We start from the raw sequence: 56,841 nt of genomic DNA, 5'->3' as shown, positions 1-56,841 counted from the left end.
ACCCGATGAGGGCTCTCCCGCGCCTGCGAGTCCGAAGACCTGCCACGACCCATGCCCCCGGGCATGGCCAGACCGGAGCCTCCGAGGGGAGGTGACGGAGGTCTTCCGCTCGCGCGGCGTGTCGTGTCCTGACGTGTCCTTCGTTCGCGGTCCGCTCTCCGTCCCTCGCCCCTTGGAATCACCTCGCCCGTGGGGGCGATGCAAGGGAGCAGTCGCGGATGAAGACAGAGCGGATGATTTCAGGGCGGGGCCTCGTGCTGGTGCTGACGACCTTCGCCATGGCGCTGACCGGCACGGGCTGCGGAGACGAGTGCATCGATGAGTTCGACTGCCGCGACAAGGGCACCCCTCCCGAGGGACAGCGCTACGCCTGCGTCGAGAACCGCTGCGAGCTGAAGTCCAACCCCGTGCCCGACGCGGGGACGGAGACCGACGCTGGCACCACCGACGCGGGCACCACTGACGCTGGCACCATCGACGCGGGCACCGACGCTGGCACCATCGACGCGGGCACGGACGCTGGCACCATCGACGCGGGCACGGACGCCGGCACCATCGACGCGGGCACGGATGCCGGCACCACCGACGCGGGCACGGACGCTGGCTCCGACCCGTGCGCGAGCGCGGCCTACGACCCGAAGCTGGGCACGCTCCAGCTCCAGGCGGGCTTCGTGGCCGGTGAGGCCGCGCCGCTGCCTGCCTCCGCGGGCCCGGTGGGCGTCACGCCCGGACCCACGTACTCGCTCTACACGGTGGTGTCGGTCGGCTATGTCGGCCCGCATGCGCTGTACTCGCTGGGCACGTGGCCGCAGGTGACGCTGGGCGCGACGCCGCTCTTCGACGTGGCCGCGCCCGCCGACCGGGGCCCTTCCACGTCGCTCTTCCTCAGCTCCTTCGTGGAGTCGGACGGCCAGCGCATCCTCACGGGGTACACGAAGTCCGGCGCGGGCTTCCCGGGCTCCGTGGGGGTCTATGACACCGTGACGCCTGCCTCCTCCGTCTACTTCTCCGCGCCCAGCAACTTCTCCGCGGGTGTCGTGCCGGGCGCGTTCCTCATCAACGGCGGCGGCCTGGACACGGTGTCGGCCGGCCTGGGCATCTACGCGCTGAAGACGGATACCTCGCCGTTCACCGCCCTGAAGGTCGGAACGCTCCCGCCCGACACGGATGGCAGCGGCTTCACCGCCGTGTCCACCAACGGCGTCGCGATGCTCGGCTACTACTCCGGCACCACCTACCTCAACGAGGGCCGCGCGGTGGCCCCCGCGGCGATTGCCCAGGCGCTCTCCTCGGGCACCCCGTTCGCCGTGGCGGACGCGCCCGCGCTCGCCGTGGGCTCCAACTTCGTCGCCGCCGCGGGTCAGGGCGAGGGCGTGGCGGTGCTTCGCGGCGACTACGTTCCGCCCAACTACAACTTCGCCGGGACGGACATCTCGCGCTTCGCCTTCACCGTGACCAACGCCGGCGCGACCGTCACCGTCGGTGCCCGTCAGCCGGTCCTCGTCTACGCGGACCAGTGCACGAGCGTGACCGGCATCACCTCCATTGGCGCGGACCTGCTCGTGGCCGTGGATGACAAGAACGGCGCGCGGCTGGTCCGCATCCAGCAGGCCCCGTGATGACCCTCATCCGGAGAACACCCATGAAGACCCTTCTCTCGAAGCGGTTCGCGATGGGGCTCGCCGCGCTCCTGTCCGTGGCGTGCGGTGGTGAGGACTCGCCGGACCGCTTCCAGGACCAGGCGCTGGTCGGGGATCCGTTCGCGGACCGCATCGTGTCCTTCACGCCCGGCGCCGGCGCGGGCTTCGGTCAGAGCCAGCTGCCGGGCATCGTGCTCGGGCCTCCGCAGGGCGCTGGCGCGGGTTCGGGCTCGCTGGACGTGCTGTCGCTCGGACGCAACGGCGTCATCATCCTGGAGTTCACCGACATCGCGGTGACGGATGGGCCGGGCGTGGACCTGCTCGTGTTCGAGAACGCGTTCCTCAAGCCCAGCGGCAAGCCGTTCGCGGAGACGGGCGTCGTGGCCGTCAGCGACGACGGCGTCACCTGGCACGAGTTCCCGTGCGCGTCCTCCGACGTGGCGAACGACTTCCCGGGCTGCGCGGGCGTGAAGCCCGTGTACTCGAGCCCCGGCAATGGCATCTCGCCCACCGACCCGGCCGTGGCGGGGGGAGATGGCTTCGACCTGGCGGACGTCGGCCTCACCCGCGCGCGCTTCGTGCGCATCCGCGACTCCGGCGCCAATGGCTACGCGGGCATCAGCGGCGGCTTCGACCTGGACGCCGTCGCCGTGGTGAACGGCGTGCAGCTGCCGTAGTCCGCGACGCGCGGCGGGACCCGGGACCGTTCTCCACCGGACGGTCCCGGGCGCCGCGTGCCCATCCCGTGGATTCGGGGTGGGGGAGGCTTCCCGGGTGGGAGCGCCGGGATGACACGCCCGCCTCCCTCCTGGTGCCGCGGTGGAGCCCTCGCCGCATTGACATTGACCCGGGGGCGCCATAGTCCCGCCCCGTCATCGATGCCATCGCGCCATGGGGCGTGAGGGCGTCCAGGGAACCCGGTGTGAGTCCGGGACTGCCCCGCAGCGGTGAGCAGGGACGGTGTTCGCAAGCACCCCGTCCTCGTGAGTCCGAAGACCTGGCGACGACCCGGTGTCCTCCTCCCATTCGGGGAGGGCCCGGACACAGACCGGAACCTCCGCGGGGAGCTGACGGCGAAGACAGGACTCCAGGTCGCGCCGCGCGACAGGAGCTCCAGCGCCTTCGTGCCCGTCCCGCCTCCCGCCAGGAAGCCCCGCCGCCTCCACGCGGCGGGCAAGGAACGAGGACACGATGCGGACCGACACGAAGCGGGTGGGCGCGAAGGGCCAGCGCGCGGCGCTGATGGGCGCCCTGCTGGCGGTGGTGCTGGGCGGGACAGGCTGCGGCGACAACGAGTGCGAGGACGCCGCCGAGTGCCGCGACCAGGCCCCGATTTCGGAAGGCCGGTCCTGGATGTGCGTGGAGAACAAGTGCGTCCCGGTGGACATCGTTCCCGACGCGGGCACGGATGCCGGCACCGACGCGGGTCCTGGCTCGGACGCGGGGACGGACGCCGGGACGGATGCGGGCACGGACGGCGGCACCGACGCGTGCGACGCCGTGCCGCGCGAGGCGAAGCTGGGCACGCTCCAGCTCCAGGCGGGCTTCACCGTGCTGGAGGCCGCGTCCCTGTCCCCGAACGTGGTCGCGGTGGTGGCCACGCCCGGCCCCACGTATTCGCTCTTCGCGCTGCGCACGACGGCCACGGGCCGCGACTTCTTCGCGCTGGGCACCTGGCCGGAGGTGAAGCTGGGGGAGGCCGCGCTCGAGACCGTGCTCGCTCCCGCGGATCGCGCCGACGCCGCGAACACCTTCCCGTCCTACTTCCTGGCCTATGACGGCACGCGGCTGCTCGCGGGCTACACGAAGCCGGCCGCGGGCTTCCCGGGCAGCGTCGCGGTGGTGGAGCCGTCCTCGCGGGACGCCGCCCTCTACCTGAGCGCGCCGGGCAACTACTCCGCCGCGGGCATGGCCGACGCGTTCTTCATCAACGGAGGGGGGCTGGACACGGTGTCGTCCGGCCTGGGCGTCTACGCGCTGGTGACCTCCGCGAAGCCCTACGCCGCCGTGAAGGTGGCGGACTTCCCCGCGCAGGTGGGCGCCAGCGGCTTCACCGCTGTCTCCGCGAACAACATCGCGGTGTTCGGCTACTCGGCGGCGGACACGTACGTGAACGTGGCCCACGCCGTGTCGTACGCGAAGCTGGGCGAGGCGCTGGCCTCGCGCACGCCGGTGGTGCTCGTGAACGAGCCGCGCCTGGAGGTGGGCAGCGACTTCAACGCCGCCACGGGCTTCGGCAATGGCGTGGCGGTGGTGCGCGGCGGCTACGGCGCCACGGCGGGCTTCGGCGTCACCGACGTGTCCCGCTTCTCGCTCACGCCGGGCCTGGGCGGCGGCCAGCCCCTCAGCGTGGGAGCGCGTGAGGCGGTGCTCACCGTCGTGGACAGGTGCACGTCCGTGGACCTGCTGTCGTCGCTGGGCTCGGACCTGCTCGTGGGCGTGACGGACATCCACGGCCGCCGCCTCGTGCGCATCCGGCAGGGCCCGTGATGCGGCGCCTGCTGCTCGCGCTCGGCGCGCTGCTGGCCCTGGGCGCGTGCACCGGCGACCCCGACATGCCGCCGCCCGCGGAGGACAGCGTGGACGCCGGGACGGACGCCGGAGCGGCTTCCGATGCCGGCACCGAAGCGGATGCCGGCACGGACGCCGGTGTCGACGCGGGCACGCGGCCCGTGGATCCGTTCGCGGACCGGGTGACGGCGTACCACTTCGGAGACTTCGCCGGCTTCGGGCAGGACCGCTTCCCGGCGGTCGTCTTGGGGCCTCCGGTGGGGGCGGGGCAGTTCGCGGGCTCGCTCGACGTGCTGTCGCTGGGGCGGGGCGGCTCCATCACCCTGGAGTTCACCGACCTGGTCGCGGTGGACGGCCCGGGCGTGGACCTGCTCGTGTTCGAGAACGCGTTCCAGAAGATTGGCGGCGACATCTTCGCGGAGACGGCCACCGTGTCCGTCAGCGACGACGGCATCACGTGGTTCGACTTCCCCTGCGACCCCACCGACAAGGACGGGGGCTACCCGGGCTGCGCCGGCACGCATCCGGTGCTCTCGAGCCCCGACAACGGCGTCTCCCCCATCGACCCGGCCGTGGCGGGCGGGGACGGCTATGACCTGGCGGACGTGGGCCTTGCCCGCGCGCGCTTCGTCCGCCTCACCGACACGGGGCTCAACAGCTACGGCGGCACCTCCGGCGGCTTCGACCTGGATGCGCTCGCCGTGGTGAATGGCCAGCTGGCCGACGGCGGCACCCCGTGAGCAAACCCCCGCTCCATTCGCCTCGGGAGCACGTGGAGGCGGGTGGGGTGGACCGCCGTCAGGCGCTCTGCACGCTCCTGCGCGGCACCTGTGCCCTGGCCGCGCTGGGGTGCGGTGGCGACTGGCGCGAGGCCGTGGTGCTGCCCGGTCCGGACGCCGTGCCCGACGCGGGCCCGGCCGGGTGCGGTGACACGGGCCTGCCGGGACCGCCGGAGGAGGGCTGGGTGGAGGTCCCCCTCGCGGACCATCCCGCCCTGCGCGAGCCCGGGGGAAGTGACCGCGTCCGCGTCCCCTCCGCCCTCCTGGACGTGGTGGTCGTGCACGCGGCGGACGGCTGCTACCGGGCGGTGTGGCGCACGTGCACCCACGGCGACTGCGCGGTGGCCTGGGACGGGACCCTGGGGCTGGTGGAGTGCCCCTGCCACGGGTCGCGCTTCGGCCTGGAGGGGCAGGTCCTCCGGGGGCCCGCGACCCGGCCCCTCGCCGCCTATCGCACCCTGCGCGTGGGTGATTCGCTCTTCATCCTTCGCCCCAGGTGAAGTCCATCCTTCGCCCCAGGTGAAGTCCGACCCCGGGTCTCCACCACATCGGGTGTCCGGAGGGCATGACGCGACGCGAGAGGGCGTCCGAGGCCTTGCCTGGACGCCCGTATTCCACGGGAAAGCGTCTCGGACTCTCGGAAGATTGGGAGGTCGTGTAATGTCGTGCGCCCGATGTGGCAGATCATCATCAACGGGCCCGGCTACTTCGACACGTCGTACGACCTGCCGGAGGGCGTCACCAGCCTCGGCCGGGCCGACGAGAACGACATCGTGCTGGGCGGTGACCTCGTGTCGCGCCGGCACGCTCGCCTGTACGTCGAAGGTGACGTGCTGCGCATCGAGGACCTGGGCAGTCGCAACGGCAGCCGGGTGAACGGCGCGCCGCTGCAGGGCAGCAAGAACCTGGGTGCGGGCGACACGGTGGCGCTGGGGGAGAACACCCTGGCGGTGCGCCAGCCGCACACGGTGGAGAACGCCGCCACGGAGATGATGGACCTGGGCGCGGGCGGCGTCGTGCGCTTCGGGCACGGCACGGACGTGGGCCCCTCCGTGCTGCTGGCGAAGAACGTGAAGGACGCGGAGGTGCTCCGCCTGCTGGACAACGTGGGGCCGCTGCCGTTCGACGACGCGTTCTCCGGCCCCTCTCCCGTGCCCACGGGCTCCGCGGTCGCCAGCCCTCGCGTGTCGTATGAGACGCTGGTGCTGCTGGTGCACGCGGCGGAGGCGCTGGCCACCGCGCGCACGCTGACCGCGTTCCTGGAGTCCGCGATGGACCGGCTCCTGGAGCGCACCGACGCGACGACGGCGGTGGTGCTGCTCAAGCACGCCACGGGGCCGCTGGTGCCCGCGGCCGTGCGCCACCGGGGACGGCTCGCTAAGGGCGAGGTGCCCGTGTCGGACGCCATCGTGGATGAGGCCCTCCGCCAGGGCCGCGCGCTCGCGGTGGGCGACGTGCGCGATGATCGCCGCTTCGCCGGACGCGAGAGCGTCATCATGTATGGCGTGGACCGGGTGCTGTGCATCCCCATCGGCACCGAGCCGCCCTTCGCGGGCGTGCTCTACGTCAACGTCCCCGGCGAGGGGGACACCAGCCTGGAGCTGATGCTGGACGCCTGCACCGCGGTGGCCCACCTGGTGGCCAGCGGCGTGCAGCGCTTCGCCGTGCGCGACGGCTCCGGCACGGACCGGATGCGGCGCAACCTGGAGCGCTTCCACTCGCCGGAGGTGGCCGAGCGCCGCGCCGCCGAGGCCCAGCGCGTGGGGGGCAAGCTGCCCGGGCTGGAGGAGAAGAACCTCACCGTGCTGCACGCGGAGCTGGCGGACTTCGGCGCCGTGATTGGCCGGCTGGGCGCGGCGCGGGCCACGCAGCTGCTCAACGACTTCCACGCGCGCATGAGCGGCATCGTCTTCAGCTTCGAGGCCACCGTGGAGGGCTTCCTCGGCGAGTCCATGCGCGCGCTCTTCGGCGTGCCCTACGCGAAGGGCGACGACGCGGTGCGCGCCGTGCGGGCCGCCCTGGCGCTGCGCTCGGACTGGGAGCGGGGCATGGCCCGCCGGCCGCAAGACGAGCGCTGCGACCTGAGGATCGCGCTGCACTCCACCAAGGCGCTGGTGGGGATGATCGGCACCGAGGCGCGCACCGAGTACACCGCCGTGGGCGAGGGGATGGGGGTCGCGGGCTGGCTGGCCTCCACCGCCGGCCCCGGGCAGGTGCTGATGACCGGCAAGCTGCTGGCGGCCACCGGGGCCCGCTTCGACGTGATGCCCCTGGGCGAGCGGGTGGTGCGTCCCCCTCGGGACAAGGTGGCCGTCTTCGAGGTGATTGAAGAGGACATGGGCATGCTGACCAACCCCGGTATCCGGTGAGGCAGCCGGCGCGGCCGGTTGACCGGTTGAAGCGGGGCCCCTGCTCGGGGTTCAATGCGCTTTCCGTGGTGGACCCCCGCACCGCATGAGCTCTTCGACCCAGCCCGCCCGATTGCGTCCCTTCCGGCCGCAGCCCTTCGGCCGGTACACGCTCCTGTCGCACCTGGCCACCGGCGGCATGGGGGAGATCTACCTCGCCCGCCTGGAGGGCGCGCAGGGCTTCGAGAAGCTGTGCGTCATCAAGAAGATCCTCCCGCAGTTCGCGGAGGATCAGGACTTCGTCGAGCGCTTCGTCGGTGAGGCGCGCACGCTGGTGCGGCTGGGGCACGGCTCCATCGCGCAGGTGCTGGACATGGGCGTGCACGAGGGCGAGGCCTACATGGCCCTCGAGTACGTGGACGGCAAGGACCTGCGCAAGGTGGCCGCGCGCGTGCGCGACCGGCAGACGCCGCTGCCGCTCACGTTCGTGCTCTACGTCATGGGCCGGGTGCTGGACGCGCTCGCGTACGCGCACCGCAAGCGGGACGAGGAAGAGAAGGAGCTGAAGCTCGTCCACCGGGACATCTCCCCCCAGAACATCCTCATCTCCTACGAGGGGGAGGTGAAGGTCATCGACTTCGGCCTGGCGAAGAGCCGGCTGTCGGCGGCGAAGACGAACCCGAGCATCATCCTGGGCAAGTTCCTCTACATGTCGCCCGAGCAGGCCCGGCACCAGCCGGTGGACCGGCGCAGCGACCTGTACGCGGTGGGCCTGTGCCTGTACGAGCTCATCTCCGGCAAGAACCCCTTCGACGCGATGCCACCGGGCGAGCTGATGTCCGTGGTGGCGAACCCGAAGGTGGCGCCGCTCAGTGAAGCGGAGCCGCTGACGCCGCCGGCGGTGTCGCAGCTGGTGGCGAAGGCGCTGGCGGTGGAGCCGGGCCAGCGCTTCCAGACGGCGGAGGAGTTCCGCGGGCGCCTCCAGGCGTGCCTGATGGAGATCGACACCAGCGCCGGCCCGGAGAGCGTCAGCCGCTTCATGCGCGACCTCTTCTCCGCGGACTACCAGTCCGAGCGCCGCCTGCTGACGACCCTGCGCGAGGTGCCGCGCGACGTGAGGGCCAGCGGCACGTACGAGGCGCTGGGCCCCGCGCCCCGGCCCACGATGCCGGCCACGCTGCCGCCGAAGACCATCCGCCTGGATGGCCCGGTGGAGCCCCTGTCCTTCCACCCCACGCCCCGCAGCCGCGAGGACGGCGGCGGCGCGCGCGACGACGGTGAGACGCGCCCCGGCGTGATGGTGGATGAGTCCACCCGGCCCGCGTTCCCGGTGGAGGCGCTGGAGGAGGCGGCCCGCGCGAGGGCGCGGCCCAGCCCCACGTCCTCGGAGCCGTCGCCCACGGTGGAGGTCCGCCACGACGCGATGGAGCGGCCCACCATCCTCGAGGGGCTCCCGGCCATCCGCCTCCCCTCGGACCGCCCCGCCGCGGTGGAGGCCCCGCCCCCGCCGCTGACCGGCGAGCCCACCGCGCCCCGCGCGGAGGCGCTGCCTCGGTCGGAGGCAGCGCTCGCGGAGCCCACCGCGCCCCGCGCCACGGCCCTGCCGTATTCGGACCCGGGGCTGTCCGCGCGCGCCGCGCCGCCCGTGCCGGAGGTGCAGGTGTCGCGGCCGGCCGCGGACGCCAGCGACCGTGGGGGCTCGCTGCCCTTCTCGGATTCGGTGGGGCCCCGGGGCGTGCCGCCCGTGGCGTCGACTCCGCCCGCCCGTCCGGTGGATGGACCCGTCCCCTTCGTTCCGGCGGATGCGTCGCGTCCGGTGGCGCCGCCGCCCATGCCGTTCGCGGACCCCGGCCCGGCGCGGTTCGATACTTCGGGGGAATCGCTGCCGTTCATGGAGCCGCCGCCCCCGCCGGACGGCCCGTTGCTCGACGATGAGGAGCTTCCCGAGAGCCCCTATCCCTGGCCGGAGCCTCGCGGCGAGGACGGCCGCTCCGCGGGAGCCGAGCTTCGCGCCCCGGAGTCCGCGCGCGCGGCCGAAGTGGCCCGCCCCTTCGAGCCTCCGCGTCCCCCCGAGCCCCGTGTTCCGGAAGGCCAGCGCCCCACCGCCGCCATGCCGTCCCTGGCGTCGCGCCCGGGCGTGACGACGCCGTCGAACGGCAGCAGGCCGGCGCCCCCGCCCCCCGAACCCCTGCCGAGCTTCGAGTCCGTGCGCTCCTCGGAGTCCTCACGCGGCTTCGACGCGCCCCGGGCCTCCGAGTCCCGTGTTCCGGAAGGTCAGCGCCCCACCGCCGCGATGCCGTCCTTGTCGTCGTCGGCGCGCCCCGGCGCGATGACGCCGTCGAATGGCAGCCGGCCGGTGCCGCCGCACGCCGCGCCCACCATCCAGGTTCCCTCCATCCAGTCCGGAGGAGGTTCCTCCCGCTCCAGCGCCTCCGACGAGTTGGAGACCCCGGACTCCGAACCGGTGGACTCCGGTCCGGTCCCCCGTCCGACGATGCAGGACACGCGGCCGTCGGAGGAGCTGGTCTCGGTGGATGCGCAGGCCCTGGAGTCGGACTCCAGCGTGCCGTACATCTCCGCGGATCCAGACGACGCCGTGGCCGCGCGCGAGGGGGATGGAGACACGCACCCCCGCATCCCGATGCCCCGCGCCTCCCGACGCGAGGACGCCCAGGCGCGCGTGGTGCTGGACGATGCGCTCCTGCGCGAGTCGAGCGCCGCGGGCCGCCGCGAGCCCGACACCGGCCCCACGGGGCCCGCGCGCGGACGCACGGGGTCGCGCCGCGCCGTGCGCGGTTCGTCGCCGGGCACGCCGGTCGCGCGTTCGAGCACCTCCTCGGGCATGCGAGCAGTCTCCGCTCGCCCGGCGCCCGCCGCGGAGCCGGACGAGTCGTCCACCTCGCGTTCGTCGCGCGACGAGACGCGCCGCAAGGCCATGCCCGTGCGGCCGGAGCCCGCGGAGCCGGTCCGCGCCTCCCGCCGCGAGCCGGTGCCGCCGGTCCAGAAGAAGGGCGGTGTGCTGCGCTCGGTGCTGGTGTTCACGCTCCTGGCGTTCGTGGCGCTGTCCATCGTGGGCATGGGGCTCTACTTCATCCCCGAGATGCGCGTGGCCGTGGGCCTGGAGCACTCGAGGACGATGACGCCGCCTCCGCCCATGCCGGTGCAGCAGGTCCCCACGCGTCCCGCGGCGCTCCCGGGGCATCCGCCCGTGACGCCCCCCGGCCAGGACGTCGCCGAGGCACCCCCGGCCGAGCCGACGCAGCCGGCAGCGGACGCCAAGGCGCCCCCGGCCGCGCCGGTCGTGCCTCCGCCCACGCTGGCGTCCGACGATCTGCTCGCCCCCGACGAGTCGTCCGCGAGTGAGGAGGCTCCCACGCCGCGCGCACCCACTCCGAAGAAGCCGCCCCCGTCACGCCCTCCCAAGCGCGGCCCCCCTTCGCGCGCGGCCGCCAAGGACCTCAACGCGCCCAGCGCGTTGGACCTGGAGTGGGCCCAGACACGGTCGCTCTTCCTGTCGATCAAGCGGCGTCACGGGTGCGAGGTCATGCAGATGCAGTGCAACCTCTTCGAGAAGCTGGCGGACGACATCAACGAGAGCGCCGAGAGCGGCGGGGGCAACGACGCCTCGCTCCTCAAGCGCGTGCGTGACATGCACGAGAAGCTGAAGGTCACGCAGCAGTCCCAGGGGTAGGCCCGCCACGCCCGGGCCTGCCGCCACCGCCCGCTCGCAGCCCGTCAGGGATTCCCCCTCGAGCGTGAAGGCCCGCCCGCCTGCCTCACTCCAGGGCGGCGTGGGTTGACAGGGATGTCACCCCGGCGGGAAACACCATGAGCGCGGGGCCCCTGTTCCGTCGTGTCTCCCCCCGCCACCGAGGCCGCATGGTGCGCTACGCCGTCGCCATCTTCACCAGCGCCTTCCTGCTCTTCGGCGTCCAGCCACTGGCGGGCCGCTACGCCCTGCCGTGGTACGGCGGCACTCCCGCGGTGTGGACCGCGTGCATGCTGTTCTTCCAGGCCGTGCTGCTCGCGGGGTACGCCTATGCGCACGCGGTGGCGTCGCGGCTGCGCCCGCGGACGCAGGCCCTCCTGCACCTGATGCTCCTGGTGGTGGCGCTGGGGGCGCTCGCGGCGCGGGCCTCCTGGACGGGCTCTCCGCTGGCGCCGGGCGATGGGTGGCGCCCCGTGGACGAGCACCTGCCCGTGCTCCGGTTGATGCGGATGCTGGCGGCCACGCTGGGCCTGCCCTTCTTCGTGCTCAGCACCACCGGTCCGCTGCTCCAGTCGTGGTTCGCCCGCGCGCGTCCGGAGCGCTCGCCGTACGTGCTCTACGCGCTCTCCAACGCCGGCTCGCTGCTGGCGCTCCTGGGCTACCCGTTCCTCGTGGAGCCCTGGGTGGGCCGGAGCGCGCAGGCGTGGGGCTGGGCCGCGGGCTTCGTCTTCTTCGTCCTCTGCGTCCTCACCTGCGCGCGCGACCTGCTGCGCCATGCGAAGGCGCCGGAAGTCCCGCCGCCCGCGGGGGCCGCCGGAAGTCCCGCCGCCCCGGAGGCCCTGGAGGAGGCGCCGCGCCCGGGGGTGGGCCGCACGCTGGCGTGGCTCGCGCTGAGCATGTGCGCGTCGGTGCTGCTGCTGGCCACGACGAACAAGCTCTCCCAGGACGTGGCGGCGGGCCCCTTCCTCTGGGTGATGCCGCTGGCCGTGTACCTGGTCACCTTCATCCTGGCCTTCTCGCGCGAGTCCTTCTACGCGCGCGTCCCGTACTCGGTGGCGCTCATCGTCTCCGTCGTGCTGGTGTCGTACGCGCACAAGGAGGGCCCCGCGCTGGGCCTGGGGTGGCAGGTGCTCTTCCACGCCTCCGCGCTCTTCACGGGCGCCATGGTGTGCCACGGCGAGCTGTACCGGCGCCGCCCGGCCCCGCGCCACCTGAGCGCCTTCTACCTCTGGGTGTCCGTGGGCGGGGTGCTGGGCGGCGTGTTCGTCAACCTGGTGGCGCCCGCCATCTTCACCGCCTATTGGGAGCACCCGCTGGCGCTGGGGGCGTGCTGCGCGGTGGCGCTGGCCGGGTTGATGCGCCGGCCTCGCGAGGAGGCGGTGGTGGCCCGCGTCCAGCGCGTGCTGCGCGGGGCGATGCTGGTGGGCGTGGCGGTGCACCTGCCGCTCCTCGTCGCCGCGGACCAGGGCCGCGTGCGCTTCGCCGCGCGCAACTTCTTCGGCGTGGTGCGTGTGCTGGAGCTGTCCCCGGAGGACCCCCAGCACCACCAGTTCGCCCTGCGCCACGGCGCCATCACCCACGGCTGGCAGTACATCCTTCCTGCGCGCCGCGACGTCGCCACGGCGTACTACACGCCGGACAGTGGCCTGGGACTGGCGCTCACCGAGCAGCGCCGCTGGCGCCGGGCCCTGGGGCTGCCCACGTCCCTGCGCGTGGGCATGCTGGGGCTGGGCGTGGGCAGCAGCGCCGCGCTGCTGGAGGCCGGGGACGCGGGGCGCTTCTACGAAATCAACCCCGTCATCATCGACCTCGCCCGGGGCCAGGGCGGCTACTTCAGCCTCCTGTCGGACACGCCCGCGCACGTGGACGTCATCGAAGGCGACGCGCGCATCTCGCTGGAGCGCGAGCTGGAGCACGGCTCCCAGGCGTTCGACGTGCTGGCCCTGGACGTCTTCAGCTCGGATGCCATCCCGGTGCACCTGCTCACGCGGGAGGCGGTGGCGCTCTACCGCCAGCACCTGGCGCCGCACGGCGTGCTGGTGCTGCACATCAGCAACCAGCACCTGGACCTGGTGCCCATCAGCCTGGCGCACGCGCAGGCGTCCGGCATGTCCGCCGCGCTCGTGGCGCTGGACGGAGAGGGCGGGGACGACGCCGTGTCCAGCACGTGGATGCTGCTGAGCCCGGACCGCGAGTTCTTCTGGAGCTCCACCTTCACCCGGGGCCGGGCGCGCGTGCGCCGCCTGGGGCTGCGAGGGGAGCCGGACTACACCTGGACGGACGAGCGCAGCAGCGTGCTCCAGGCGCTGCGCCCCCGGCTCCCGGGCCCCAACGCGGCCAGCGCGAACGTCACGGACGCGCCCGAGCTCCCGCTGGCGCGGCCCACGGCGCCCTGACCGCGCGACGGCGTCAGCGGCCCGGCGCGGTGGAGGAGGAGGGCGTGGGCCGCGCGGCGAGCCGCACGTCCAGCGCCGCCAGCACACCCAGCACCGCGCACGGCAGCACCAGCGTCACGGCCCCGTGGCGCAGGAACAGGTACGGCCCCAGCGTGGAGCCCCCGAGGAACGCCAGCGCCAGGCCCAGGTGCAGCCGCGTGCGCTCGAACTGCACCGCGGAGGGCAGGTCCCTCAGGCGGTGCCATAGCCCCGGCGCGCCCTCGCCCCGGATTCCGTCGCGCACCCACGCCAGCATCTGCACCAACTGGATGCCGATGTCGGTGAGCAGCCCCGTCACGTGCGTGGTGCGCACCACCGCGCCGGACAGCCGGGTGACGAGCGCGTTCTGCAACCCCATGGCGAAGGCCAGCCCCCACAAGAGCCCCGGCGCCCTCGCGCCAGGCACGGACGCCATGCCCACGCCCACACCGCCCAGCACGATGGCCTCCACCAGCAGCGCGGCCACGTGCCGGCCCCGCGTGCGGTGCCGCGAGGCATCCAGCAGCCCCGTCGCGCAGAAGGCGCCGGCGACGAACAGGCCCATCAGCTGCGCGGGGAGCCTCGCCGCGCCCCAGTGGCCCTGGGCCAGGGACTCGCCCAGCGTCGCCATGTTCCCGGACATGTGCGACGCGTGCGCGCCCAGGGCCACGAACCCCATGGCGTTGACCGCTCCGGCCACGGAGGCCAGCAGCACGGCGAGGCGGGAGTAGGCGCGACGGGACTGGGGCGACGACTGGGCACTGAACATGACGGGCGGGCCCGTCCGGGAGGAGGGACGGCCCCGTGCCCGGGAACGCTAGCACCCGCCGCCCCGCGCCGCGTCAAACGGTGCGGGGCGTGTCTTCACCCGACCGCTAGCCCGGCGGCCAGTGGAGGACGCGGCCCGCGAGCAGGTGAAGGTGGATGTGGAACACCGTCTGGCCGGCGTCGCGCTGGGTGTTCATCACCACGCGGTAGCCCGCGTCCGCGTGGCCCCGCTCACGCGCCACCTTCGCCGCGCCCATGTACAGGTTGCCCACCAGCTCCCGGTCCTCCGGGGTCAGGTCGTTCATGGTGGCGATGTGCTTCTTCGGGATGAACAGGACGTGGGTGGGGGCCTGGGGGTTGATGTCCTCGAAGGCGAGGCAGTGGTCGTCCCGGTAGACGACCTTCGCCGGGATGAGGCCATCGCGAATCTTGCAGAAGAGGCAGTCGGATTCGGGCATGGCCGTGGCTTACCAACCCGCCGTGGGGTGGCAAAGGGCCTTCCACCCCCGGACGCTCACCTCACGGCAGTCGCCACGAATAGCCGGGGTCCAGCACGCAGCCCGCCACCGGCAGCTTCACCAGCGACAGCGGGCCGTCCTGCGCCACCGTCGTGCCCGCGCCCTCGTTGCCCGTCCGGGTGATGACGTGGCTGAACTGGCCGGTGCCCCGGGACGGGCCCGTGTGGGGATACAGCGGCACCTTCCGGTGGAAGTAGCTGTAGCCCCCCGTCCACGCCAGATGCACCGCCTCCACCTTCAGGCCGCACACGTCGTCGCGCCTGCCCGCCGCCTCCAGCAGCCGGTTCACCGCGCCCTGGTCATCCCAGGCGCTGTCCTTGGGGCGCACGTGCTCGTACTGGCCCACCTCTCCGAAGGTGAGGGCCCCGGCGCCCGCGCCGGACAGGAGCGCCCCCGCCACCACGGCCACCGTGGCCGTGGCCCGTGCGGGCCCGCCGCGCAGCGCTCGCAGCACGGAGTCCAGCCCCACGCCCGCCAGCGCCGCGAACAGGGGCAGCACCGGCACCAGGAAGCGCAGCTCCTTGTGCGGCTGGAGCGCGTGCAGGAGGAAGAAGGCCGCCGTCAGGGCGGACAGCCCCCACGCCCGGGGCAGCGCCAGCAGGGCCAGCGCCCCCGTGACGACGGACAGCACCGGCATCGCCGTGCGCAGGATGCGCGGGTAGTAGCCGAAGGGCTCCGTGCCCCACTGCGCGGCCTTGCCCTGCACCACGTTGAAGTCCAGGTAGACGATGGCGGAGTGGAACCACCGGCCCCAGGTGAGCTTGTCCAACAGCCCGAAGGCCAGCGCCCACCCGGACAGCACCCCCAGCGCCACCGCCGCCTCGCGCCACCGCCGGCGGGCCAGCAGCACCCCCAGGAGGCCCGCGCAGAAGACGCCGTTCTGGAGCCGCAGGAGCACCGCCAGCCCCAGCAGTGACGCCCCCGCCACCAGGGCTCGCCGGGACGCGTCCTTCGGCAGCGCCAGCGCCAGCCCCAACACCACCGGCAGCACGGAGGCGTTCTCGCTCATCGCCCGGGGGGCGAAGTACAGGGGCACCGACGCCAGCGCGAACAGGGCCGCCCCTCCGGAGGCCGCCAGGGTGGAGGCCCCCGCGGCGCGGGACAGCCGCCACGTGGCCCACGCCGTGGCCGTGCCCACCAGCGCGAAGAAGCCCTTCACCAGCCCCAGGTAGCCCGCCGGGTCCGTCAGCCCGAGGAGCCGCCCCAGCCCCAGCACCCCGGCCACCAGCGCCGGGAGCGCCCAGTTGCGGGCGCCCTGGACGAACTCCCAGGCGACCAGCCCGTAGCCGTAGACGAGCCGGTGGGCGGGCTCCAGGCTCTGGTAGACCTCGTCCGGCCAGTAGATGCCGTCGTCGTGGAGCGCCCAGTGCAGCCGGAAGGCCGCGCCCAGCAGCAGCACGACCCCCAGGAGGACCTGCCCCAGGCGGCGCTCGAACGGCGCTTCGGTGGGAGCGGCGGTCGGTGCTCCAGGCGGGCTGGAAGGGGAGGTGGCTGGGGCGGTGGACACGGCGGGGTTCACCTCCGGGGGCCGGTGGGTGATATCCACGTCCTGACGATGAAATCCATTCGCATCTCCCAGCTCCTCGAGGACCAGGGCCACGACCTGCGGCTGACCCTGATGGCGGGCACCCAGGGGCTGGCGCGCACGGTGGACTCCTCGCGCATCCAGAAGCCGGGTCTGGCGCTCGCGGGCTTCACCGAACACCTCCACCCCCACCGCGTTCAGGTCTTCGGCAACACCGAGATCTCCTACCTGGCCACCCTCCCGGAGGAGGCGCAGCGCGCGTCGCTGGCCAAGCTCTTCGGCGAGGAGGACCTGGCGTGCGTGGTGGTGACCAAGGCGCTGGACGCGCCCCGCGCGCTGGTGGACGCGTGCGAGGCGGCGGGCCTGTCGCTGATGAAGACGCCGCTGCTCTCCAGCGAGTTCATCCAGCGCGTGCAGAGCTTCCTGGAGGACGCGCTCACGGAGTCCAGCAGCCTGCACGGCGTGCTGATGGACGTCTTCGGCGTGGGCATCCTGCTGTTGGGCAAGAGCGGCATCGGCAAGAGCGAAATCGCCCTGGACCTGGTGATGCGCGGCCAGCGGCTGGTGGCGGATGACATCGTGGACGTCACCCGCCGCAAGGGGGCCGTCTACGGCGCGGGCAACCCGGTCATCAAGCACCACATGGAGATTCGCGGACTGGGCATCATCAACATCAAGGACCTCTTCGGAGTGTCCGCCGTCCGGGAACAGAAGAAGATTGAGCTTGTGATTGAGCTGCAGGAGTGGGATCCGCACCAGGAGTACGACCGCCTGGGCGTGGAGGACAAGCACCTGCAGATTGTCGGCGTGGACATCCCCTTGTCGGTCGTGCCCGTGCGTCCTGGACGCAACATGGCCACCATCGTGGAGGTGGCCGCGCGCAACCAACTGTTGAAGCTTCAGGGCCACCATTCGGCGCGAGAGTTCGCCGAGCGACTCAATCGAGCCATCGCCCAGGGGGCGATGCGCCGCACCTTGGGAGAAGAGGTCGAGTGACCGCCCCCGCCAAGCAGATCATCGTCATCACCGGCATGTCCGGATCCGGCAAGTCCACCGCCATCCGGGCGCTGGAGGACGCCGGGTTCTTCTGCATCGACAACCTGCCGGTGCTGCTCCTGCCCAAGCTCACGGAGCTCGCGGGCGGGGGCAACATCGAGCGCATGGCGCTGGTGGTGGACGTGCGTGAGGGCGTCTTCCTCAAGGACGCCCCGCGGGTGGTCGCCGAGGTGCGCCGCGCGGGCCACCAGGTGGACGTGCTCTTCCTGGACTCCAGCGACGACAGCCTCCTGCGCCGCTTCAGCGAGACGCGCCGCCGCCACCCGCTGGCGCCGGAAGGCACCGTGGCGGAGGGCATCCACGCGGAGCGCGAGGCCCTCAAGGACCTGCGCGAGCTGGCGGACCAGGTCATCGACTCGTCGGCGCTCAACGTCCACGACCTGAAGCGCATGGTGCAGGGGCGCTTCAGCCCGGAGCCCACGACGGGGCCCAGCCTGTCCATCATGTCGTTCGGCTACCGCTACGGCGTGCCGCCGCAGGCGGACCTGGTGTTCGACGTGCGCTTCCTGCCGAACCCGTACTTCGTGCCGGAGCTGAAGGGGCTCACCGGCAAGAACCCGAAGGTGTCGGGGTACGTGCTGGAGCGGGAGGAGACGCAGCAGTTCCTGGACAAGGTCGTGGACCTCTGCCGCTTCCTGTTCCCCCGCTACCAGAAGGAGGGCAAGGCGTACCTCACGGTGGCGCTGGGGTGCACGGGCGGCAAGCACCGCTCGGTGGCGCTGGCGGCGGAGATGGTGCGCCGGCTGTCCACGGACTACGGCCGCGTGCAGCTGTGGGACCGCGACATCGAGAAGGAGTAGCGCGCCCGGCGCGCTTCAATGCCGGGTGTCGGTCACGGGCGTGAAGCGCGCGCCGGTGATGCCCTCCTTCTCGAGGGCCTCCTTCACGACCTCGGAGACGACGAGGGTGACGGGCCAGCCCCAGGGGCGGAACACGCGGGCGCGGCCCACCTGGGTCGGGTCGATGCGCAGGCCCCGGACGGAGCGGTACTGGCCCACGCGCGCGGGGACGCCGTCGCCGGGGCCGTAGTGGAGGACCTCCATGCAGGCGGCTTCGTCCACGCAGCGGATGAGGCGCGTGGCGACGAGGAGGAAGTACGGGGCGGCCTGGCCCTCGATGGCCACGGGCAGCAGCTGGACGTCCTCGGGGGCCAGGCGCTGGAAGACGGCGGCCACGCGAGGGTGCACCACGGGCGTGAGGCCCGCGCCCGCGAGGGAGAAGTCCAGGGGCGCCCTGCGGCCCTCGTTGGGGATGTGCATGGGCCCGTCGACGGCGACGGGGTGCCCGGCGGTGAACATCCACACGTCGCCCACGACCTTGTCATCCAGGCCCTGCGGGTCGCCGGGTTCCCAGCGGCCGGGGGCGCGGAAGTCGTCGTGCAGGTCGAAGAAGCGGGTGGCGGTGGTCAGGCCCCGGCGGACCGTCTTGCGGCCGCCGGAGGTGCTGCCATGCGCGACGATGCGGACGGCGGGGCGGCGGGGGCGGCTGGTGCCGTGGCGGGCCTGGGGGGACGGCTCCTCCGCGACCGACACGCGCGAGCGCCGGGGCGCGGCGGCGGCGGGCTCGGTGCCGCTGGGCAGGCTGCGCCGGTCCGGAGGGCTGCTTTCGGAGGGCCGGCGCCACAACCGTCGCAGCGCGTTGGTGAGACGCCTGAACATCAAGCGATGTTACCCAAGCGCACGCTGGAGGGGAGCCCCAACCGTGAGGCTTCCTCGCCTGTTCTTCCGGCAGGCCAGCGGCCGTTGCCGCACTGTGTCTTTCCCTCGTTGGGGCCAGGGCTGGAGCGCCGCATCCGGCGTGGCCCGGTGGGAACGGGGCGTGCCATGGTCCCGCCTCCCATGACGCCCCCGAGCCCGAAGCCCGAGACCCCGTCCACGCCGGACGCCGTGTTCGCCAGCCTGCTCCAGAAGCTGGGAGAGGGGGGCCGGACGCTGGCCGGACCGGTCGCGTCCCCGAAGACCCCCGAGGCCCTGGCGGCGGCCCTCTTCGAGGTCGCGGCGAGGACCGGCGCGGCGCTGTTCTCCGTCTGGGCCGCGGATGACTCCGGCGGTGAGGACGAGGACGAGGACCGCGATGCGGACGGGCGCGAGGTCGATGCCGACGATGCGGACGCGCGCGAGGTCGATGCCGACGATGCGGACGCGGGCGAGGACGAGGACCGCGATGCGGACGCGCGCGACGGCGAGGACCGCGAGGCGGCCGCGCGTGACGGCGAGGACCGCGAGGCGGCCGCGCACGAGGGCGCTGATGCCGAGGCGGGTGGGAACGCGACCGGGGGCTTGAAGGCGCGGGGCAGCGACCGCGCACGCGGTGACGACGCCGAAGCACGGCGGCGGCGGGAGTCGCGGTACGACGCGGGCATCACGTTCTTCTTCGTCGGTGCGGACTCGCCGGACCGGGTGGGGTTGCTCGGCGGGGAGCGGGTCCCGGTGCGGCAGCCGATGGCGTACGCGCTGTACCGGTCGCTGGGGCAGGCGCTGACAGCGCACGCGAAGCGGGGCGCGGATCCGGTGATGCCCGACCGCGGCAGCGTGTCCTTCCCGGCGGGCGCGGCGGATCCAGAGGTCGAGTTCCGGGTGTCGTTCCGCGACGACGCGCTGGGCACCTGGACCACGGTGCTGGCCCGGGACCGGGAGACGCGTCAGGCGTTCCCGCGCGTCGCCAGCCTGCCGCTCACCAGGGATGCCGCCGCGTTCCTGACGGGGCACTTCAACCGCCTGGACCGGGCGCTCTTCAGCGGACAGCTGGTGCTGCTCACGGGGGAATCCGGCACGGGCCGCAGCACGACCCTCCGAGCCCTCATCGATGCGCTGCCCGACAACGTGAACGCGCTGGCGGCGGTGGAGGAGCCGAAGGGCGGCGCGGGAGGCGCCGTCGGGATGGTGCGCGTAGGGCCGGAGCTGACGGTGGCGCAGGCGGTGCGTTCCTTCCTGCGACAGGACCCGGACCTGCTCGTCGCGGACGAGGTGCGCACGCTGGAGGACATGCAGCTGCTCTGCAACGGAGCGCTCACGGGGCATGGCGCCATCTGCGTCCTGGAAGCGAAGACCCCGGAAGAGGGCTTCGCCTGGCTCACGGAAGCGCTGCCGGGAGTTCCCCTGCGGTCGCTCATCGTGCACCACGCGCGCGACGCGGCGGGGGCGCTCGCGATGACCCTCCACGAGACGAAGCCCACGGAGGACGGCGACGCCGTGCGAGTCATGCCGTGGACGTCCGCCGGGTGACGCGGCCCTTCCTGCCGCGTCACCCCGACGAAGGCGGGGGTGGGGGCGCCGCGTTCCTGAGCCGCGACAGGACGAGGCCGATGGTGTCCTTCACCACGGGGTACGTGAGGGCGAAGGGTGGCCCCGCGCCCAAGGGCTCCCAACCCGCGGTGCGTGCCCACCGGATGATTTCGCGAACCATGGACGGGCTGATGCCCGTCTGATGCGGGTCCATTCCGTCGTTGTCCGGGCGGCTGACCCCGAGCTCGACGACCAGCACTCGCCGCGGGCCCTCCACGCGGGCCTGGACCGCGAGGTGCATCGGGGTGGCGCAGGCCGCCTGTGCATCCGTTGGGTGCTTCCGGATGTGCCAGAGGTACTCAGCCCCGTCGACCTCGATGCGACGACTGCCCTTCCGGGGGAGGCTCATGGGGCTCGCGTCCCACCGGTTCCCTATCGCGAGGCCGTCGCCGTCACCTGACGCATGCCCCACCGACAGGGCACGCTGCCATCCGCGCGGCGCAGCGGCTCCACGGCCTGGAGGAACGCGGCCTGGAGCGAGTCCTGGGCCGCGGCGGACAAGCGGTCCGCGTCGTAGGTGGTGAGCAGGGACTCCCAGACGGCGTGCGGCATCCCATCACCCTGGACCGCGAGGGAGTGCGCTTCGACGTCCACGAACCCCTCGCCCAGGAGCGCCCGCAGCCCCGTGATGGAGCGGACCCGGGGGTCCCCCAGCGGCACGGGAGGGGAGGCCTCCGCGCTCAGCAAGGGCTTCAACAACCCCGCGAACAGCTCTACCGACTCGCCACGAACCAGCTCGCCGCTGACGACGATGGACAGCGTGCCCCCGGGCTTGAGCACGCGACGGATCTCCGCGAGGACGGTCTCCACGTCATCCATCAGCATGAGCGCCAGGTGGCTCAGCACGACATCCACGCTGGCGTCGCCGAACGGGAGCGACTGGGCCCGCCCCTGATGCAACGTCGCCGCGCCCTGCAAGCGGCGCCGGGCCGCGGCGAGCTCGTCCTCGCTCATGTCGATTCCGAGCAGGGACAGCCCCGGCTGCCCGCGCTTCGCCAGGAGCTCCAGCAGGTAGCCATCGCCACACGCGACGTCGAGCACCGTCAGCGGCCCGGCGTCGCGGGGCACCACCGCCTCCAGCAGCCCATAGGTGGAGGGAAACGTCTCGCCCTCCCGCAGCACGGGCGCGGTCGCGAACCAGCGCGAAGTCACCCCGGCGAGGCGCGCGTGGAAGTCGAGCAGATAGGACTCAGTGGAAGAGGGCATGGTGGGCTCAGCGCCGGGGCTTCTTCTGCCCGGCGTTCGTGGCTTCGGCGGTGAGGGCCAGCACGGAGTACAGGTTCATCGTGTAGACGCTGTTCTCCGGCTCCAGGTCCGAGGCCTTCTGGAAGAAGGCGCTGGCGCGCTCGTAGTCGCGCTGGTGGTTCAGAAGGATGACCCCCATGCGGTTGTAGAGCGGCGCGGGCTTGGGCAGCAGCGCGATGCTGCGCTCCAGCAGGTCCAGCGCCTCCGCCATCCTCCCCGCCTGCTCCAGCCGCACGACGCGCTGGAGCACCTCCTCGTGGGTGTCCTCCGTCCGAGGCGCGGAAGGGGCCGCCGCTGGAGCTGGCCGCGCCGCCGGCGCCGCTCCCGGCGCAGGTGCCTGGGGCCGCGCCGCCGCCGCGCGCCCCGCCGGTGCCGCCGCCACGGCCTTCGCCGCCGGAGCCGACGGTGAGGACCTCGGCTCCTTCCCGAGCGAGGGCGCCTCCTCCATGGGTGGCGCCGCCGCGGACGCCAGCGTGCCCACCAGCTTCGTCACGCCGCGCTCCGACAGCGACTCGAACAGCGCGCGCAGCTCCACCTCCGTGACCTGGGTGATCATCGCCATGTCCGACAGCGCCGTGCGGCCGTCCACGAACGACAGCACGTAGGCCTCGAAGGGACTGAGCGGCCGGTTCACCAGGTCCAGCCCCGCGACGATGACGGGCCGCACCGGAGGCCCCTTCGTCTTCGCCTGGGCCTGGAAGGACACGACGCGCGTCGCCTCCTGCTGGGGCGGGCGGGGCACGCCGCGCGCTCCCGTCTGCTCCGGCTTCGTGAGCAGCGCGCGCACCAGCGACACGTTGTCCCGGGGCGGCAGGTCGTCCAGGTTGCGCACGAGCAGCAGCTCACAGCGCGCGCACTGGAAGTCCCCCGGCTTGCACGACGCGCCACAGTGCGGACACGCCAGGTCCTCCGGCGGGTGCTCGAAGGCCTGCGTGTCCGCGTAGTAGTGCTTGCGGATGGCCGCGCGGATGGACCGGCGCACCGCCACGAACGGCAGCACCTGGGCCACGCCCACCGTCTTCGCGATCTCCTCCAGCGCCCGCTGCCGCTGCGGTTCGGAGATGGCCACGTACAGCACGTCCTGCGCCAGCCGCAGGGGCATGAAGTCGAAGCCCTCCGCCAGCCGCACCGGCACCCGCTCCAGCAGCGCCGGCTCCACCTTCGCCTGCGCCAGCTTCTCCGTGGACACGAAGCGCGTCTTCAGCTCCTGCGCCAGCAGCCGCAACACCGGCGTCTCATCCACGCCCAGCCGCACCAGGCACTCGCCCAGCTTCAGGCCCGTCGCCTGCTGACGCGAGAGTGCCCGGGACAACAGCTCCGGTGTCAGCACTCCATCCAGGACCAACTGCTCCCCGAGCTTGCGCGTCATGCCCCGATTCAAGGACGCCCGGGCACGCCCCGTCCACCGGCTTCCACGGCACCTACACCCGTTTCCTCCATTCTTCGTTGCGAATGTGTATGGATGACACTAAGATGGTGTCGAAATTACACGATTGCGATGCTGCAAGTGAGGGGGATGCGCGGATGTTCATCGGATACATGAAGTCGACGCCGACCACGTACGTGATGCAGTACCGGGACGGCGAGGTGGTCCGCGAGGGAGCGGGCCTGTCGTTCCTCTATTGGAAGCCGGCGACGACGCTGGTGGCGGTGCCGCTGTCGAGCGCGGATGTGCCCTTCGCGTTCAACGAGGTCACCCGTGACTTCCAGCCGGTGACGGTGCAGGGACAGCTGACCTACCGGGTCGAGGACCCGCGCAAGCTGGCGGGGCTGTTGGATTACTCGGTGACGCCGGCGGGGCGCCACTGCTCCGACGACCCGGACAAGCTGGCGGAGCGCCTGGTGCAGGCGGCGCAGGTGCGAGCCCGCGCGGTGGTACAGTCGCTGGGCCTGCGCGAGGTGCTGGTGCACTCGGACGCGATGGAGGCCCGGGTGCTGGCCGCGCTGGCGGAGGCGGAGGCCGTGAAGGCGCTGGGCGTGCGGGTGATGGCCTTCTCCGTCCTCTCCATCCAGCCCACCCCGGAGATGGCGCGCGCGCTGGAGGCGGGCGCGCGCGAGGGGCTCCAGCGCGAGGCGGACGAAGCCATCTATGCCCGGCGCAACGCGGCCGTGGAGCAGGAGCGGCGCATCAAGGAGAGCGAGCTGGCCACGGAGCTGGTCGTGGAGGAGCGCCAGCGCCAGATTCGCGAGGCGAAGATGGCCGCGGACATCGCGGTGGAGGAGCAGCGCGCCGCCCTGATGGAGCGCTGGGTCCAGAACGAGCGCCAGTCCGCGGACGCGCGCGCGTACACCCTGGAGAAGACGCTGGAGCCGGTGAAGCACGTGGATTGGAAGACGCTCCTGGCCACGTCCGCCAACGGCGGCGACCCCGCGCTCCACATCGCCCTGGCCTTCCGCGAGATGGGGGAGAACGCCCAGCGCATCGGCGAGCTCAACGTGTCGCCGGACCTGCTGCGCTCGCTCCTGCCCTCGGCCTCCGGCCCCGCGCCGGCCGCGGACCCGAAGCCCCACAAGCCCGGCCGCGCGGACGTCCATTCCTTCAACCCCCGCGACCGCTAGTCCACGCCGCGCGAGCAGGAGAGGAGGAGGCCTTGTTCGAGAAGTTCGAGAAGGTGGTGCTTGTCACGCGCAGGACGCGGCTGGCGGACCTGGTGGTGCGCTTCAACACGAAGAAGCAGGCCAAGTTCTACGTGGAGCGCTCCGGCCAGGACTTCAACGGGTTCGAGGCGGAGGACGACACCTACCGCCGCTCGGTGGACGCGCTGCGCGCCCAACTGGACGTGGGGGTGCCGGTGCAGCAGGTGGACCGCTCGCTCGTGCCCACCTTCCTCTTCACCGGCAAGGAGGTGGTGGTGGCGGCGGGGCAGGACGGGCTCGTCGCCAACGTGGCCAAGTACGTGGGCAGCCAGCCGCTCGTGGGCGTCAACCCGGACCCCGAGCGCTTCGACGGGGTGCTCCTGCCCTTCCTCCCCGCCAAGGCCCGGAGCGCGGTGCTGCGCGTGCTGGAAGGGCGCGCGAAGGTCCGTCAGGTCCAGCTCGCGGAGGCGCGGCTCCAGGACGGACAGCGGCTGCTCGCCTTCAACGACCTGTTCATCGGCGCGCGCACGCACGTCTCCGCCCGCTATCAGGTCCGCTACGGCGGCCAGGAAGAGGCGCAGTCCTCCAGCGGCGTGCTCGTGTCCACCGGCGCGGGCTCCAGCGGCTGGCTGTCCTCGGTGTTCGCCCTGGCGCGGGGCCTCACCCAGAAGACAGGGGGCGTGCCGGGACAGTCCTGGACGCTCGGATGGGAGGACGCGCGGCTGGCCTTCGTCGTGCGCGAACCCTTCGTCAGCCGCCACTCCAGCGCGGACATCGTCGGCGGCTTCGTCACCGCCCGGGACGAGCTGGTGCTCGAATCGCGGATGCCCCAGGGCGGCGTCATCTTCAGCGACGGCATGGAGGAGGACTTCCTCACCTTCGGCGCCGGCGCCACCGCGCGCATCCGGCCGGCCGAACAGCGGGCCTGCCTGGTCGTCCCATGAAACACGTCACCCGATGTGACAGGTCCCCACAACCTGGAGGCCCCGAGTACCGCTGGACCCCTGCGAGGCTCCTGGGATTTCCCGGAGATGCGCGCTGCTTGCGGCGGGGCTCGCCCGGCTTCCTACCCACCGAGCGGGAACGGTGGACTCGTCCTGGAGGGCACGCACCGCGGGGGCGCGACGGGCATCTCTTCAAGTGTGGGGAGACCGCGCCCGGCTCCCCGTCCGGCAGACGACACCCTGTCCCTTCCCCGGACCTGAAATTCCAGGCATGGTGGGCGCAGTCGCCTTACCTTCGAGTCGAAGTCGTTGGGGCAGCGGTCCCAGGTGCAGGCGGAAAACTTCGCCGGAGTTGCGTCCGGTCGTTGATGAGCGTAGGACGCAAATCTCCCGGGAAGTTGCTCAGGGGTGATCAATGGTCGGCCTCGTCATCGCATCGCACGGGCGTCTCGCGGATGAGCTCGTCTCTACCGCTGAACAGATCGTGGGCAAGCTGCCCGCCGTGGCCACTTGCAGCATCGAGCCGGGGGCGCCCGTGGAGGACCTCCGCGCCAAGATGAAGCAGGCGGTGAAGACCGTGGATGAAGGGGACGGTGTCATCATCATGGCCGACCTCTTCGGAGGTACCCCCTGCAAGGAATCGCTGATGATGTGTCAGCGGATGAATCTGGAAGTCCTGGCCGGCGTCAATCTGCCCATGCTGCTGAAGGCCAACTCGCTCCGTTCGGAGCAGATGAGCCTGTCGGAGATGGCCAACCAGCTGGCGTCGTACGGCCAGCGCAACATCACCTGTGCATCCGCCCTGCTTCGCGAGGCGCAGCAGCAGCCGCGAACTTGACGGACCCGCACGGGTCGGCGATTCGAGACTGCCGTGATCACCCTGGTCCGCGTCGACAACCGCCTCATCCATGGTCAGGTCGTCGAAGCCTGGCTGCCCCACCTCAAGGTGTCCCGTGTCGTGGTGGCGGACGATGAGGCGGCCTCCAGTCCCCTCATTCGCGCCGCCATGGCGCTCGCCGTCCAGAGCGCCATCGAGGTGCAGATCCTCCCCCTGGCCCAGGTGGACTTCGCCGCCCTCTCCAAGGACGGCGTGCGCACGCTGGTGCTCCTGAGGGACGTCGCCTCCGTGCCCTTCGCCTTCCAGCACGGGCTGGCCATGGACCAGCTCAACCTGGGCAACGTGCACTTCGGCACCGGGCGCCGGCAGGTGTCGCCGTCCGTGTTCCTGGCGGAGGGGGAGCTGCAGGCCCTCCAGCAGCTGTCGGAGCAGGGGGTGCGCGTGGAGGCGCGGGCGGTGCCCGCGGAGAAGTCCGTGGACCTGCCAGACCTGACCGAGCGCTGGTCGAAGGCCGGGTGAGCCGGTGAACGTCGGCTGGACCCAGGTGGCGCTCGCGTGTCTCTGGGGCGGCTTGGTGGCCGTGGAGCGCAAGGCGTTCCTGCAGGCCATGCTGTCGCGGCCGCTGGTGGCCGCCACGTTCATGGGCGCCCTCCTGGGAGACGTGGGCGGCGGCCTGTCCGTCGGCATGCTGCTGGAGCTGTTCTACCTGGGCACGGCCAACCTGGGCGCCTCCCTGCCGGAGAACGACACGCTGGCGGCCACCGGCACCGCCGCCGCCGCCGCCACGCTCACCGCCGCCACCGGCGCGGGCTCCACGCCCGCCATCTGGTCGCTGGCGGTGCTGCTCTTCATCGGGCTGGGGCGGGTGGGGCGCCGGCTGGACCGGCTGCTGGAGGGCTACTCGGCGCGGCTCGCGCGCGTGGCCCTGGCGTCCGCGGAGGCGGGCAACCTCACGCGCGCCATGCGGCAGAACCTGTGGGGCATGTGGCCGCACTTCGCGACGTACGGCGCCATCACCGGCGCGTGCGCGCTCGCGGGCTACTTCCTGGAGCCCCTGATGGCGGTGTTGCCGCACGGGCTGGTGCGGGGCCTGGCGTGGGCGTACCCGGCCATGGCGTCCGTGGCGGCGGCCATCGCCGCGCAGAGCAGCCACGCGAAGCGCGCCCCCCTGTACGCGGGCATCGCCGCGGCGATCGTCACCGCGGCGGTGGTGCTGGTCCAGCTCCAGGAGCAGCGGCCATGAGCACGACGACGCCACCGCCCGCCTCCATGTCCGCGTCCGCTCCTGCGTTCAGCCCGCCCGCGCGGCTGTCGCGGGGCACGGTGCTGCGCGTCTTCCTGCGCTCGCTCTTCCTCCAGGCGTCGTGGAACCCCAAGGGGATGCAGAACCTGGGGCTGGCGTACGCGGTGTACCCCGCGCTGGAGAAGCTGTACCCGGCGGGCCCGCAGCGCGAGGCGGCGGTGCGCCGTCACCTGGTCTTCTTCAACACGCACCCGTACGTGGCGGCCGCCATCGTGGGAGGCGTGGTCAACCACGAGCAGCGGATCGCCCGGGGAGAAGAGACGCCGGACCGGGTGGTGGGCTTCAAGGCGGCGCTGATGGGGCCGCTGGCGGCGCTGGGGGACGGGTTCTTCTGGCTGTCGCTCAAGCCCGCGGTGGGCGGCTTCTGCGCGGCGATGGTGCCGCTCCTGGGCGTCTGGGCGGTGGCGCTGTTCCTGCTGCTCTACAACCTGGTGCACCTGCTCCTGCGCGTCCGGCTGTACTGGCTGGGCCTGAGCCTGGGGGACCGGCTGGTGGAGGCGGTGGCGCGGGTGAACCTGCCCGCCAAGGGCGCGCGGTTGAGGGGCGTGGCGGCGGCGAGCGCGGGCGGGCTGGCGGCGTGGCTGGCGGTGAGCTTCGGGGCGACGGCGGGCGGCACCTGGGCGCCGTTCCTGGCGGGGGGGTGTCTGGCGGTGGGGGTGTTGGCGTACGTGCTCGTCAATCGGCGAGTCCCCACCTACGTGGTCCTCTACGTCGCGGCGGGATTGGCCTGCGCGGCGGGAGCCTTTCTGTGAGTACGAACAGCGGTACGAGGTAGGAGTCGCACGATGGCGAGTGAAGCCGAAGGAACCTTCGAGATCATCAACGCGCTGGGGCTGCACGCCCGGGCCGCGGCGCAGATGGTCAAGGTGGCCAACCGCTTCAAGAGCGAGGTCATCATCAAGGCCTCGGGGCAGCGCGCCAACGCCAAGTCCATCATGGGCGTGCTGATGCTCGCGGCGGCCCAGGGCACCCAGGTGACGCTCACCTGCAAGGGTGAGGACGCGGAGGCGTGCCTGTCCGAATTGAAAAAGCTCATCGAGGACCGGTTTGGCGAAGCGCAGTAAGCGTCGAAGGGGGAGGTAGACTCCCCGTGAGGGCAGGAAACGAACCGTGAGCAGCCAGGCCACCCCTACACTCAGGTTGACGGGCATCGGCGCCTCTCCGGGCGTGGCGGTGGGCCATGCCTTCATCCTGGACCGCAAGCGCATCCGCACCCCCAAGCTGCGTCTCGCCGACGCGGAGGTGGAGCCCGAACGGATGCGGATGAAGACGGCGATTGATTTGTCCGACCGGCAGCTCGCGGAGCTGAAGGACCAGATCACGCGCACGGAGGGCAGCGACCACGCCCTCATCCTGGAAGCGCACCGGCTGATGCTCCACGACCCCATGCTCGTGGATGAGGTCAACCGCCTCATCGTGGAGGACCGCATCAACGCGGAGTGGGCGGTGCGCCGCACGGCCCGGAAGATCAAGCACCTGTTCGACAACATCCCGGACGAGTACTTCCGCGAGCGCCGCTCGGACGTGGACTACGTGGCGGACCGCATCATCCGCAACCTGATGGGGCAGGTGGTGGATGAGGAGGTGGAGGTGCCGGCGGAGGCCATCGTCGTCGCGCACGACCTGCCGCCCGCGGACGCGGCGATGATGGCCCGCAGTGGCCGCGTCGCGGGGTTCGTCACGGACCTGGGCGGGCAGACGAGCCACACCGCCATCGTCGCCCGCGCCAGGGAGACGCCCGCGGTGGTGGGCGCGGGGCGCGCGAGCGAGCAGATCTCCCCGGGCGACCTGGTCGCCATGGACGGCACGCGCGGCGTGGTGCTGGTGAACCCGTCGGAGGACCAGCTGGCGCTCTTCCGCGAGGAGCAGCGCCGCTACCTCGAGAGCGAGCAGCTGGCGCTGGCCACGAAGGACCAGCCCGCGGTGAGCACGGACGGCTTCCGCATCCGGCTCAACGGCAACATGGAGTTCCTGGAGGAGATCCCCTCGCTGCTGGCGCACGGCGCGGAGGGCATCGGCCTGTACCGCACGGAGTTCATGTTCCTGGACCGCAAGACGGCGCCCACGGAAGAGGAGCACTACCGGGCCTACAAGCAGGTGCTGGAGGCGATGGGCGGCCGGCCTGTCACCATCCGCACGCTGGACCTGGGCGGCGACAAGGTGCCGGGCAAGACGAAGCACGAGAAGGAACCCAACCCGGCCATGGGCCTGCGGGCCATCCGCTACTGCCTGTCCAACCGGGAGCTGTTCCGGGTGCAGCTGCGCGCGCTGCTGCGCGCGAGCGTGCACGGCAACCTGCGGCTGATGTTCCCGCTCATCTGCGGCGTGAGCGAGCTGCGCGAGGCGCGCAGCGAGCTGGAGGCATGCCGCACGGCGCTGGGGCGCGCGGGGGTGCCGGTGGGCAAGCGCTTCCCGGTGGGCATCATGGTGGAGACGCCGAGCGCGGCGACCATCGCGGACCGGCTCGCGCAGGAGGCGGACTTCTTCTCCATCGGGACGAACGACCTCATCCAGTACTCGCTGGCCATCGACCGTCAGAACCGCGAGGTGGCGTACCTCTACCGGCCGCTGCATCTGTCGGTGTTGCGCATGCTCCAGAACGTGGTGGACGCGGCGAAGGCCGCGAACATCCCGGTGTCCATGTGCGGCGAGATGGCGGGCGACCCGCTCTTCACGCTGGTGCTCCTGGCGCTGGGCTTCGACGAGCTGTCGATGACGTCCGGACAGATTCCGGTGGTGAAGAAGTTGATGCGCCGGGTGAGCCGGAGCGAGGCGGTGGAGATGCTCCAGGGGGCGATGGAGCTGACCACGGCGGAGGAGATTGAACGCTTCGTGCGCACGGAGATGGACCGGCGCTTCAGCGGCCAGGACGGCTCGCTGCTGGCGATGCGGGACGTGGAACCGGAGTCCGTGTAGGCCCCGTTCCCCCCGGGTGAATGAGGGGGGAGGGGGTCGCCGATTCCAGGGGGGATGCACACGTTGGCCGGACACGGATGGTAGGGAGGCAGCAGCGTGTTCAAGTCAACGGACATTCAAAGGGGGATGACGGTGCGGGACCGGGACGGGGAAGCGCTCGGCGGCATCGTCGCGGTGGATCCCCGCGGCTTCACCATCGGCAAGGGGCGCATCTTCGAGCGGGAATACCCGGTGCGCTTCTCCGACGTCGCGGACCTGGATGGAGACGACGTGTACCTGCGCCGGGACCTGGCCAGCCTTCCGGGCGCCTTGCTGACCCGAGGCGTGCTCAATCTGGGGGAAGAGGAAGCGGGGCACGAAGCCTGCCCTCCCTCGCACCGGCCGGTGGTCTACACCCACGACCTGACGGGTGCGCTCGTCCCCATGGAATAGCGGGGCGGCGGCTCACTCGCGTTTGAGGATGACCCCCTCGTCGCTGATGGCGTAGCTCGCGCCGGCATCCATGACCTCCGACTTGAGGCCGCAGCCCCTGGACCTCGCATCGCTTCACTTCGGACGCAAGTCACCGCCACGGGCGTGGCCCCTGCCTTCGTCGTCTTCCTTCGCGCGGCGCTTGGGCTTCGGCGCCAGCCGCCGGGCGACGGGACGCAGGACCACCAGCGACAGCAGGGCCATGGCCACGGTGGCGCCCGCCGCCATGTACAGCCCCAGCCCGCACGCCAGGCCCACCGCCGCCGTGACCCAGAGGTTCGCCGCCGTGGTGAGCCCCCGCACCACTCCCTTGTGGCGCAGGATGACCCCCGCGCCCAGGAAGCCGATGCCCACGACAATCTGGCTGGCGATGCGGCTGATGTCCGCCTGCGCCCCCGCGTGCGTCTCCCCGGCCCGGAGCACCATCCCCGCGTACACGCTGGAGAGCGTGAAGCAGCACGCCCCCAGCCCCACCAGCGTGTGGGTGCGCAGCCCCGCGGCCTGGTTGTGCGCCTCGCGCTCCACGCCCAGCACGCCCCCCAGGAGCGTGGCCAGCACCAACCGCCCGACGATGACTTGAGGGTCCACCGACGCCGGACGCTACTCGCCCAGGTCGATCTTCTCGTCCTTGTCCGCGTCGTTCAGTTCGGGACTGGGCAACGTGCCCAGCGTCGCCACCAGCAGCTTGTACGAAGGCACCACGTAGGGCTCCACCTCCGGCCCCAGCTCCTTCACGTACTGCTCCGTGCGCTCCACGTACTTCTTGTCGTGCGAGTCCCAGCTGCCGCCCGCCTCCGCCGCCCACACCTCCTGGCCGTCGCGGCAGCGCAACAGCTGCGCCTTCACCGACACCTCCGCTCCCTCCCCCACGCGCTTCACGCTGGGGTCCAGCCACAGCACGCCCTCAATCCCCTCCACGCACTGGTCCTTGAAGGTCAGGTCCGTGGGGCGCTCCGGCAGGGACGTGTTCGCCTTCACCAGGTAGTCCCGGTTCTGGTTCAGCCACTGCCGCGCGATCAGGCTCCACAGGTCGCCCACGTACTGCTGCCCCGGCGGAAACGGCTGCGTCACCACCGCCAGCCGCTTCACCTGCTGCCGGTCCACCGTCGCGTAGTCGTCGCGCAGCCGATGGCTCTTCACCGTGCTCGCGCAACCCGTGAGCACCATCAGGCCCAGCACCGCGCCCACCCGCTTGAACGTCCCCATGGCTTGAAGCTCCTTCCGTGAGAAAGAGAAGCCCCGCGCTTCCCTGGGTGAGGGAAGGCGGGGCCGAGGTCCGGCGCGGATATTAAGCGCTTCCTCCGCGCTGTCAGGCCGCGCGTGTGGAGGACGCGTCACCGCCCGGGGCGGAGCCGCCCCCCTGGCCGCGCGCCGCGTCCCGCTGACGCTGGTCGTGCATCAGCTGCATCACCGCCGCCAGCACCGTGAAGGACACCAGCAGCGTGGTGATGAGGCCAATGCAGGCCACGAGGCCCATGGAGCGCAGGCCGTTGTGGCTGGCCACCAGGAGCGCCGCGAAGCCCGCCACCGCCGTCAGCGTGGAGGACGCCACCGCCGCGCCCACGCTGCGCAGCGCCACCAGCGGGGACGTGCCCTCCAGGAAGCGGTGCAGCAGGTACAGGCCGTGGCTCACGCCGAAGCCCAGCAGGATGGGCAGGATGATGATGTTCATGAAGTTCAGGCGCAGGTCGAACAGCGCCATGAAGCCCATCATCATCGCCAGGCCCACCGTCAGCGGGATGACCGACGCCAGCGCCAGCTTCGCGTTGCGGAAGTCCGCGAAGTGCATCACCAGGATCCACAGCGCGGTGAGGATGACCGTGAGCCTCGCGTCCTTGAGCACCATGCGCGCCAGCGACGCGTAGAGCTGCGTGGCGCCCGCGGCGCGGAACTCCTTCTCCACCGGCGCGCCCGTGGGCCCGCCGTCGGTGAACTTGCCCGGCGTCACCAGCGCCTTGATGGAGCTGGTCTGGTCCGCGAACTGGAGCATCTGCTTGCCGTCCCACAGGTCCACGCTCGGGTAGATGAACGTGAGGTAGCCGTGGTTCTCCGGGCTGGTGGTGGGCAGGTGCCGGAACTGCGAGGCGTAGATCTCCGGCACGTGGTGCACGTCGAAGGGCCGCGCCTCCAGCATCTTGAAGAACATCGCCGCCTTCTCCTGCGTCTCCGGCGGCAGCGCCTTCACGTCGATCTCCTTCAGCTCCTCCTGCCACTCCTCCAGGATCTTCGCGTTCGCCTGGGAGATGCCCTCCGGCGGCACGAAGGTGAACAGGCTCATCACCTGCGAGATGGCGGGGCGCTTCTTCGGATCCGCCGTCAGCTCCTTGTAGAGGGCCTCCGTCTCCGCCAGGTCCTTCGTGTAGACGGCGAGCGGGTCGCTGGCGATCTTGAAGCGCACGTTGATTTCATCCTGCAGCACCACGGACGGCTGGTTCGCCGGCATCAGCGCGCGGGTGTTGTAGTTGAAGCGCACGCCGTACGGCAGCCGCGCGAAGAAGCCCGCGTCCGCCGGGGGCTCGCCGCTCTTCCACGGGATGGCCGCGCCGCACACCACCGCGACAATCACGCAGCCCACCGCCAGCACCAGGCCGGGGCGCGGGATGCGCAGCTCCTTGCCGGAGGCGTTGTTGGTGGGCGGCGGCTTCATCACGCCGATCAGCTTCTGTGGCAGCTCCGGGTTCTTCCGGCCCGCCAGCGCCAGCAGTGCCGGGCACCAGGAGAACAGCGTGAAGCCCAGCATCAGCGTGCCCGTGCCGGCCAGGAAGCCGAACTGCGAGAAGCCGCGGAACTCGCTCACCATCAGCACGTAGAAGGAGCCCGCCACCACCACCGCGGACACCAGCGCCGGACGGCCCGCGTTGATGACCGCGTCGCGGATGGCCACGTCGTAGCGCTTGCCCGCGCCCAGCTCCAGGCGCGTGCGGAAGATGAAGTGGATGCCGTAGTCGATGCCGAACCCCATCAGGATGCCGCCCAGGATGGAGGTGATCATGTTGAGCTCACCCAGCGTCGCGTAGGTGAAGCCCAGCGTGTACAGCGTGCCCGCCACCGTGCCGCTCACCACGATGAGCGTGGGCGCCCACTTGCGGAAGAACGCGATGGTGATGCCGAAGATGGCGATGAGCGCGATGATGGTCACCGGCTGGAGCGAGTCCTCGATGGCGTACGAGTCGTCCACCGCCGTCTTGTAGGAACCCGTGAAGCCGTAGGCGACCGTCTTCTTGTCGCCCATCTTGTAGTAGTCCTCCACCAGCTGCACGCCCGCGGCGTTGCTCTTGGAGTACTGCTCCAGGTCCCCGCGCAGCTTGTCCACGTACTGCTTCGTCTGGCCAATCTGGTTGGTGTCCCACATCGGCTTGATGAGGAGCAGCAGCAGCTTGCGGTCCTGGGAGATGTAGTAGTCGTCCGCGATGCTCTTGTTGCCAACGCTGGAGTACTTGTCGACCAGGTCCTGCAGGTCCAGCTTCACCGGCTCCGTCTTCTTGATCTCGATGTAGAAGGGGTTCGCGCGCCGGAGCTGGTCCTTGAGGAACGCCATGATGCGGCGCTTGCCCTCGGCCAGGTCCTCCGTCTTCACGAACAGCACCATGTTCTGCTGAACGAACTCGACGGGGATCTTGTAGGTGATGGAGCGCGCGTGCTCCTTGTCCTGGCCCACCATCGCGGCCACGTCGTCCGCGACGCGCTTGAGGGTGGCCTCGTCGTCGCCGCGCAGGGCGACCATGAAGAAGCCACTGCCGCCCACCATGTCGATGACCCGCTTGACGTCCTTCACCTCCTGGAGGTCCTGGGAGATGAGGTCCAGCTGGTTCGAGTTGATGGTCAGCTTCGACGTGCCCCAGACCGCCAGGCCGAGCAGCAACAGCAGCACGGTCATGACGGTGCCGGGACGCCGGACCAGCATCTCGGCGTAGGCGACTGCGAGTCGGGGCGGGGGGGGCGAGGAGGGATTGCCGCTCATGGGCGCGGGACCCTATCGACAAACGCCCCCGCCCGGAAGCAAAGCCAGGGATGCCTGTCCGCCCCCCCTCCACGCGAGACAGGGCCCCTCTTCAACCGGGAATTCAGTGCCCCGGGGGCCCGCTCTGGGGGACGGTCTGCGCCTGCGTCCCACCCGGGGCGGCCTCGTCCCGGGGCGGGACGAGGAAGGGGCCGGGGTTGCGCAGGAAGCGCATCGCCACCGCGCCCAGGAACCGCAGGCCCTCCCGCGCCGGGACATCCCGTGCGCGCAGGGCCACGCCCAGCGCCAGCGCGAAGGACACGCCGAAGTTGAGGACGCCGATGACGGCCACCCCCAGCACGGCCGCCAGGAATCCGGGCTCCAGCACCGCCGCGGGGCCCAGCGTGCAGCCGGCGAAGGCCAGGGACCCGAATGAAAGGGTGACGTGCCGCACATCCAGCGGAATGCCGAAGAAGCCCCCGATGCCCGGCGCCACCGCCAGCAGCACGCCCAGGGTGACGCTGCCGCCCACGCCCGCCGCGTGGTGCATCAGCGCGTCCGCCACGCGGCGCGCGCCGGTCACCCCCAAGAGCGCGCGCAGCACGCGGTGGTGGGCCAGGGCCTCCGGCAGCCGGCGGTAGACGACGAAGTTCTCGAACCAGCCCGCGGCCACGCTGGACACCCAGAGCAGCACGCCGGTGAAGGCGGCCCACAGGAGCGTGGCGCTGTGCCAGGGATGCAACGACTCCACCACGGACTCGGCCTTGTGCACCGACAGCAGCGAATGGCCCTTGAGCCACTGGAAGCCCAGCGCCAGCGCCACCGCGACGGGCAGCACGCAGCCCAGGTTGCCCAGGGCCGCGGCCAGCTGGGAGCGGGTGATGCGCGGCACCAGCGCCGCCAGCCGCTCCATGCGCCCGCTTCCGCCGTCCGGGCCCGCCGCCTCCTCGCCCACGGCGGCCGCCAGCGTGGAGGCCGTCATGGAGGGCTGCTTGGTGGCCAGCGTGAAGCCCAGGAACTGCATCACCACGAAGCTGCCGGCGTAGTTGAGCGCCGCGAAGAAGCCCGCGAAGAAGGGCGCCAGCGACAGGCTGGCCAGGAAGAACTTCAAGAGGGCGGTGAACGCGGTGAGGAAGCCGCCGCCCGCCGCCGAGTGCACCATGCGGTGGAACTCGTCGGGCGTCGCGGTGATGTAGTGCTCGCCGGTGCTGCTGGTGCGCTCGATGATCTTCCGCGAAAGGAGCCGCGCGTTGCGCTGGACCAGCGCGCGCACGGAGCGGTCCGCGTGCGCGTACCCCAACAGGTCCGACAGCAGGGTCAGGGCCTCGCGCCACCGCGCCTCGCCCCTCGCGGCGCCCAGCACGCGCGAGATGGCCTCCATCCGGTCCAGGCCGCGCCGGATGCGCTCCATCCGGTACACCAGGTCCACGCTGACGCCGGAGTACTCCAGGTGCCGCGTGACGGATTGCACCACGCCCCGGCAGTCCTCCAACACCCGCGCCAGGTCCTTGAGCGTCTCCTGCGCCCCGTCGCGCGCCAGCACCGCGTCGCACACCAGCCTGAGCCGCAGGAACGGCGAGGCGCGGAAGGACGTCTCCGGGCTGCGGTCGCGCACGTCCTCGGCCAGGCCCAGGCCCGCCACCTGCACGCCCAGCAGCAGCAGCGCGTCCATCAGGTCGCCGCGCACGCGCGCCGACGGGGTGGGCTCCGGGGGCGGGGGTTCGCCCACGAGCGCCGTCAGCCGCGCGAGGAGCGCGGGCGACAGGGCGGCCAGCCACTGCGCGTCCTCCGGCACCGGGAACAGGCGCAGCAGCAGCTCCGACAGCTTGCCCGGCTCCGGCGGCGAGGGCAGCACGCCGCGCACGAAGCGGTCCGTCAATTCAGAGAAGAAGCCGTTGCCGCCGCTCAGCCCCACCTGGGCGAAGAGCTTCAGGCCCCGGCTGCCCGCGCACACCCCCGCCACCAGCCGGGTGACGGACGCGCGCAGCCCGGACTCTCCCTCCAGCACGCGCACCAGCAGCGCCAGCCTTGAATTCGCGGGCGACAGCCCGGCGTCCTCTCCGTCCGTCAGGCCCTGCGCGGGGATGCGGTCGCGCATCCAGTGCATCCAGCGCTCCACCCACTCCAGCCTCGGCTCCAGGCCGTCGCCGGGGACCTCCGACAAGAGCCGCAGCAGGTCCCGCACGGCGGGGTGGCCCGGGGCCCGAGGGGCGTACTGGACGCAGAACGCATCCACCTCACGGGCGGACGGCGTGCTGCGGACCAGAAGCTGCTGGGCGGGGGAGGAAACGGTCATTCGCCAGGCGCTCCGGGGGGAGGGGGATGCGGAGCCTACCCGGCCCACGCCTCCCCCGGAACCCGGTGGGAGGGCATGGGCCGGGGTGCCTGGCTGCTCCGTACCCCTTGAGACTGGATTACTTCAGCTTCACCGAAGCGAGCTCGTTGTTCTTCGCGCGCATGGCGCCCAGCAGGGCGTCCCAGCCGCCTTCCTTGAAGAGGGGGCGCACCTGATCATCGCGGATGCCGGTGAGCATGGAGTCGCCCAGCACGGACACGTCCACGACCTTCCAGGCGGTGCCCACCTTCTCCACGGCGTACTTGAGCTTCATCTCCTGCTTCTTCAGCGGGTGGTTGATGAAGATGGTGGAGCCCACGAGCGCCTTGTCGCCCGTCACCTGGGGCTCGTCGTAGGTGATGGAGTCCAGGTTCTTGAAGTTCTCCCGGACCTTGGGGAAGGCCATCTTCGCGAAGAGGCTCTGGAAGAGCTGGGTGAACTCCTTGCGCTGGGCGTCCGTGGCCTTGGTCCACTCGTCGCCCAGGAGGAAGAGCCCCTGCGGGTCGCTGCCCAGGTTCTCCAGCGCCTTGAGGTCCTTCTCGTAGCGCACCGACTGCACCACGGTCTTCACCGGCTTGGTGACGGCTTCGTTGGTGGCCTTGTTGGGCGGCGCGGCGAGCGCGGGCACGGCCAGGGTGAGGGCAACCAGGAGAGGAAGGGCGCGGATGCGGGTGTTCAGGTTCATACGGGTCGGTGACCTCCAACAGAAGGGCTCGGGTCCTGTAGCCCAGGCAAACGCCGCGTGACGCACAAAATTCAACCGGCCCTGGGCCCATACTCCACGCGTTGGGTCCGGGGGGCCGGAGGGTGTTTCGGGCCGAATAATCCTGTGGCTCGGCGGGTTTGACTCTGCTGGGACCGCACGTTTAGTGTCCGGACCCCTGCGCTGCGTCACTGGATTAGCGCGAAGCCCGAGAAGACATGCCTACCGACTTCCTGTTCACGTCTGAATCCGTCACCGAGGGCCACCCGGACAAGATCGCCGACCAGATCTCCGACGGTGTGCTCGATGCCATCATCGCCAAGGATCCGCAGGCGCGCGTCGCCGTGGAGACGCTCGTCAAGACGGGCCTCGCCATCGTCGCGGGCGAGGTGACGACGAATTGTTACGTGGACATCCCGAAGATCGTCCGGTCGACCATCACGCGCATTGGCTACACCGATAGCTCGATGGGCTACGACGGCAACACGTGCGGCGTGATGGTGGCCATCGAAGGCCAGAGCCAGGACATCGCCCGGGGCGTGGACAACAAGAAGGACCAGGGCGCCGGCGACCAGGGCATGATGTTCGGCTTCGCGTGCGACGAGACGCCGGAGCTGATGCCCGCGCCCATCCACTACGCGCACCAGCTCACGCGCCGCCTGGCGGAGGTGCGCCGCAAGGCCCATCCGTGGATCCGCCCGGACGGCAAGAGCCAGGTGACGGTGGAGTACAAGGGCGGCCGCCCGGTGCGCATCGACGCGGTGGTGCTGTCGACGCAGCACGCGGAGGAGGTCTCCAACAAGAAGATCCAGGAGGCCATCCGCGAGGACGTCATCCTCAAGGTCCTGCCGAAGAAGCTCATCGACAACAAGACCAAGTTCTTCATCAACCCCACGGGCCGCTTCGTCATCGGCGGCCCCATGGGCGACTCGGGCGTCACGGGCCGGAAGATCATCGTCGACACCTACGGCGGCATGGGCCGTCACGGCGGCGGCGCGTTCAGCGGCAAGGACCCGTCCAAGGTGGACCGCTCCGCCGCGTACATGGGCCGCTACATCGCCAAGAACGTCGTCGCGGCGGGCCTGGCCAGCCGCTGCGAGGTGCAGGTGTCCTACGCCATCGGCGTGGCGGAGCCGGTCAGCGTGATGGTGGAGACCTTCGGCACGTCCACCGTGCCGGAAGAGCAGATCGCCCGCGCCGTGCGCCAGACGTTCGGCCTGCGTCCGCGCGAAATCACGGAGCACCTGGACCTGCTGCGGCCCATCTACCAGAAGACCGCCGCGTACGGTCACTTCGGCCGCACCGACAAGGAGTTCACCTGGGAGCGCACGGACAAGAAGGACGCGCTCCGCGAGGCGGCCTCCTCCTCCGGTGGCACCAAGTCGCGCACGCCCCGCCTGAAGGCCGTCTGACGTCCCGGCGGCGGCTGGCTTGAGCCCACGCGCTCGCTCCCTCCAGGGGCGAGCGCGTTTTCATTTTCCGGGGTGCGGAGGCCGGGCGCGCACGGCCGGTGAATTGTTAGGACACGGCCATGCCGACTTCCGGTGCCGCGTCTGGCTGGCGCATCGTGCTGCTCACCGTGGCCCCCGCGGTGGCGCACGACTTCACGTTGTCCCTGCGGGCGCAGGGGCATGACGTGGTGGCGTTGGTGGTGCCGGCGGGCATCCGGGGCCTGCGTCCGCTGGACATGGCGGGGTGGGCGGAGCTGGGGCGGCTCTTCGAGTCCGCGCCGCCGTCGCTGGACGTGCTGCTGGTGAGCGAGCGGGCCCACCTGACGCCCCGGCTGGCGGCGCTGAAGCCGGACCTGCTGCTGTGCTTCTTCTTCCCCTGGAAGCTGCTGCCGGAGGCGCTGGCGCTGGCGCCGCTGGGCGCCGTCAATGTCCACCCGTCGCTCCTGCCGTGCTACCGCGGTCCGTGTCCGCTGGGCTGGGCGCTGCGCGAGGATGCGCGGGACGTGGGGCTGACGTTCCACCGCATGGACGCGAGCTTCGACACCGGGCCCGTCCTGGCGCAGGGCACCTTCCCGCTGCACGACGAGGACACGGAGGAGGTCATCTTCGAGAAGTTGATGCTCGCGTCGCGCCAGCTGCTGCCCGGGGTGATGGAGCGCGTGGCGCGGGGCGACCGGGGCGAGCCGCAGGTGGACGCCGACGCCACGTTCGCGCCCTTCTTCGACCGGGCGTACCGGGACATCGACTGGCGGGACCCCGCGCGCTCCGTGCACCTGAAGGTGCGCGCGTGCCGCTTCGCCGCGTGGCGCGACGGCAACGGGGATGCGCGGGCCCGGCTCCAGGGCCGCTGGATGCGGGTGCGGCGCACGCGGGCGTGGCGGGGCGAGGACCCTCGCGAGGTGCCGGGCACGCTCCTGGCCCGTCAGGGGGACGAGCTGCTCGTGCAATGCGGGGACGCGCCGCTCTGGGTGGTGTCGCACACGCTGGAGGAGCCCTGAACGAAAGGGGCGCGCTTGTGTGTACGGCAGCGGGCATCCGGGGCCGGGGATTCAGGCGCGCGGGTGGCATGTCCCGGGGGGCGGACGCAGACAGAGGGCATGGTGAAGAACCTCGGAGACCCGTACCCCATCGTCCGGCTCGAGCACTACGAGCGCTACGTGGGCGCGGCGGTGGTGGAGCGCATCCTGGAGAAGGCGCGTCCGCTGCAAGACCTGCGGGTCGCGCACGTCAACTCCACGTACTACGGCGGTGGCGTGGCGGAGCTGCTCTCCCCACTGACGCTGCTGATGAACAGCGTGGGCATGGTCACGGAGTGGCGGGCCATCCAAGGGCCGCCGGACTTCTTCAACATCACGAAGAAGATGCACAACGCGTTGCAGGGCGCGGACATCCACCTGACGCCGATGAAGGCGAACATCTACGAGGAGGTCGTCTACGAGAACGCGATCCGCAACCGGCTGGACCACGACCGCGTCGTCATCCACGACCCGCAGCCCCTGCCCATCGTGCGCTACAGCCGCAAGCGCGGACCGTGGACCTGGCGCTGTCACATCGACCTGTCGAATCCGGAGCCGGCGCTGTGGGAGTACTTGAAGCCCTTCGTGGAGGAGTACGACGCGATGGTGCTGAGCGCTCCGGAGTACGCGCAGGACCTGCGCACCCCCCAGCTCTTCTTCATGCCGGCCATCGACCCGTTCTCCATCAAGAACCGGGAGATGAGCGAGGCGGAGATGGACGAGCGGCTTCAGCACCACCACATCCCCACGGACCTGCCGCTGGTGGTTCAGATCTCGCGCTTCGACCGGTGGAAGGATCCGGAGGGCGTGGTGTCCGCGTGGCGGCTGGCGCGCAAGGACGCGCCGTGCACGCTGGTGCTGCTGGGCAACATGGCGTCGGACGACCCGGAGGGCCAGGAGGTGTACCAGGAGGTGATGCGGCACCGCGACGAGCGGATCATCATCCTCAGCCGCGAGGACACGGCGCTGGTGAACGCGCTCCAGCGCCGCGCGGCGGTGGTGGTGCAGAAGTCGCTGCGCGAGGGCTTCGGGCTCACCGTGGCGGAGGCCATGTGGAAGAGCACGCCCGTCATCGGTGGGAACGTGGGCGGCATCCGCCACCAGATTGAAGACGGGTACAACGGCTTCCTGGTGGACTCCGTGGCGCAGTGCGCGGCGCGCATGGTGCAACTGCTCAAGAACCCGAAGCTGCGCCGCCAGATGGGGCACCACGCGCACGAGACGGTGCGCCGCCGCTTCCTGCTCACGCGCTACCTGGAGCAGTACCTGGACCTCTTCAACGCCTTCGAGACCCACTACCACCTGCGCCCGCTGCCGCACCTGACGACGTAGCCCGCGTGGCGCTACCTCCGGGGCGGGTGCGTGTAGCGGCCGGCGCGGTACTCGTCCATCACCCGCATGAGGTCCGCCTGCGTGTCCCCGATGAAGGGCCCATAGCTGACCAGCGGCTCGCGCTGGGGCGGACCGGCGTACAGCAGCGCCCGGGCCCGCGTCGTCCCCGTGAGGCGCAGGGTGCTGTCCCCGCCACTCCCCGGCCGGTCCAGCCAGCCCACCTGTCCGGGCCGCAGCGCCCGGGCCTCCGGGCCCACGGCGAGTTCGCCCTCCAGCACGTAGAGGAAGCCGTTGTCCGCGTGGGGCAGGTCGTGTTCGACGGTGGCGCCCGGCTCGAGCAGGAACTCCGCGAGCGTGACGGGCACGTAGTTCTGCGTCGGCGAGCGCACCTCCCCCGAGCTCCCGCTGTACAGCCGGACCTCCACCCCCGGCTCGCGCCGCACCGGCAGCTCCGCGTAGGAGATGTCCTGATAGCTGGCGGGGACCCAGCGCCGCGCCTTGGGCAGCGTCAGCCACAGCTGGAGGATGCGCGCCTCGCCCGGGCGGTCCAGCCCTTCGCCGTGGATGACCCCGCTGCCGGCGGTCATCCACTGCACGTCCCGCTCGCCCAGCCGCCCGCTGTCGTGGGACATCCCGCCCTTCACCACCAGCGTCACCGTCTCGAAGCCGGCATGCGGGTGCGGCCCGCCGATGGGCTGCCCGTCGATCCGGTCATCCATCAGCAGGATGAACGGATCCGACAGGGCGTAGTCCTCCGGTTGGATGACGGGCACCACCGTGTGCGCGGGTCCGAACTGTCCCTGCACGGGGGCGGGCAGGTCGATGATGCGTTCCAGGCGGCGCTCCACGCCGTGCCGTGCATTCGAAAGCGTCATGACTTCCTCCTCGGGGTCAGCGCAGCGCCGGGTAGTCGGTGTAGCCGCGCTCCTCGCCACTGAAGAAGGTGGCGCGGTCCGGCGGGTTGAGCGGGGACTCGAGCCGGAAGCGCTCCGGCAGGTCGGGGTTGGCGAGGAACGGCGTGCCATAGGCGACGAGGTCCGCCTCTCCCGCGGCGACCGCCGCCTCTCCGGCGCGCGCGTCGTAGCCGCCATTCACGATGAAGGTGCCTGGGAAGACCTTGCGCAGCAGCGGGGTGATGCGCTGGTCGGGGGACGGCACCGTGTCGCCCGACACGGGCTCCGTGACGTGCAGGTAGCCCAGGCCCAGCCGGCCCAGCTCCCGCGCGATATGGGTGAACGTCTCCACCGGCGTGGAGTCGCTCATGCCGACGTAGGGGAACTGCTGGGGGAAGAGCCGGTAGCCCACGCGGTCGGCGCCCCAGACGCCCGCCACCGCCCGGGCCACCTCCAGGGGGAAGCGCGCCCGGTTCTCGATGCTGCCGCCGTACGCGTCGGTGCGCTGGTTGGAGCCGTCGCGCAGGAACTGATCCAACAGGTAGCCGTTGCTGCCGTGCAGCTCCACGCCGTCGAAGCCAGCCTCCAGGGCGTTCACGGCGGCGCTCCGGAACTGCTCCACGACGCCGGGGAGCTCCGCGGTCTCCAGGGCGCGCGGCGTCACGGTGGGCACGCGGCCCTTGTGGGTGAAGACCTCGGCCTCGAAGCGGATGGCGGAGGGGGCCACGGGCAGCGCGCCGTCATGGAAGTCCGGATGGGAGACCCGGCCCACGTGCCACAGCTGGGCGAAGATGCGGCCCCCCGCCGCGTGGACGGCCTCCGTCACCTTCCTCCAGCCCTCCACCTGTTCGGGCGAGTGGATGCCGGGCGTGCGGATGTAGCCGACGCCCTGGGGGCTGACCTGGGTGCCCTCGGTGACGATGAGGCCCGCGGAGGCCCGCTGCACGTAATAGGTGACCGCCAGGGGGTTGGGCACGTTGCCGGTGGCCAGCGCCCGGCTGCGGGTCATGGGCGCCATCACCAGGCGGTTCTTCAGTTCAAGGCGGCCCAGCTGGACGGGGGAGAGGAGCTTCATTGTATTTGCCATGGCCCCTTGATGCCGGGGCCGCTATGGACGTTCCATGCCATCCAGTCCAAAAGAATTGACCAATCGTCCAGAGCCCATGGACGAGCAGGCTTCTGACGTCCTCGCGGACGTGCTGGACACGATGCGGCTGTCCACCCACGTGAACGGCCGCTTCGAGCTGTTCGCGCCCTGGGGCCTCCAGTTCCCCCGGAGCCCGGGGGCGCACATCGTCCTCGTCGCGCGCGGAGGCGCCCGCCTGGAGGTCGAGGGGGTCGAGGGCGCGGTGTCCCTGTCCGCCGGGGACCTGGCCCTGCTTCCGCACGGGGGCGGACACACGCTGCGCGACGCGGAGGGCAGCCCCGTCCGGCTGCTGGAGCGGGGCGAGTGCCGGCGGACGGGCAACGCCATGGCGGCCCGGCTGGGGGAGGGCGGCGACCGGACGACCCTGGTCGTGGGCTCGTTCCGGTTCGGCGCCGTGCCGACCCTGCCGCTGTTCGCGGGGCTCCCGGGCCTCATCCACATCGCCGCGGACGACCCCGCGACCGCGCCCTCGGTGGCGTCGACCGTGCAGTTGCTCATCGCGGAGAGCGCGTCGTCCAGTCCGGGGGCGACCGTCATCATGAGCCGGCTCGCGGACATCCTGCTCGTGCAGGCCATCCGGACGCACATCCAGGGCGGTCCGTGTCAGCGGCATGGGTTGTGCGCGCTGGCGGATCCCCAGTTGCGCAAGGCGCTCTCGCTCATCCATGAGCGGCCCTCCGAGCCCTGGACCGTCGAGAGCCTCGCGACGGCCGTCGCCATGTCCCGGTCGGGCTTCGCGGCGCGCTTCAGCGAGCTCGTCGGAGAGCCTCCGCTGGAGTATCTGGCGCGGTGGCGGATGACCAAGGCCGCGCAGCTCCTGCGTGAGAGCGAGCTGCCGCTGGGCGAGGTCGCGGAGAGCAGCGGCTACCAGAGCGAGGCCGCGTTCAACCGCGCCTTCAAGCGTTGGGGAGGCAGCGCCCCTGGTGCGTACCGGCGCGAGCACCGTAAGGGGCCCCGGGACATGTCCGGGGCGTCAGCGCGAGTCGAGGAGCGTGAATAGCGCCGCGCGCGCCTTCGGCGACATGCGCTGTACGGCGTCAGCGCGAGTCGAGGAGCGTGAATAGCGCCGCGCGCTCTTTCGGCGACATGCGCTGTATGGCGTCAGAGCGAGTCGAGGAGCGTGAATAGCGCCGCGCGCTCTTTCGGCGACATGCGCTGTATGGCGTCAGAGCGAGTCGAGGAGCGTGAATAGCGCCGCGCGCTCTTTCGGCGACATGCGCTGTATGGCGTCAGAGCGAGTCGAGGAGCGTGAATAGCGCCGCGCGCTCTTTCGGCGACATGCGCTGTATGGCGTCAGAGCGAGTCGAGGAGCGTGAATAGCGCCGCGAACTCTTTCGGCGACATGCGCTGTATGGCGTCAGAGCGAGTCGAGGAACGTGAGGAGCGCCGCGCGCTCCTTCGGTGACATGCGCTGTACGGCTTCGCGCGAGGCGGTGGCTTCGCCGCCGTGCCAGAGGATGGCCTCCAGCACGGAGCGCGCGCGGCCGTCGTGGAGCAGGCGCGTGTGGCCGTTGATGGTGGCGGTGAGGCCCAGGCCCCAGAGGGGCGGGGTGCGCCACTCGGTGCCGGTGGCCAGGAAGTCGTCGCGTCCGTCCGCGAGCGCTTCGCCCAGGTCGTGCAGCAGCAGGTCGGTGTACGGCCAGATGCGCTGGTGCGACAGCTCGGGGAAGCCGGGCAGCTCGCCGGTGACGGTGGTGGGCCGGTGGCACCGGTCACAGCCCGCGCGCAGGAAGGCGGCCTTGCCCGTGCGCACGTCCTCGCGCTCCGCGCCCCGGCGCGCGGGCACGGCGATGAGGTGCGAGTAGTCCGACAGCGAGGCGAGGTTGGCGTCATCCACCTCCGGCTCGCCGCCGGTGGCGCCTTGCAGGCACGCCGTCTGCGCGGCGGTGCACGCGGACCGGGGGAACAAGGAGGTCGTGAGGCCCATGTCTCCCAGGAGCGCTCCCGCGGCCTGGTGCTCCAGGTCCGGCTGGTTGGCCTTCCAGCCGAAGCGGCCCAGCACCTCGCGGCCCTCCTTCACGCTCCACACGCGGTTGGGGCGGCCGCGGATGCCGTCGCCGTCGCGGTCGTCGGGATCCGCCCACGCGAGCAGCGTCGCGTCCGGGATGGCCGCGAGCAGGCCCAGGCCCACCATGGGCTGGGCGATGCGCGGGGACATGCGCACCGTGGGCGAGAGCGGGCCATAGCCCAGCTCCACCAGCGCGTAGCGCGGGGCCTGGAGCGCCACGCTGCCTTCGCCCTGGAGCGCGAGTCCAGGCAGGGACTCATAGGTCACCTGCACCTGGCCCTCGGCGGGGACGCCGTTGATGGCTCGAGGCTGGAACTGGTCGCCGTACGTGGGCTCCGGAACGGGCTCGCCGTGCGGGCCGGTGCCGGGCACGGAGAGGCGCACGAGCAGGGAGGCAGGGGCCTTGGTGTTGCCCGCGACGGGCGCACCCCGGCCGTTGGCGACATGGCAGGCGAGGCAGGAGGTGGCGTGGAAGAGCGGGCCCAGGCCGTCGCGGTCGCGCTGGCTGCTGGGCGCGGGGACCCAGTCCACCTCGAAGTTGGCCTCTCCCAGGAGAAAGCGCGACTTGCGCTCCACCGTGAGGTTCGCGATGGGCTGGACGAAGGCCTCGGGGTCGGCGCGGAACACCGTGGTGGCGCCGCCCGTCAGCGACTCGTCGGGGTCGAGGGGCGCGACCTCCAGCGGAACCTCCTGAGGGGGCTGCTCCACCGGCGTCTCTTCCGGGGGCGGCTTGGCGGGAGACTCGCCGCAGGACGCGAGCGCGAGCGTGAGTCCCAGGACGAGGAGGGGCGAGAGGGCCGGGGTTCCGGAGCGCATGATGGGCGGCGTCAGTGTAGCGAGGGGAGGATGCGCGGAGGCGCGCGAACGCCCGGTGGGAGACGGGCGCTGAGGCTTCGAAGAGGGGACTACCGCGCCAGGCCGCCGGTGCTCGGGCGTCATGGCGCGGGAGCGTTGGCGCTCAGGGCAAGGTCACGGCGCGGGGCGTGGAGACGTTCTTGGGTGCGCCTTCCCCCAGGCCCAGTTGGCCGCTGAGGTTGCTGCCCCAGATGAGCACGGCGTCGTCCCGTGTACGGGCGAGCCCGTGCTGGGCTCCCGCCGCCAGCTCCATGAGCGGTAGGTCCGTGGCCAGACGCGCGGGCTTGACCCGGGCGTTGGTGTCACCCACGCCGAGCTGGCCCGTGCTGTTGAGGCCCCACGCCCAGGCCGTGCCGTCGCGGCGCAGCGCCCAGCTGGAGTTGTTCGCGGCCGTCACCGCCGTGATGCCGGTGAGCTCCAGCACCGGCGTGGGCTGCGCACGGCCCGCGCCGAAGCCCGCGTCCCCATGGCCCAGCTGTCCCGAAGTCCCCGTGCCCCACGCGCGCACGGTTCCATCCGCGAGCAGCGCGAGCAGGTGACTGCGCCCGGAGGCCAGGTGCTCCACCTGCTCGAGGTGGGGCACGCGCTCGGGGGACGCCTGCACGCGCGCCTCCGTCTCACCCGTGCCCAGCACGCCGTCCCGGTTGTAGCCCCAGACGGACACCGTCCCATCGCGGTGCAGCGCCGCCGAGTGCTCGCTGCCCGCGACCACCTGCATCACGTCGGTGAGGTCCGGCACGGCGGTGGGCTGTGTCACCGCCTCGCCCTCCGCCCCCAGGCCCAGCTGTCCTCGCGCGTTGACGCCGAACGCCCACACCTGACCGCTCACGTCCAGCAGCAGCACGTGCCCGGTCCCCAGCGCCACGCCCACCACGTCCTTCACGCCTTCAACCCGGCGTGCGGCGCCCGCCTGCGCTCCGCCCGCTTCGAGCGAGGACGCCAGCGCGCCGCACAGCCACGCGCTGCCCTCCGCGGAGATCCACGCCGTGGTGTCCATGGCGGACAGCGTGCCCACGGGTCGCTGGTCCTCGAGCGCGAGCGACGGCGTGGGGCGCTCGGCGGTGGTGGTGTCGCAGCGCTGTCCCTGGCCGTTGGCGCCCCAGGAGGCGAAGCGCCCCTGGCGCAGCACGCCGGTGTGGCTCAGGCCCCCGCCCAGCTCAGGCCCCGCGGAGAACGCCACGTCCTGGGTCGCCGTGTTGCCCGCCTCGTCCGTGGCCGACACGTGGACCACGTGCGAGCCCGGAGGCACGGACAGCTCCAGGGCCAGCGTGGATCCCACCACGGACAACGTCCGGGAGATTCCGTCATCCAGCCACACCTGTACCCGGGTGGCGTCACCCACGTCGCCCGCGATGCGCAGGCGGCTCACGACCAGCCGCTGGCCCGGCCGGGGTGCGTCGATGCGCACCACGGGGGCCTCGGTGTCGGCGGGAGGCGGTGGGGGGACGGAGTCCTCCCCGGGCGGCGGGGAGGAGCCGCCGCACGCGCACAGCGCCAGCAGCAGGGGGACGGTCCACCTCACGGCAGCGTCACCTGGAGGGGCTCGGAGTACGCCCACGACTCCTTGGCGGCGGGGCCACCGCCGACGCAGCCCTTGAAGTTCCATCCCCAGCCGAAGATGGAGCCGTCGCGCCGCACGCTCACCGCGTGGAGCGCGCCCACGCCCAGCGTCGTCACGTTGGAGAGCCCCACCACGGGCGTCGAGGGAGAGGTGAGCGACACCTTGTCGCCCGTGCCCAGCGTGCCGTTGGCGTTCTGGCCCCAGCCGACGACGGTGCCATCCGCGCGGAGGGCGAAGCTGACGGTGCCGTTGGCGAACACGCCCGTGGCCTGGGTGAGGTTCAGCACCGCCACCGGCACGCTGCTGTTGCCGTCCGCGCCGCTCAGGCCCTGGCCCAGCTGGCCGTTCGCGCCCAGGCCCCAGGCGACGACGGTGCCATTGGCGCGCAGCGCGAGCGTGTGGTCCTTGCCCGCCGCGATGTCCACCACATCCGTGAGGCCCGGCACCTGCGCGGGCCGCGCGTGCGCGGTGCTGTCCTGCGTGCCCAGGCCCAGGTTGCCGGAGCTGTTGCGGCCCCAGGTCCACACGGTGCCGTCCGCGCGCAGCGCCACGGAGTGCTCCGAACCGGCGGCCACCTGGATGACGTCCGTCAGGTCCACCACCTTCACCGGCACGTCGGAGGCCGCCTTCGTCGTGTCGTCACCGAGCTGCCCCACGTTGTTGGCGCCGAACGCCCACACCGTGTGGTCCTCGGCGAGCACCAGCACGTGCGTGTAGCCACGGACCGCCGTCACCGCGTCCGTCAGCGACGGCACGCGCACCGGGGCGTAGCGGGTCGCCGTGTCCAGCGTGCCGGCGCCGGGGACGCCCAGGCCCAGCTGGGCGTTCTTGTTGTCACCCCACGTCCACACCGTGCCGTCCGTCCCGACCACCAGCGAGCTGTTCTGGCCGAACGCCACCGCGCTCACCGTGGGCAGCCCGGACAGCGGCAGCGGCGAGGGCGAGTACCCGGCCTCCGGACCGGGCTGACCCACGCCGAGCTGGCCCAGGTTGTTGTTCCCCCAGACGTACACCTTCCCATCGCGGAGGAGCGCCGAGTGCGAGCCGCCGCCGCTCACCCACCGGCCGAAGCGGAAGTGGGCCTGCTTTTCGGTGATGTTGCCCGCCGCGTCGTGGGCGCGCAGCACGAGCGTGTTGTCGCCGCGCCCGGGCGTGAGCACGAAGGCGAAGGTGCCATCCGCGCCCAGCGTCCCGGCCGCGGACTGCTCCGCGCCGCCGTTGAGCCGCAAGGTGAGGTCCGTGACGCCGACGTTGTCCGTGGTCCGGCCCGTGACGCGCACCTGATACACGGTGAGGTCCTGGCCTTCGGTGGGGCTGGTGAGCACCAGCTCCGGTGCCGCGGTGTCGACCGCGGGCGGGGCGTAGGTGAAGCGCAGCGTCGCCTCCGTGGCCTGGCCGCCGTCGTCCACCGCGCGGAGCGTGACCGTGTTCTCACCGGCCACGGCGTCCACGGGCACCGTCACGGTCTGCTCCGTCTGGCCGCGCGTGACGGGGATGTCCGTCGCCGCGCCGGCGTTGTGCTTCGCGCTCAGCGTCGCGAGCCCGCCCTCCGCGTGCACCACCGCCTGGATGCGCACCGGCGCCTGCTCCACCTGGGCGCCTTCCACGGGCGAGGTGAACGACACCGTGGGGGCGGAGACCTGCGTGCCCGCGTCGGTCGTCGTGCCCGCGTCGGTCGTCGTGCCCGCGTCCACGGTCACGCCCGCATCCCCGTTGCCCGACGGCGGGGTCACCGTGTCATCGCCGCACGCACCGAGCAGCAGCCCCGCCGCCACCCACGCACCCCACATCACCTTGTGTCCCCGCATGGACCCGCCTCGCTCGCCGTTCACGGATTCCCGCTTCGGCTGGATAAATTGAGATTGACTCGCAAAGTCGATTGCTGGGGCGTGTATCGCGGAGGACGGCTCGCGCGCAAGGGGTGGGGATGGGCCTGGTGATTGCGCGAGCACCGGTTTCCGGCGGGGTTTCCGGCCTCTCGGGTAATGGGGGCAGGGTGGCACGAGGCGACGTCAGGGGGGGCGGTGCTCGTGCCAGAAAGACAGACACGACGCCGCACGCGTGGGGCTCGCCGGTCATCGAAGAGCAGGTACGGGCGTTCCTGACAGGTGAATACGGTGAAACGGCGTACGCACTCGCTCTTCACCCAAGGCACCTACTGGTTCATGGCCATGCCGCGCATGAGCGATGAACGACTCCGCCCGCTGGTGGAGCGATTCGCACAACTCGTTCGCGAGCACGCCGTCTTCCGAGGAGCCTTCGGAACTATCCGATGCAGATTCCTGACTGCTCCGGCTATCACGCCGCAATCAATTACTACAGCGATGCGGCCCACACGACCCTGATCGGGATCAAGGGTTGCTACTGCGACTCGTGGTCCACCTGGGGCAGGACGTCGGACTTCTCCGAACCCAACCTGGACTGTCAGGCGGTCCGTCCCGGGAGCCTGCGGGCGCTGAACCCTGCGGACAGGCTCTCGTCGCGGACGGCCGCGAGGGCTGCGATAGGGCCGCGACGGAGAACGTGGCGGTGGCACTTGATGACTATCTATCGCCCAAGCCCACGGAGGTGTTCTCGCTGCGTGCACTGCCCCCATCCTCACGTCCAGCGCCTCCGCGCGTCAGAGCCGCACGATGGCGATGAGGGTCTCCGCGTCGATGTAGCCCAACTGCCGTGAGTCCTGGCTCACTGCATTGTCTCCGGACACCACCACCTTGCCGGGAGGGACGCGCGTCTGGCCGTTGGCACCGAGGGCCGCCCGGGCCCAGTCCGGCACCGGGTCTCCCGCCACGGCGGCCACCCGCTTGACGAGGTAGGGGAGCGCTTCATCGCCCAACGTCGCGCGCTGCGCCGCGGGCATCAGGAAGACGACGACATCTGAACGCGCATGGCCTTTCGAACGGTCCAGCCGCCTCGCGACGAGCCGCTGCCCGTCATGCAGCGTGGGCGACATGCTGTTGCCTTGCACCGCGACGACAATCCAGCGGCGTCGCGCCCAGGACGCGACCCCGGCCCCCGCCACGAGAAGCGCGGCCCCCAGGCCCATCGCCATGAGCATCATGCGACCTCCTTCGGGCTCGCCCGTGATGCGACGCGCTCGTCCTGATAGCCGCTCGCCTGGAGCGTGAACAGGCGCGCGTACTCGCCGCCCATCGCCATCAACGTGTCATGCGAGCCCTGCTCGATGATCTGGCCCTCGGAGAGGACGAAGAGGGTGTCCGCGCTTCGCAGCGCGCTCATCCGGTGGGAGATGAGCAGCCGTGCCCGCCCCTCCCCGTGTCGCGCCAGGGTCCGGTGGATGTGGAACTCGGCGGCGGCGTCCAGGCCGGAGCTTGGCTCGTCCAGCACCAGCAGGTCGACGTCCTCGCGCATCAGGGCCCGCGCCAGCGCCAGTCGCTGCCACTGGCCTCCGGAAAGCGAGACGCCCACCGGCATGTCCTCGTCCTCCCCTTCGAGCACGCGGCTCAGCAGCGTGTCGTAACCCGAGGGGAGCGAGGCGAGCTTTTCGTCGATCTCCGCCAGCCGTGCCACGTCGCGGATTCGCGCCGCGTCCTTCAGCCGGTCCAGGTCCCCCAGGCCGATGTTCTCCGCCGCGGTGAAGTCATACGTCATGAAGTCCTGGAATGTCGCCGTCATCCGCCGCCGCAGCGCTTGGGCATCCAGCTCGCGGACGTCCACTCCGTCCCAGAGGACCTGGCCGCGCTCCGCGTCATGGAGGCGGCACAGCAGCTTCACCAGCGTGCTCTTGCCGGCACCGTTGACGCCAACGAGTCCTACCGAGCCCCCCGCTGGAATGAAAAGGCTCACCCCCCGCAGCACCCATGGGCCGCTGGCGTCGTAGCGGAACCAGACGTCGCGCAGCTCCATGCCGTGCCGCAGCCGCGCCACCGGACGCGAAGCCTCCGGCGCGCGGACCGGCAGGTCGATGATGTCGAGGTAGTTCTTGAAGGTCTGGACGCTGCGGCTCGCGAACTCGACCTGCGAGAGGAGCCCGTTGAAGGCGCCCTGGATGCCCGCCACGGCCGCGAGGAAGAGCGAGACATCTCCAATCTGGAGCCGCCCCTGGAGCGCGCCCCGGGCGACGATGAAGGCCCCGGCCGCCGCCACTCCGGCGGTGAGCACCGACAGCGCCGCCTGTACGGCCAGCCCCTTGCGGGTCACGGCCATTTCGCGGTCCGCCGCCTTGCGCAGCGATGCCACCATCCGCTCCAGCAGCAGCTCCCCCAATCCGAACAGCCGGCTCTCCTTGGCCGCCCGCACGTCCACCAGCAGCGAATGGTAGAAGTCGCGCCAGCGATACGTCGGCACCAGTGCCGCTGACAGCTCCACCAGCCACCGGCTGCGCACGAGCTGGGCCATCAGGGCCACGCCACCCGCCAGCACCAGCAACAGCGCCATGGGGGGCGACACCGCCAGGACCACGGCGCTCAGCGTCCCCACCGAGACCATCATGCGAAGGATGGCCCTGACGAACTCGATGAGCTGCTGGGGCGCGTCCCGGGCGGCCTCCTCCGCGAGCCGCAAGCGGCCATGGAAGGCGGGATCCTCGAAGTGGTGCAGGCCCTCCAGGGCCGCCACCTTCGCGAAGAGGGAGCGCTCGACCTCGAGGGTGACGCCCCAGCGAATCACTCCGGACAGGTACTCGGAGACGTTGAGGATGGCCATGGAGCCGCCGGCCACCGAGGCGGCGCCCACCGCCAGCGTGAGCGTCCGCTGCGGGTCGGCGAGGTCCCCGCGGCCCAGCTCATCCAGCAACTCCTTGGTGAGCCAGCCGCCCACGGCGGCCACGGAGCCGGTGCACAGCGTGAGGAGGAAGGCGAACCCGGACGCCAGCGGCGCCGCGCGCCACTGGAGCGCCACGGCCGCGCCCACCGTGCGCGACAAGTCGCGCAGGGGCCCCCGCTCCCCGTGCGGCTCGCTCATGTCAGGACTTCGTGGAGGTAGTGCCCCGAGGCCGCGACCACGCCCTCGTCGACGAGGACGAGCGTGGGATAGCCCGCCTGTTTGATGGCCCGCGTGACGGAGTCACCCTCGGACAACAACGCCACCCGGGCCATATGCTTCAATGACGCACCCAGTGCCACCGTGTCCGGGTCGCCAGGGTCTCCTTCGATGAACGCCATGAGCGGCACTCCGGGAGGCGACTCGAGGAGCTGCTTGCGCACCGAGGCGCAAGGCCGGCAGCCCGCGGCGAAGAAGCCGACCAGCGTCCGTCCCTCCCGCAGGGCGGCATCCGTAAAGGACTCGCCCTCCACGGTGGTGGCCTCGAAGCGGCCGACCGTATCGCCCTTCTGCGGCAACGCCGGGTCGCGCAGGACGACCTGGTTGGCCACCATCTCCTGAAGCGCGCGCAGCCGACCGACGAGCGCGAGGGTCAGCAACAGGTTGGCCACCACCAGCACGGCGAGGACGACACCACCCACGACAAGCGTTTCGACCATCGGCTGCCTCAGTCTCGTCGGGTTCGCGACAACGCAGCCAGCGACTGCGGTCCTTGAAACAAGAACACCAGATCATCCCAGCGCGTGACGAAGAGCCCCGCCAGGGCGCCGACCGTCCCCGCGATGACGCCCATTCCCACCGCCAGCCCACCCGAGCCGGCCGCGTGGGTCACCGCTCCAATGACCGTGATGGCCAGCAACAGCCCATTGCGAACCAGGTGCGCCGCGCTGACGGGAGCGTTGCTGGCACCGAAGCACCGGCACGCGACCTTCTTTTCCCGGTGAATCACCCACGCGAGCCCCAGCGTGAAGCCCGCCAGCAGCAGCAGCGCCAGCACGTACCCCGCCCCCATGCCCACCAGGAGCAGCAGCGCGGAGGTGGCTTCCGCCAGGATCAACGTGGCCGCCAGCGGCGCCCCGGCCAGAAAGCGCGGAAGGCCAAAGTTCTCGAGTGTCTGGATGAATTCTTCAAAGGGTTTGTGTCCGCGCGCCTTTCCCAACGCGGCGAGCGCGAACACGATGGCCAGCATCAGTCGACAGCCTAGATTGACCGCGTTCAACGGAAGCCCTTGTGAAAACCACGGCTGGACGTGAATGGCTCACATCCAGTCATGGTCATGAAGCAGGAATCAGCAGACAGTGGACTTGACGCAGGGCCCGGTACAGCTGTGGGACAGCCCCTTGGCGGTACAGCACTCGCCGTGGGTCGGAACACAGGCACCTGCGGGAAGCTCGGACAGGAACAACTTCAAGAAGCGGTCACTCAACGCCTTGAGGATCTTCATGGTGTCTCCCTTTCGGTCTACGCCGAGGGGAACCGCTCCCCCGGCGCAGGGTGGAGACTACCTCCTGATGCGAATGTTATGAAAGGGGACATCGTGGAATTCGCGCTTTGGGGGATGACGCAATGCATAGTCATGTGGCGGCTCCCAACAAATGTCAGAGCAGCGGCGGTGCAGGAGCATGATGCGGAAACCGGGGACGAGGAAGCCGAAGGGGACGTCGTCCCTGCGCTCATCGCGGACGCGAAGGCGGCGCAGCTGGTTCTTCCAGGCTAAATGACCACACGCGCTCGATGCGGTTGCCCTCCGGGCAGTACGGCGGCAGGAAGTGCAGCACCAGCCGCTCGCCCAGTGCCCCCAGCGCCTTCTTCCTCTTCTTGCTGGAGTGGGTGGCGGCATTGGCACCCTGAAGCATCCCCTCATTCTCATTTCTCCCTCTGAGCCCGCCTGCTCGGCCGCTCACGGGTTCTCCGAGGGGAAATTTCAAATGAGGGGATTGCTCAGGTCCTCCCCCGGAGCCGGCGCGTGGGGCGCCGTGCCTCCGGGCTCTTCGTGAGGACACGCTGACAGTGGCCTGCGCTGTCAGCGCGTCGGAAAGACAGACATGGACAAACAGCAGCGACGCCGTCGTGGCATGACGTTGATTGAGATCATGGTCGTCATCACCATCCTGGGCCTCATCGCCGCCGCCGTGGGCGTGGCGGTGATTGGACAGTTGGGCACCGCGAAGCAGCAGCGCGTGACGATGGATTTCGGGGCGCTGGGGGCGCCCTCCAGCTCTACGCGATACAGAAGGGCCGGCTGCCGGACACGGGACTGCGCGCTGGTGGAGCAGCGGATCCTCCCCGCGCTCCCCCTCGACCCGTGGGGCAACGACTCCATGTACACGCTGGACAAGGGGGGCCCGGCCATCGTGTCGCTGGGCGCGGATGGCGCTCCAGGTGGCGACGGTGATGACCGGGACCTCTCGTCACTCGACAGGGACGCGAGGTCCGAGCGGTGACGGAGGGAGAAAAGGATGCTGCCCGAGTGGAGAAGCCGCGATTGGGTGGCGTTTCAGGCCAGAGCGGATTCGAACCGCGAGCCCCATGATGGTGGAGCCTTACCAGAGCGTGTAGGGCCTCTCCGGCCGGGCAGCACTCCCAGGGACGAGGGCCCGCGAAAATCCTGACGGGGGCTTTTCGCGGTCGCCGTCAGCCCACGGGGAAGGTGTCGAGCGTCAGGGACTCAGGAGGCACGGCCAGCTCGCGCGGCAGCTTGAGGACGCCGTCCAGGTAGCGCCAGCCGGTGCCGTCGTGGCGGAAGTCGGAGCGCTCCACGAAGGACTGGTCCTTCCCCTTCTCGAACACCTTGGCGAAGAAGAGGACGCGGGCGAGCCCCGACGCGTCCGGTGGCTGGTGTCCCAGCACCACCAGCCCCGGGTACTGGTGGGCCTGGGCGAAGGCGCGCAGCTCCCGCACGGCGTCCGCTTCTGGACGGGCGCGCATCGGGTGGTCGGGGTGGAGTGTCTTCCACAGGTAGGCGGCGTCGCGCTGGGCGAAGGCGCTGTAGCGGCTGCGCATGAGGCGCTCGGCGTCGGGGGCTTCGGCCTCGCCTCGGTGGAAGGGGGCGCAGCACTGGCGGTAGCGCTGGCCGCTGGAGCAGGGGCACAGGGGGACGGGCGGCATGGAGGGGTGGAGCCTACCCGGGTTCGGAGGCCGGACGGTCGGGTGGCGGACCCGGAAGGCGGGGTGGGGAACCTTCGCGCTTGCGGGGCAGGGGGGCAGGGCATATCCCTGGCGCCCACGCCCCCTATGAGCCTGCTTGAAGCCATCGTCCTGGGTCTGGTCCAGGGTCTCACGGAGTTCCTGCCCATCAGCTCCACCGCGCACCTGCGCATCGCGCCAGAGCTGTTCGGCTGGCCAGACCCGGGGGCGGCGTACTCGGCCATCATCCAGTTGGGCACGGTGGCCGCGGTGCTCATCTACTTCCGCAAGGACATCGTCGCGCTGGTGAAGGCGTTCGTCGTGGGCCTGGTGAAGCGCGACCCGTTCGGCACGCTGGAGGCGCGGCTCGCGTGGTTCGTGGGCGTGGGCACGCTGCCCATCGGCATCTGCGGGCTGGCGTTCAAGAAGCTCATCGAGACGCAGTTCCGGTCGCTCTACATCATCGCGTGCAGCCTCATCGTGCTGGCGGTGGTGCTGTTCATCGTGGAGAAGCGCGCGTCGCACTCGCGCACCGTCGCGGACATGACGTGGCGGGACGGCATCCTCATTGGCCTGTGGCAGGCCCTGGCGCTGGTGCCGGGCTCGTCGCGCTCCGGCACGACGCTCACGGGCGGCCTGTCGCTGGGGCTCAAGCGCGAGGACGCGGCGCGCTACTCGTTCCTGCTGTCCATCCCGGCGACGACGCTGGCGGGCATCTTCGAGCTCAAGCACCTGCTGGAGGCGACGGAGCGTCCATCCACGATGGCCCTGGTGGTGGGGACGCTGGTGGCGTTCGTGTCGGGCATGGGCGCCATCGCCTGGCTGTTGAGCTTCCTGAAGCGGCGC

49 protein-coding genes and 2 riboswitches (2 of these 51 running past the window's edge) are annotated in these 56,841 nt (G+C 71.4%); of the genes, 26 read left to right on the top strand and 23 right to left on the bottom strand.

Going from position 1 to position 56,841, the window contains the following annotated elements:
- Window positions 1–61: riboswitch (cobalamin riboswitch) on the top strand (it extends 164 nt beyond the left edge of the window).
- A 157-nt stretch (window positions 62–218) separates the two neighbouring features.
- From GTY96_RS26540 to GTY96_RS26500, 8 genes are all read left to right on the top strand, one after another.
- Window positions 219–1,619 (top strand): hypothetical protein, encoded by a 1,401-nt coding sequence (locus tag GTY96_RS26540; RefSeq protein ID WP_161666190.1) that lies wholly within the window; start codon window positions 219–221, stop codon window positions 1,617–1,619.
- Between the two features lie 23 nt (window positions 1,620–1,642).
- Window positions 1,643–2,317 carry a cell surface protein gene (locus GTY96_RS26535; RefSeq protein WP_143902626.1) on the top strand — a complete coding sequence of 225 codons (675 nt, stop codon included), beginning with the start codon at window positions 1,643–1,645 and terminating at the stop codon, window positions 2,315–2,317.
- Window positions 2,318–2,499: 182 nt separating this feature from the next.
- A riboswitch (cobalamin riboswitch) is annotated at window positions 2,500–2,659 on the top strand.
- Window positions 2,660–2,831: 172 nt separating this feature from the next.
- Window positions 2,832–4,130, top strand: a complete 1,299-nt coding sequence (locus GTY96_RS26530; protein ID WP_161666189.1) for a hypothetical protein — start codon at window positions 2,832–2,834, stop codon at window positions 4,128–4,130.
- The gene (locus GTY96_RS26525; protein ID WP_161666188.1) at window positions 4,130–4,891 is read left to right on the top strand and encodes a cell surface protein; all 762 of its coding nucleotides are present in this window, start codon (window positions 4,130–4,132) and stop codon (window positions 4,889–4,891) included. Before GTY96_RS26530 ends, GTY96_RS26525 begins: the two co-directional genes overlap by 1 nt.
- A complete protein-coding gene (locus GTY96_RS26520) occupies window positions 4,888–5,430 on the top strand; it encodes a QcrA and Rieske domain-containing protein (protein ID WP_255442260.1) in 543 nt (180 codons plus the stop codon). Before GTY96_RS26525 ends, GTY96_RS26520 begins: the two co-directional genes overlap by 4 nt.
- Window positions 5,431–5,604: 174 nt before the next feature.
- Entirely contained in the window at window positions 5,605–7,299 is a 1,695-nt protein-coding gene (locus GTY96_RS26515; RefSeq protein ID WP_143902902.1) for an FHA domain-containing protein, read from the top strand.
- 85 nt (window positions 7,300–7,384) lie between these two features.
- A complete protein-coding gene (locus tag GTY96_RS37905; protein ID WP_235685884.1) occupies window positions 7,385–10,969 on the top strand; it encodes a serine/threonine-protein kinase in 3,585 nt (1,194 codons plus the stop codon).
- A 188-nt stretch (window positions 10,970–11,157) separates the two neighbouring features.
- Entirely contained in the window at window positions 11,158–13,383 is a 2,226-nt protein-coding gene (locus GTY96_RS26500; RefSeq protein WP_161666265.1) for a fused MFS/spermidine synthase, read from the top strand.
- 13 nt (window positions 13,384–13,396) lie between these two features.
- Here GTY96_RS26500 and GTY96_RS26495 read toward each other — a convergent pair whose 3' ends face one another.
- The 3 genes from GTY96_RS26495 to GTY96_RS26485 all read right to left on the bottom strand — a co-directional run bounded on the left by GTY96_RS26495 (window position 13,397) and on the right by GTY96_RS26485 (window position 16,233).
- The gene (locus tag GTY96_RS26495; RefSeq protein ID WP_143902619.1) at window positions 13,397–14,170 is read right to left on the bottom strand and encodes a YoaK family protein; all 774 of its coding nucleotides are present in this window, start codon (window positions 14,168–14,170) and stop codon (window positions 13,397–13,399) included.
- Between the two features lie 106 nt (window positions 14,171–14,276).
- The gene (locus tag GTY96_RS26490) at window positions 14,277–14,627 is read right to left on the bottom strand and encodes a histidine triad nucleotide-binding protein (RefSeq protein WP_143902617.1); all 351 of its coding nucleotides are present in this window, start codon (window positions 14,625–14,627) and stop codon (window positions 14,277–14,279) included.
- Between the two features lie 61 nt (window positions 14,628–14,688).
- A complete protein-coding gene (locus GTY96_RS26485; protein WP_161666186.1) occupies window positions 14,689–16,233 on the bottom strand; it encodes a glycosyltransferase family protein in 1,545 nt (514 codons plus the stop codon).
- Window positions 16,234–16,242: 9 nt separating this feature from the next.
- Here GTY96_RS26485 and hprK point away from each other — a divergent pair, with 9 nt between their 5' ends.
- Both hprK and rapZ read left to right on the top strand, forming a co-directional pair.
- Window positions 16,243–17,208, top strand: a complete 966-nt coding sequence (hprK, locus tag GTY96_RS26480) for an HPr(Ser) kinase/phosphatase (RefSeq protein WP_143902614.1) — start codon at window positions 16,243–16,245, stop codon at window positions 17,206–17,208.
- Window positions 17,205–18,068: an RNase adapter RapZ gene (rapZ, locus tag GTY96_RS26475; RefSeq protein WP_143902612.1), complete on the top strand. Its 864-nt coding sequence runs from the start codon at window positions 17,205–17,207 to the stop codon at window positions 18,066–18,068. The genes hprK and rapZ overlap by 4 nt, the downstream gene beginning before the upstream one ends.
- A gap of 15 nt (window positions 18,069–18,083) precedes the next feature.
- Here rapZ and GTY96_RS26470 read toward each other — a convergent pair whose 3' ends face one another.
- The gene (locus GTY96_RS26470; RefSeq protein WP_143902610.1) at window positions 18,084–18,926 is read right to left on the bottom strand and encodes an imm11 family protein; all 843 of its coding nucleotides are present in this window, start codon (window positions 18,924–18,926) and stop codon (window positions 18,084–18,086) included.
- Window positions 18,927–19,106: 180 nt separating this feature from the next.
- Here GTY96_RS26470 and GTY96_RS26465 point away from each other — a divergent pair, with 180 nt between their 5' ends.
- The gene (locus GTY96_RS26465; protein WP_161666185.1) at window positions 19,107–20,492 is read left to right on the top strand and encodes an ATPase, T2SS/T4P/T4SS family; all 1,386 of its coding nucleotides are present in this window, start codon (window positions 19,107–19,109) and stop codon (window positions 20,490–20,492) included.
- A gap of 19 nt (window positions 20,493–20,511) precedes the next feature.
- On the opposite strand, the gene GTY96_RS26460 is transcribed toward GTY96_RS26465, so the two are convergent.
- Genes GTY96_RS26460 through GTY96_RS26450 form a run of 3 tightly spaced genes read right to left on the bottom strand, consistent with a single transcriptional unit; the run spans window position 20,512 to window position 23,166 of the window.
- The gene (locus GTY96_RS26460) at window positions 20,512–20,901 is read right to left on the bottom strand and encodes a hypothetical protein (protein ID WP_161666184.1); all 390 of its coding nucleotides are present in this window, start codon (window positions 20,899–20,901) and stop codon (window positions 20,512–20,514) included.
- Window positions 20,902–20,924: 23 nt separating this feature from the next.
- Entirely contained in the window at window positions 20,925–21,758 is an 834-nt protein-coding gene (locus GTY96_RS26455; protein ID WP_143902604.1) for a class I SAM-dependent methyltransferase, read from the bottom strand.
- 7 nt (window positions 21,759–21,765) lie between these two features.
- Window positions 21,766–23,166: a GspE/PulE/PilB domain-containing protein gene (locus GTY96_RS26450; protein ID WP_161666183.1), complete on the bottom strand. Its 1,401-nt coding sequence runs from the start codon at window positions 23,164–23,166 to the stop codon at window positions 21,766–21,768.
- A gap of 155 nt (window positions 23,167–23,321) precedes the next feature.
- Here GTY96_RS26450 and GTY96_RS26445 point away from each other — a divergent pair, with 155 nt between their 5' ends.
- The 9 genes from GTY96_RS26445 (at window position 23,322) to GTY96_RS26405 (ending at window position 30,807) form a co-directional block, all read left to right on the top strand.
- Window positions 23,322–24,356, top strand: coding sequence for an SPFH domain-containing protein (locus tag GTY96_RS26445; protein WP_143902600.1), 1,035 nt, complete (start codon window positions 23,322–23,324; stop codon window positions 24,354–24,356).
- A 32-nt stretch (window positions 24,357–24,388) separates the two neighbouring features.
- Window positions 24,389–25,318, top strand: coding sequence for a diacylglycerol kinase catalytic domain-containing protein (locus GTY96_RS26440; RefSeq protein ID WP_161666182.1), 930 nt, complete (start codon window positions 24,389–24,391; stop codon window positions 25,316–25,318).
- A 415-nt stretch (window positions 25,319–25,733) separates the two neighbouring features.
- Window positions 25,734–26,156 carry a PTS sugar transporter subunit IIA gene (locus GTY96_RS26435; RefSeq protein ID WP_161666181.1) on the top strand — a complete coding sequence of 141 codons (423 nt, stop codon included), beginning with the start codon at window positions 25,734–25,736 and terminating at the stop codon, window positions 26,154–26,156.
- A gap of 33 nt (window positions 26,157–26,189) precedes the next feature.
- Window positions 26,190–26,675, top strand: a complete 486-nt coding sequence (locus GTY96_RS26430) for a PTS sugar transporter subunit IIB (RefSeq protein WP_143902594.1) — start codon at window positions 26,190–26,192, stop codon at window positions 26,673–26,675.
- A gap of 4 nt (window positions 26,676–26,679) precedes the next feature.
- Window positions 26,680–27,399, top strand: a complete 720-nt coding sequence (locus GTY96_RS26425) for a PTS sugar transporter subunit IIC (protein ID WP_143902592.1) — start codon at window positions 26,680–26,682, stop codon at window positions 27,397–27,399.
- Window positions 27,396–28,211: a PTS system mannose/fructose/sorbose family transporter subunit IID gene (locus tag GTY96_RS26420; protein ID WP_186001931.1), complete on the top strand. Its 816-nt coding sequence runs from the start codon at window positions 27,396–27,398 to the stop codon at window positions 28,209–28,211. Before GTY96_RS26425 ends, GTY96_RS26420 begins: the two co-directional genes overlap by 4 nt.
- 33 nt (window positions 28,212–28,244) lie before the next feature.
- Window positions 28,245–28,523 (top strand): HPr family phosphocarrier protein, encoded by a 279-nt coding sequence (locus GTY96_RS26415; RefSeq protein ID WP_143902590.1) that lies wholly within the window; start codon window positions 28,245–28,247, stop codon window positions 28,521–28,523.
- A 46-nt stretch (window positions 28,524–28,569) separates the two neighbouring features.
- Window positions 28,570–30,375, top strand: a complete 1,806-nt coding sequence (ptsP, locus tag GTY96_RS26410) for a phosphoenolpyruvate--protein phosphotransferase (protein WP_143902588.1) — start codon at window positions 28,570–28,572, stop codon at window positions 30,373–30,375.
- 96 nt (window positions 30,376–30,471) lie between these two features.
- On the top strand, window positions 30,472–30,807 hold the full coding sequence (locus GTY96_RS26405; protein ID WP_143902586.1) for a hypothetical protein: 336 nt from the start codon (window positions 30,472–30,474) through the stop codon (window positions 30,805–30,807).
- A 114-nt stretch (window positions 30,808–30,921) separates the two neighbouring features.
- On the opposite strand, the gene GTY96_RS26400 is transcribed toward GTY96_RS26405, so the two are convergent.
- The 5 genes from GTY96_RS26400 to GTY96_RS26380 form a co-directional block, all read right to left on the bottom strand.
- Window positions 30,922–31,434 (bottom strand): MgtC/SapB family protein, encoded by a 513-nt coding sequence (locus GTY96_RS26400; protein WP_161666180.1) that lies wholly within the window; start codon window positions 31,432–31,434, stop codon window positions 30,922–30,924.
- 12 nt (window positions 31,435–31,446) lie between these two features.
- Window positions 31,447–32,052, bottom strand: a complete 606-nt coding sequence (locus GTY96_RS26395; protein WP_143902582.1) for an MXAN_6521/LA_1396 family lipoprotein — start codon at window positions 32,050–32,052, stop codon at window positions 31,447–31,449.
- 103 nt (window positions 32,053–32,155) lie between these two features.
- The gene (locus GTY96_RS26390) at window positions 32,156–34,807 is read right to left on the bottom strand and encodes an efflux RND transporter permease subunit (RefSeq protein ID WP_161666179.1); all 2,652 of its coding nucleotides are present in this window, start codon (window positions 34,805–34,807) and stop codon (window positions 32,156–32,158) included.
- A gap of 103 nt (window positions 34,808–34,910) precedes the next feature.
- Entirely contained in the window at window positions 34,911–37,082 is a 2,172-nt protein-coding gene (locus GTY96_RS26385; protein ID WP_161666178.1) for a site-specific recombinase, read from the bottom strand.
- 118 nt (window positions 37,083–37,200) lie between these two features.
- Complete coding sequence (locus GTY96_RS26380; RefSeq protein WP_143902576.1) at window positions 37,201–37,806, bottom strand: ABC transporter substrate-binding protein; 606 nt, start codon at window positions 37,804–37,806, stop codon at window positions 37,201–37,203.
- Window positions 37,807–38,042: 236 nt separating this feature from the next.
- On the opposite strand from GTY96_RS26380, the gene metK reads away from it, so the two are divergent.
- The 3 genes from metK (at window position 38,043) to GTY96_RS26365 (ending at window position 41,623) form a co-directional block, all read left to right on the top strand.
- A complete protein-coding gene (gene metK / locus GTY96_RS26375; RefSeq protein ID WP_143902574.1) occupies window positions 38,043–39,236 on the top strand; it encodes a methionine adenosyltransferase in 1,194 nt (397 codons plus the stop codon).
- Between the two features lie 119 nt (window positions 39,237–39,355).
- Window positions 39,356–40,273, top strand: a complete 918-nt coding sequence (locus tag GTY96_RS26370; RefSeq protein WP_143902572.1) for a methionyl-tRNA formyltransferase — start codon at window positions 39,356–39,358, stop codon at window positions 40,271–40,273.
- 99 nt (window positions 40,274–40,372) lie between these two features.
- On the top strand, window positions 40,373–41,623 hold the full coding sequence (locus tag GTY96_RS26365; RefSeq protein ID WP_143902570.1) for a glycosyltransferase: 1,251 nt from the start codon (window positions 40,373–40,375) through the stop codon (window positions 41,621–41,623).
- A gap of 11 nt (window positions 41,624–41,634) precedes the next feature.
- Here GTY96_RS26365 and GTY96_RS26360 read toward each other — a convergent pair whose 3' ends face one another.
- Complete coding sequence (locus GTY96_RS26360; protein ID WP_143902568.1) at window positions 41,635–42,498, bottom strand: pirin family protein; 864 nt, start codon at window positions 42,496–42,498, stop codon at window positions 41,635–41,637.
- Window positions 42,499–42,514: 16 nt separating this feature from the next.
- Window positions 42,515–43,591 (bottom strand): alkene reductase, encoded by a 1,077-nt coding sequence (locus GTY96_RS26355; protein WP_235685883.1) that lies wholly within the window; start codon window positions 43,589–43,591, stop codon window positions 42,515–42,517.
- 88 nt (window positions 43,592–43,679) lie between these two features.
- Between GTY96_RS26355 and GTY96_RS26350 the strand changes: the two genes are divergently transcribed.
- Entirely contained in the window at window positions 43,680–44,663 is a 984-nt protein-coding gene (locus GTY96_RS26350; RefSeq protein WP_235685882.1) for an AraC family transcriptional regulator, read from the top strand.
- A gap of 357 nt (window positions 44,664–45,020) precedes the next feature.
- Here GTY96_RS26350 and GTY96_RS26345 read toward each other — a convergent pair whose 3' ends face one another.
- The 8 genes from GTY96_RS26345 to GTY96_RS26310 form a co-directional block, all read right to left on the bottom strand.
- On the bottom strand, window positions 45,021–46,487 hold the full coding sequence (locus tag GTY96_RS26345; RefSeq protein WP_161666177.1) for a di-heme oxidoreductase family protein: 1,467 nt from the start codon (window positions 46,485–46,487) through the stop codon (window positions 45,021–45,023).
- A 142-nt stretch (window positions 46,488–46,629) separates the two neighbouring features.
- Window positions 46,630–48,048 carry an RCC1 domain-containing protein gene (locus GTY96_RS38605; RefSeq protein ID WP_161666176.1) on the bottom strand — a complete coding sequence of 473 codons (1,419 nt, stop codon included), beginning with the start codon at window positions 48,046–48,048 and terminating at the stop codon, window positions 46,630–46,632.
- Window positions 48,045–49,895 (bottom strand): RCC1 domain-containing protein, encoded by a 1,851-nt coding sequence (locus GTY96_RS26335; protein WP_161666175.1) that lies wholly within the window; start codon window positions 49,893–49,895, stop codon window positions 48,045–48,047. Before GTY96_RS26335 ends, GTY96_RS38605 begins: the two co-directional genes overlap by 4 nt.
- Window positions 49,896–50,707: 812 nt before the next feature.
- A complete protein-coding gene (locus GTY96_RS26330) occupies window positions 50,708–51,148 on the bottom strand; it encodes a S26 family signal peptidase (RefSeq protein WP_235685881.1) in 441 nt (146 codons plus the stop codon).
- The gene (locus GTY96_RS26325) at window positions 51,145–53,010 is read right to left on the bottom strand and encodes an ABC transporter ATP-binding protein (RefSeq protein ID WP_161666174.1); all 1,866 of its coding nucleotides are present in this window, start codon (window positions 53,008–53,010) and stop codon (window positions 51,145–51,147) included. The genes GTY96_RS26330 and GTY96_RS26325 overlap by 4 nt, the downstream gene beginning before the upstream one ends.
- Window positions 53,007–53,528 (bottom strand): TlpA family protein disulfide reductase, encoded by a 522-nt coding sequence (locus GTY96_RS26320; protein WP_143902554.1) that lies wholly within the window; start codon window positions 53,526–53,528, stop codon window positions 53,007–53,009. Before GTY96_RS26320 ends, GTY96_RS26325 begins: the two co-directional genes overlap by 4 nt.
- Window positions 53,529–53,536: 8 nt before the next feature.
- Window positions 53,537–54,088, bottom strand: coding sequence for a MauE/DoxX family redox-associated membrane protein (locus GTY96_RS26315; RefSeq protein ID WP_235685880.1), 552 nt, complete (start codon window positions 54,086–54,088; stop codon window positions 53,537–53,539).
- 454 nt (window positions 54,089–54,542) lie between these two features.
- The gene (locus GTY96_RS26310) at window positions 54,543–54,725 is read right to left on the bottom strand and encodes a transposase (protein ID WP_235685879.1); all 183 of its coding nucleotides are present in this window, start codon (window positions 54,723–54,725) and stop codon (window positions 54,543–54,545) included.
- Window positions 54,726–54,914: 189 nt separating this feature from the next.
- Between GTY96_RS26310 and GTY96_RS26305 the strand changes: the two genes are divergently transcribed.
- A complete protein-coding gene (locus GTY96_RS26305) occupies window positions 54,915–55,313 on the top strand; it encodes a prepilin-type N-terminal cleavage/methylation domain-containing protein (RefSeq protein ID WP_407926982.1) in 399 nt (132 codons plus the stop codon).
- Between the two features lie 190 nt (window positions 55,314–55,503).
- On the opposite strand, the gene GTY96_RS26300 is transcribed toward GTY96_RS26305, so the two are convergent.
- Entirely contained in the window at window positions 55,504–55,977 is a 474-nt protein-coding gene (locus tag GTY96_RS26300; RefSeq protein ID WP_161666173.1) for a YchJ family protein, read from the bottom strand.
- 126 nt (window positions 55,978–56,103) lie between these two features.
- Here GTY96_RS26300 and GTY96_RS26295 point away from each other — a divergent pair, with 126 nt between their 5' ends.
- Window positions 56,104–56,841: the 5' portion of an undecaprenyl-diphosphate phosphatase gene (locus tag GTY96_RS26295; protein ID WP_143902548.1), read on the top strand. It continues 156 nt past the right edge of the window; 738 of the gene's 894 nt are visible here — the first part of the coding sequence; its start codon is at window positions 56,104–56,106; the stop codon falls past the right edge of the window.

The organism is Corallococcus silvisoli, from assembly GCF_009909145.1.
GTDB classification, from domain to species: Bacteria; Myxococcota; Myxococcia; order Myxococcales; family Myxococcaceae; genus Corallococcus; species Corallococcus silvisoli.
Note: the sequence above shows the minus strand (reverse complement) of the source record. Positions and strands in the feature narration are given on the sequence as shown.

Excerpts from the sequence above, each read along its gene's own strand:
- GTY96_RS26360 (WP_143902568.1), bottom strand. The coding sequence starts at position 42,498 with ATGACGCTTTCGAATGCACGGCACGGCGTGGAGCGCCGCCTGGAACGC.
- GTY96_RS26420 (WP_186001931.1), top strand. The coding sequence starts at position 27,396 with ATGAGCACGACGACGCCACCGCCCGCCTCCATGTCCGCGTCCGCTCCT.
- GTY96_RS26385 (WP_161666178.1), bottom strand. The coding sequence starts at position 37,082 with ATGACCGTTTCCTCCCCCGCCCAGCAGCTTCTGGTCCGCAGCACGCCG.
- GTY96_RS26305 (WP_407926982.1), top strand. The coding sequence starts at position 54,915 with ATGGACAAACAGCAGCGACGCCGTCGTGGCATGACGTTGATTGAGATC.
- GTY96_RS26540 (WP_161666190.1), top strand. The coding sequence starts at position 219 with ATGAAGACAGAGCGGATGATTTCAGGGCGGGGCCTCGTGCTGGTGCTG.
- GTY96_RS26335 (WP_161666175.1), bottom strand. The coding sequence starts at position 49,895 with ATGCGGGGACACAAGGTGATGTGGGGTGCGTGGGTGGCGGCGGGGCTG.
- GTY96_RS26300 (WP_161666173.1), bottom strand. The coding sequence starts at position 55,977 with ATGCCGCCCGTCCCCCTGTGCCCCTGCTCCAGCGGCCAGCGCTACCGC.
- GTY96_RS26455 (WP_143902604.1), bottom strand. The coding sequence starts at position 21,758 with ATGCCCTCTTCCACTGAGTCCTATCTGCTCGACTTCCACGCGCGCCTC.
- GTY96_RS26445 (WP_143902600.1), top strand. The coding sequence starts at position 23,322 with ATGTTCATCGGATACATGAAGTCGACGCCGACCACGTACGTGATGCAG.
- GTY96_RS26325 (WP_161666174.1), bottom strand. The coding sequence starts at position 53,010 with ATGAGCGAGCCGCACGGGGAGCGGGGGCCCCTGCGCGACTTGTCGCGC.
- GTY96_RS26530 (WP_161666189.1), top strand. The coding sequence starts at position 2,832 with ATGCGGACCGACACGAAGCGGGTGGGCGCGAAGGGCCAGCGCGCGGCG.
- GTY96_RS26320 (WP_143902554.1), bottom strand. The coding sequence starts at position 53,528 with ATGGTCGAAACGCTTGTCGTGGGTGGTGTCGTCCTCGCCGTGCTGGTG.
- GTY96_RS26490 (WP_143902617.1), bottom strand. The coding sequence starts at position 14,627 with ATGCCCGAATCCGACTGCCTCTTCTGCAAGATTCGCGATGGCCTCATC.
- GTY96_RS26450 (WP_161666183.1), bottom strand. The coding sequence starts at position 23,166 with ATGACGCGCAAGCTCGGGGAGCAGTTGGTCCTGGATGGAGTGCTGACA.
- GTY96_RS26310 (WP_235685879.1), bottom strand. The coding sequence starts at position 54,725 with ATGCTTCAGGGTGCCAATGCCGCCACCCACTCCAGCAAGAAGAGGAAG.
- hprK (WP_143902614.1), top strand. The coding sequence starts at position 16,243 with ATGAAATCCATTCGCATCTCCCAGCTCCTCGAGGACCAGGGCCACGAC.
- GTY96_RS26515 (WP_143902902.1), top strand. The coding sequence starts at position 5,605 with ATGTGGCAGATCATCATCAACGGGCCCGGCTACTTCGACACGTCGTAC.
- GTY96_RS26365 (WP_143902570.1), top strand. The coding sequence starts at position 40,373 with ATGGTGAAGAACCTCGGAGACCCGTACCCCATCGTCCGGCTCGAGCAC.
- GTY96_RS26435 (WP_161666181.1), top strand. The coding sequence starts at position 25,734 with ATGGTCGGCCTCGTCATCGCATCGCACGGGCGTCTCGCGGATGAGCTC.
- GTY96_RS37905 (WP_235685884.1), top strand. The coding sequence starts at position 7,385 with ATGAGCTCTTCGACCCAGCCCGCCCGATTGCGTCCCTTCCGGCCGCAG.
- GTY96_RS26390 (WP_161666179.1), bottom strand. The coding sequence starts at position 34,807 with ATGAGCGGCAATCCCTCCTCGCCCCCCCCGCCCCGACTCGCAGTCGCC.
- GTY96_RS26370 (WP_143902572.1), top strand. The coding sequence starts at position 39,356 with ATGCCGACTTCCGGTGCCGCGTCTGGCTGGCGCATCGTGCTGCTCACC.
- GTY96_RS26330 (WP_235685881.1), bottom strand. The coding sequence starts at position 51,148 with ATGATGCTCATGGCGATGGGCCTGGGGGCCGCGCTTCTCGTGGCGGGG.
- GTY96_RS26350 (WP_235685882.1), top strand. The coding sequence starts at position 43,680 with ATGGACGAGCAGGCTTCTGACGTCCTCGCGGACGTGCTGGACACGATG.
- GTY96_RS26500 (WP_161666265.1), top strand. The coding sequence starts at position 11,158 with ATGGTGCGCTACGCCGTCGCCATCTTCACCAGCGCCTTCCTGCTCTTC.
- GTY96_RS26525 (WP_161666188.1), top strand. The coding sequence starts at position 4,130 with ATGCGGCGCCTGCTGCTCGCGCTCGGCGCGCTGCTGGCCCTGGGCGCG.
- metK (WP_143902574.1), top strand. The coding sequence starts at position 38,043 with ATGCCTACCGACTTCCTGTTCACGTCTGAATCCGTCACCGAGGGCCAC.
- GTY96_RS26495 (WP_143902619.1), bottom strand. The coding sequence starts at position 14,170 with ATGTTCAGTGCCCAGTCGTCGCCCCAGTCCCGTCGCGCCTACTCCCGC.
- GTY96_RS26355 (WP_235685883.1), bottom strand. The coding sequence starts at position 43,591 with ATGAAGCTCCTCTCCCCCGTCCAGCTGGGCCGCCTTGAACTGAAGAAC.
- GTY96_RS26415 (WP_143902590.1), top strand. The coding sequence starts at position 28,245 with ATGGCGAGTGAAGCCGAAGGAACCTTCGAGATCATCAACGCGCTGGGG.
- GTY96_RS26380 (WP_143902576.1), bottom strand. The coding sequence starts at position 37,806 with ATGAACCTGAACACCCGCATCCGCGCCCTTCCTCTCCTGGTTGCCCTC.
- GTY96_RS26460 (WP_161666184.1), bottom strand. The coding sequence starts at position 20,901 with ATGAGCCTCCCCCGGAAGGGCAGTCGTCGCATCGAGGTCGACGGGGCT.
- GTY96_RS26470 (WP_143902610.1), bottom strand. The coding sequence starts at position 18,926 with ATGTTCAGGCGTCTCACCAACGCGCTGCGACGGTTGTGGCGCCGGCCC.
- GTY96_RS26345 (WP_161666177.1), bottom strand. The coding sequence starts at position 46,487 with ATGCGCTCCGGAACCCCGGCCCTCTCGCCCCTCCTCGTCCTGGGACTC.
- GTY96_RS26535 (WP_143902626.1), top strand. The coding sequence starts at position 1,643 with ATGAAGACCCTTCTCTCGAAGCGGTTCGCGATGGGGCTCGCCGCGCTC.
- GTY96_RS26465 (WP_161666185.1), top strand. The coding sequence starts at position 19,107 with ATGACGCCCCCGAGCCCGAAGCCCGAGACCCCGTCCACGCCGGACGCC.
- GTY96_RS26395 (WP_143902582.1), bottom strand. The coding sequence starts at position 32,052 with ATGGGGACGTTCAAGCGGGTGGGCGCGGTGCTGGGCCTGATGGTGCTC.